The following is a 57,671-nucleotide window of genomic DNA, read 5'->3' on the forward strand; positions in this document are numbered from 1 at the left end:
ATCGCAGCAGGTAAGAAGGTTGCTGTTGTCGGTGGTGGTAACGTGGCAATGGATGCTGCAAGAACCGCACTTCGTCTCGGCGCAGAGGTTCATGTTGTTTACCGTCGTAGTGAGGCAGAACTTCCGGCCCGTGTGGAAGAAGTTCATCATGCAAAAGAAGAAGGCGTAATCTTTGATCTTCTGAGAAATCCGAAGGAAATCATCGTAGATGAAAACGGAAACGTAAAAGGCATGAAAGTCATCAAGATGGAACTTGGTGAGCCGGATGCATCCGGAAGAAGACGTCCGGTAGAGATCGAAGGATCTGAGTATGAGATTGAAGTAGATACCGTAATCATGTCTCTTGGTACTTCTCCGAACCCGTTGATTTCTTCTACCACAAAAGGTCTTGAGATCAACAAGAGAAAATGTATCATTGCAGAAGAAGAAACCGGAAAGACATCCAAAGAAGGCGTATATGCCGGTGGTGATGCCGTGACAGGTGCAGCAACTGTTATTCTTGCTATGGGTGCAGGAAAAGCAGGCGCAAAGGGAATTGATGAATTCCTGAAAAATAAATAAAACAGTCTGACAGGGGGATGGAGGAATCCATCCCTTTTTTATTGCCTGACATATGATAAAAAACATCGGAGAGCGATATGAAGATTACGATACTGACTGTAGGGAAAATAAAGGAAAAATATTTGAAAGATGCCATTGCTGAATACGCAAAACGTCTCAGCAGATATTGTAAACTGGAAATTGTGGAAGTGGCAGACGAAAAAACGATAGAAAATGCCAGTCAGGTTCTGGAAACACAGATCCGGGACAAAGAAGCGGAACGACTGATGAAATATATTCGGGAGGATGCGTATGTCATTACGCTGGAAATCAAAGGAAAGCAGTTGACTTCGGAAGAATTGTCGGAAAAAATCAATCAGCTCGGCATTCAGGGGAAGAGTCACATCATCTTTGTGATCGGAGGATCCATCGGTCTTGGAGATGAAATTCTGAAGCGGTCAGATTATGCGCTGAGCTTTTCGAAAATGACCTTTCCGCATCAGTTGATGCGTGTGATTTTGCTGGAGCAGATCTATCGAAGTTATCGGATTATAAACGGAGAACCCTATCATAAATAATGAATCTGTAATATAATGATCAAAGAAAGAGAAGGGATTGTCTGCGATAGAATTGCAAAGATGCGCAGAAGAATGTAATGTCCTTCTTGAATTTACGAAAAGAAATGTACGAAAAATAAGGAAAAGAAAGGAAGTTGAAATAAAATGGATCAGCCTAAATTTGAGTTTTCACATGTAGGAGTAAATGCCGACAGCAGGGAAGAAGCAAATGAAAAAGTAAATCTTCTGGCAGCGATGTTTGGTCTGGAAGCACGTACCAACCGAAAAGGTTCGCCTTTTGTAGGACATGAAATTGAAATCATGGCAGGTAATCCGGTCGGAACACATGGACATCTGGCATTCTATACCGATGACATGGAGAAAGCGTTACAGTATTTTGAAGAGAAAGAGATTAAAATAAACATGGATTCCGCAAAAAGAAGAGAAGATGGAAGTATCTATGTGATTTATTTGCAGGATGAAATTGCCGGATTTGCAATCCAGTTGATCAACAAAAAAGACTGAAGAATGAAAGCGGAAAAAAGCAGTAAACGAGAAGAAAAAAAAGTAAAAGGAAGTAAGGAACATGCAGGATTATAATAAGAAAAAGATTGCCGTTATCGGACTCGGCGGAGTCGGCGGATACATCGCAGCTCTGTTGGGAAATGCCTACTCGGATGTAACATTTGTGGCCAGAGGACCCAGAAAGAAAGAGATTGAGGAGAACGGACTTGTTTTGCACAGTGATTATAAAGGCGAGTTTCGAACCGTTCCGGCACATGTTACTACGGTGGAGGATCTGGAACCACAGGATTATATTTTTGTCTGTGTAAAAAATTATTCCTTAAAAGACGTCTGTCTGGCGATGAAGCATGCCGTAAAAGAAGATACGGTTATCATTCCGGTGATGAATGGAGTAGATCCCGGTGATAACATTCGAAAATATGTGGGAAAAGGAACCGTCGTAGATTCTCTGATTTATATTGTGGCATTCAGTAATCCAGATTATTCGATTACGCAGCAGGGGAACTTTGCAAGCTTGCGGATCGGAATTACAAATGCAACAAAAGCAGAACAGCAGAAAGTCAGAGAAGTATCGGAAATATTATCCGGAGAGGGCGCACAGATTGATCACAAAGTATCGGATAAGATTGAGGGAGAGATTTGGAAGAAATACATTTTGAACTGTGCATTTAATGTAGAAACTGCGGTCTATAATCAGACGATCGGAGAACTCCGAACGGACGCTGAAAAGTCAAAAGAGTATGAAGCACTGATTCAGGAAGCATGGATGGTGGCAAAAAAGAAGAACATCGCCATTACACAGGATGACATTGATGCGATTATACATCGGTTTTATCATGAATATGCAGACAATGCGACCAGTTCGCTACAAAGAGATGTGGCCAGCGGTAAAATTTCCGAGTGTGAGACCTTCAGCGGTTATATTGTGCGGGAAGGTCGAAAAGCAGGACTAAGCCTTCCTATTTCCGAAAAAATGTATCTGGAATTAAAGAAGAAAAAGGCAGATGTTTATCATCATATGGGCTATAACTGTGCACAGGCAGTTTTATGTACATTTTGCGAGGAACTGGATTTAGATGAAAATGTGGCGTTTCGAATTTCAGAGGGATTTGGTCTTGGAATGGGGATCATGGAAATGTGTGGAGCGCTTTCTGGAATGGCGATGGCGATCGGCATGAAGAACAGTGTGGGTGATCTTTCAAAAGGAACAGTGACAAAGGGGGACACCTACCGAAAAATAAAGGAAAATATTCTGGCATTCCAGGAGAAAAATGGCTCTTATCTCTGTAGGGAATTAAAGGGAGTTGAGACAGGAAAAGTTCTTTTAAGCTGTCCGATGTGTATTTCGGAAGCCGTAGAGTTGACAAATCAATATTTAAAGCAATTCGTTAAATAAACTGTAACAGTAAGAGACAGAAAGCAGGTATTACAGGCAAAATCATCGAGAAATCTCCAGAGAATCAGGGCAAATGAAAATGATAACATTTTTCAAAAAAATAAGACAATTTTCATAAATTTACTGACAAATTACCGTTGACTAACCGATGGGCAGGCTTTTATAATTAGTCTTAATAAAAAGAAAAAGAAGGTGTTATCATGCAGGCTCTATCTACAACAGTTCCCGGTCATTCTTACACGATTAAATGGATGTTTGGATTACCGGAAGTGATCGATTTTATAAAGAACTGTCAGATTGAAGAGGGATGTCTGATTCATGTACTTCAGAAATCTTCTGCAGGTCTGATCATCAAGTCGAGAGATCACAAACTGGCCATCAGTAATGATATTGCAGACAGAATTCAAGTCTGAAATTTACTCTGAAAGTTTCTCTGGATTTTAGCATCAGGGAGTTTTAACTAATGACCAGATATCAATATTATCTTGCGCCGATGGAAGGAATCACAAATGCGACCTTCCGTCGGACTTATCATGCACATTTTAAATCTATGGACAAGTACTTTACTCCATTTCTATGTCCTCATACCAAGCGTGATCTTACCACAAAAGAAAAGAAAGAAATCCTTCCGGAGAATAATGAAGGAATGTATGTTGTTCCTCAGATTCTTACCAATCAGGCGGAAGGTTTTCTCGAGACGGCCGGAAAACTGGAACAATACGGATACAGGGAAATCAATCTGAATCTTGGATGTCCCTCGAAAACGGTGATTACCAAGGGGCGAGGTTCCGGATTTCTTGCTTTTCCTGCGGAACTGCGGGAATTTCTGGATAAAATTTTTTCCAAAACAAACTTAAAAGTATCGATTAAAACCAGAATCGGTCGGGATGATACTCTGTTATGGGAAGAACTTCTTTCCATTTATTCTGAATTTCCACTGGAAGAACTGATCATACATCCAAGGATCCAGAAAGAATTCTACAAAGGAACGCCCCATATAGAGGCTTACGAAGCGGCTTATAGGATAAAAAATTGCCCAATATGCTATAATGGAGATATGTTCTGTAAAGAAGAAATTGAAAATTTCTGGAAAAGATTTCCTAATACGGATGCGATGATGCTGGGACGTGGAATCCTGAGAGCTCCCTGCCTGTACGAAAAATTGTTTGAATCAGAAGAAATGGATGCTTCTGTCTGGAAACAGAAAGTACGAAGTTTTCATGATGCACTTCTGGATGCTTACATAGAAGAAATGTCCGGAGACCGGAATGTGTTATTTAAAATGAAAGAATTATGGTTCTATTTATGGGAGTCCTTTGATGGATCGAAGCAACTGATTAAAAAACTGAAGAAATCCGGAAGTGTTTCGGAGTATCTTCGGGTCGTGGAAGAAATATTTATGCAGGATTGATGATAAGGGAGGAAGCGTAAAACGATGAAAAGTGAAGTCTACAACCAGTCCACCTGTCTTGTAAGTATGGTTGCATATCAATATTATGTAGAAGAAAAATCCAGGGCGGAAATCGGAGAAGAATTTGGTTTATCCTCTGCTACAATCTCCAGACTTTTGAAGAAAGCAAAAGAGGAACATATCATTGAATTTCATATTTCGGAGCCCTATTTAAGCTGTCAGAAAATGGCGGAAAAAATAAAAGACTACTTTCACCTGGATACGGTGATGGTCGTTCCGGTGGAAGAACAGGAAACAGAAGAGAACCGACAGGACATCAAAAAAGCAGTAGCGCTGGAAGGTGCCAGATATGTGCAGCGAGTTATTACAGACGGTGACGTACTGGGACTTGCATGGGGCGGAACCATGTATCATATGATCCAGTACTTAAATCCCTGTCGGAAAGTCAATGCAAGTATCGTGACTATGCATGGAAGTATCGCCAACTGTAATCAGAATCTGGAGGTAAAATCGCTGGTTCGTCGTGCGGCCATGGCATTTGGCGGACGCAATGTCTCTTTTGTGGCACCCGGTCTCTATGAAACAAAAGAGAAAGCAGAAAAGTTGAAGAAACAGCCTGGATTTGAAGAGGTTTTCAAGCTGTTCGAAAAGATTACCATTGCGGTCAGCGGATTGGGTTCCTTTTATCCAAATTTTGATTCTCTGCTTGCACGCAGTAATTTCCTGTCTGAAGAAGAGATTGCTTCCCTAAGGGGAAAAGATGCCTATACTGATCTTTCCCTTCGATTTATTGATAAAGACGGACAGGAATGTGAGACTTCTTTAAAAGACAGAACCCTTGCCATTGACCTGGATGTTTACCGGAAGATTCCATGTAAAGTCGTGATGGCATCCGGCAGTCAGAAGGCTCATTCCGTACTGGCTATCTTAAAGGGAAATCTGGCAGATGTGTTGATCATCGACTATCATCTGGCGGAAAAACTGATGGGATTATTGAAATAACTTTCTATATGTTCAGATTGGAAAAAATCAGTATACTAAAAGCATAAGGTTCGCGAAGTCCTTAAAAGACAAATTTCAAATTTTCAACAGGAGGGAAGAACATATGTATATTGATCCAATCACAGTATCTTATCCGGAGGCATTAGACAAAGACCATTTCGTAATCGCTACATATTATTGTGCTACAAAGCCATCCACAAACAGCCTGAAATTTGCAGCAGCTCTTGCAATTGAGCAGACCTGTGGAACATGGTTGAAGGTTCCTGGAGAAACAGAAGAAGTTCGTAACAGAAGTATTGGACGTGTTGTTGGTGTATATGAGGCACCGGCATATCAGATGGAAATTCCAAGTGATGTAACCGAAAGACATTTCATCGTAAGAATCGCTTTCCCGGCTACAAACTTCGGACCATCTTTCGCAATGATGCTCAGTTCTGTTATTGGAAATATTTCCAGTTCCGGAAAAGTCAAATTGTTAGATCTTGAATTCCCGGATTCATTCCTGAAAGAATTCAAGGGACCGAAATTCGGTGTTCAGGGTATCCGTGATCTGTTGGGCGTTTATGACAGACCGCTTCTGAACAATATGATCAAGCCATGTACAGGTCTTGATCCGCAGAAAACTGCAGAGCTGGCTTATGAAGCAGCCCGCGGTGGTGTGGATATTATCAAGGACGATGAGCTGGTTTGTGACCCGCCGCACTGCCGTTTGGTAGACCGTGTCAAAGCTGTTGTACCGGCGATCAAGAAAGCAGACGAAGAAAAAGGCGAAAAGACTCTGTACGCATTCAATATTACAGACCGTACAGAAAAACTGAAATCGAATGCAATGACAGTTATCGAGAACGGCGGAAACTGTCTGATGGTTAACTACAATACAATCGGTCTTGATGCCGCCAGAATGCTGGCTGAAGACCCAGACATTAATGTACCGATTCTTGCTCACTCTGACTATACAGGAGCTGTATATGAGTCTCCATGGTCAGGTATGAGCATTAACCTGATCGGAGCTACACTCCCGAGACTTGCTGGTCTTGATATGGTTATCGCATTGTCTCCATACGGCAAATTCCCAATGCTTATGGATTCTTTCATCAGTGCAGGATATAAGATGCTGTCTCCATTAGGCGATATCAAACCGATTATCCCTATGCCGGGCGGCGGAACCACACAGGGACATATTGAAGATCTGATCAAGAAGTTCGGTAATGACGTAATGATCGCAGCCGGCGGAGCAATTCACGGACATCCGATGGGACCTGCTGCCGGTGCAAGAGCATTCCGTCAGGGTATCGATGCAGTCCTTGCAGGTAAGACTCTGCGTGAAGCAGGAAAAGAATATGAAGAGTTAGGAATAGCTCTGGATCTCTGGGGAATCTATGAGGAGTCCAAGGGCGGAATCTTCGACCTGAAAGGCTGATGAACCACTTTAGAATACATATGCCATGATGTCTTCTGAGAAGAGCTGTCGCATTTTGCGGCAGCTCTTTTAATATTGACAGAATTGTTATTGAAAGAAGTTTCTATATTCTCAATTCCGTTCTTCTTGCGTATAATTACCACATAACAACCGAGAGCGAAGAATCCGCACGAGGGTCAGCGGATTCGAAGTATCACGCATGCAAAAGGCATGCAGAAAAAGGAGGAACTGAATATGGGCAAGTATGTATGTGGTATTGATATCGGTACAACTGGTGTAAAGGTTATGATCTTCGGCCTTGATGGGACAGTAATGTCCAGTGCCTATACCGAATATCCCTGTACATTTCCACGTTCCGGCTGGGTAGAGCAGGACGGAGAAATGACATGGACCAAAACTTGTGAGACAAGCCGTCGGGCGATTGAAGAATCCGGTCTGGATCCGAAAGAAATTGTTGCAATCGGTCTTTCTACACAAAGATGTACCATCACACCGATCGATAAAGACGGAAATGCACTCTGTACGTCGATTTCCTGGCAGGATGCCCGATCCTTCGAAGAAGTAGAAGAGATCAAACAGATCATCGGGGAAGAAGAATTCTATAAGATTACCGGAATGCCGGTAGGAACCCTTCTTCCGGTAACAGAGATCATGTGGCTGAAGAAAAATCAGCCGGAACTGTACGAAAGAGCAGACCTCTTTGTACTGGATCAGGAAAGAATCCTTCATAAACTGGGAGTGGAAGGATATTATGAAGACTGGTCCAACGGTTCCATGTACGGATTGATGGATATCAATAAGTTTGAGTGGGATCTGGAGCTGACCAAGAAGTTGGGCATCAACCCGAAGAAACTTCCGAAACTGGTTCCGTCCGGAAAGATCCTGGGAGAAGTTCCACCGTCAGTTTCTTATCTGACCGGTTTTGCAGAAGGAACGCTTCTGGTATCCGGTGGTGGAGATCAGCAGTGTGCCGGAATCGGTGCAGGCGCTATCAAGTCCGGTGTCATTGAAGTGGCAATGGGAACTTCCGGAGTAACCCTTGGTTATATGGACAAACCGAATATGGATCCGACCATGGAAATGCCATGTTCTGCACATACAATCGCAGGAAAATGGGAGAGTGAAGGTCTTCAGAACGCGGCAGCCGCTTCCTATAAGTGGTTCAGAAATGAATTTGCTTATCAGGAGAATCTGGTAGCACAGGAAAAAGGCATGAGCGTTTATGATGTGATCAACGAAAAAATCGAACAAGTAGATCCGGGATGTAACGGACTGATCTGTATTCCATATCTGGCAGGCTCAGCAGCACCTCACTGGGATCCGTTTGCAAGAGGAACCTTCATCGGATTTACTCTCGGACATACCAGAGAAGATATGGCAAGAGCCATCATGGAAGGTGTAACCTATGAGGCAAAAGAAATTATCGAAAAGATGATCGCCAATGGTATGGAAGTCAATGAGATCCTGTTAAACGGCGGCGGAGCAAAAGGCCCGGTATGGTGCCAGATTCAGGCAGATATGTATGGCAAGACCTGTACGACTCTGGATATCGAAGAGGCAACCACACTTGGAGCAGCGATTCTTGCAGCTCTCGGAGCAGGATTGTTTGAGACGGTAGAAGAGGCAGTAGACAGAATGCTTCGTAAGAAAGAAGTCTACAACCCTAATATGAAGAATCATGAACTTTATAACCGTTACTTCCAGATTTACAAAGATGCCTATAAAGCACTCAGTGATGCAAACATTTACGAGCGTCTGGTAAAACTGGCACTGGAAAATAAATAGTACATAACAGGAAGGGGCTGTTCTCATGAAACTGATCGAGTATCCTATTAACGAACTGGCAACCATTTCCCATCCATGCAGTTGCGGGAAGGTACATAAAGGTATGATCGACCATATCGCGATTGGAAAAGGCGCGCTCCGGAAACTTCCAGAATTTTTGAAAGAACAAAAGCTTCTGGATGGAAGTCCTCTGACAAAAGAGGATAAGCTTCTGATCGTATCGGATGTGAATACCTGGAAGGTTGCCGGAGAAACAGTCTTTCATATGCTGGAAGAGGAAGGATATCCGGTAGAGCATTATATTTATCCTTATGAAAAAATGCATACGGAGGAAGGTCACATCAAGGAACTGAATGATCATTTTCCGGAAGGAATCAAGATGATGATCGCAGTTGGTTCCGGAACGATGAATGATATTACCAGATATATTTCGTTCCATCGACACATGCCGTATTATATTATCGGAACAGCACCTTCTATGGATGGTTATGCATCGGATGTTTCGCCGGTGATCATCGACAACTTAAAGCGTTCTCTTCCGGGACAATGCGCCAGCGGAATCATCGGCGATACAGATATTCTGGCAACCGCACCGGAGAAGATGATCGCAGCAGGTGTAGGCGATATTATGGCGAAGTTCCTGGATATCAATGACTGGAAGCTGTCCCATATCATCAACGGAGAAGAATATTGTGAGGAAGTGGCAGACCTGATGCTTTTGTCGGCACAGAAAACCGTGCAGAATATTGAAGGACTGAAAAAACGCGAATCGAAAGCTTTACAGGATCTGATGGAAGCCTTGGTTTTAAGCGGAATCGCAATGTCCTATGTCAATACCTCAAGACCGGGATCGGCTGCAGAACATTCTATGGCACATGTCATGGAGATGACGTCTCTTTTGAACGGAGAATACGGAGAACTCCATGGAACGTGTGTGGGAATGGCAACCTGCATCATCACCAGACTGTATGAAAAATTCCTGGAACGTCCAATCGACTACGAGGCGGCTGCAAAGAAAGCAGAAGCATTTGATTATGACGCATGGGTAAAAGAAATTCGTCGTGTCTTCACATCCGCTGCGGATCCGATCATTAAACTGTATGAAAAAGAAAAACGGAATGATCCGGATAACGTAAAGGACAGACTGAAAAGAATCAAAGAGCATGAATCTGAGATTTTATCGGTGATTCGTGGTACAATGGATCAGGCAAAACTGGCAGAACCGTGTATCCGCGGTCTGAACGGCTGGACGACAGCAGTGCCTTTTGGTTTTACCAGAGAGCATATGAAAGATATCACCATATATTCCAAAGAACAGAGAGACCGGTATGCGGCTATCCAGTTCTTATATGAAGTAGGCGAACTGGATGAACTTCTGGAGGAGGTTCTGGACGAGGACTACGGAAAATAAATAACAGCAGGAGGAACACGATATGAGTCTTTCAAAGGAAGAAGCTTTAAAAGATGTGAAATTATTTGTACTGGATATGGATGGAACCTTTTATCTGGGAGACCGGATCATAGACGGGGCATTGGATTTTATCCATAAGGTTGAGGATACAGGACGAAAATTTCTGTTTTTCACCAATAATGCCTCCCGTGTTTCTTCTTTCTATAAACAGAAATTAGCAAAGATGGGGCTGGAAGTGGATGAATCTGACGTGGTAACGGCCGGCGATGTAACCATTGAGTTTATCAAAAGCTTTTATCCGGGAAAACGGATCTATTTGAATGGAACGCCTCTGTTGGAGCAAAGTTTTCTGGATGCGGGGATCAACCTGGTACAGGAAGATCCGGACGTAGTGATTCAGAGCTTCGACAAGACACTGACTTATGAAAAACTGGAAAAAATCTGTACGTTTGTGAGAAACGGAGTTCCGTTTTTAGCAACGCATATGGACACAAACTGTCCGACAGAAGACGGATTTATTCCGGACTGCGGTGCCATGTGTGACCTGATCATTTCCTCTACGGGGGTGAAACCAAGATTTCTCGGAAAGCCCTGCAAGGAAACCATGGATATGGTTCTGAAAATTACCGGTTATTCCAAAGAGGAGATCGCATTTGTAGGAGATCGGATTTACACAGACGTAGCCACAGGTGTGAACAATGGGGCAAAAGGCTTTCTGGTACTGACCGGAGAGGCGGATATGCAGACGGTTGTAGAATCTGATGTAGAACCGACCTGTATCTATGACTCGCTCTATGAGATGTCAAAATATCTGTAAGTACTCCATCGTAAGACGAAAATCATATCACATATTTTAAAATGCCATGCATATACTCTCATAAAGGGATATGTATGGCATTTATATTATGAGACATTCATTGCAAAACGGACTGGAACAGGCAAAAAATCATATTGCAGACAGTGCACAGATCCCAAAAGATGTATCTATGGGAATGCCGATCCTGACGATAACCGGAGATTCGGAACTGTGTGTAGAAAATTATCGCAGAATCTTAGAATATACATCGGAACGGATCCGGATCCAGACAAGAACCGGATATATTAAAATTGACGGGAACCGTCTTACTATCATTTATTATTCCAATGATGATATGAAGATTATCGGGAAAATCGGTACCATTGAATATCAATAAATTCTAAGTGTTGCTTCGGGTAAAAAGGTTCACGAAACCTTTTGGTTGTATGCATGGAAAGGAGTAGAAAGGGAAAAGCGTTGTTTCGTTTGGGAAGACAGTATTTCAGGGGATATCTGAAAATTCGGATCACCGGGTATTCGCCGGAACGGTTTCTGAACCTGTGCCATTATCATCAGATTCGGATCTGGGGAATTATGCCGAAAGATGGAGGATATGAGCTGTATCTTTCGCTGACAGATCTATACCGGTTGAAGCCGATTCTGAGAAAATCAGGAACACATTTCAAGATGATCCGGCGCTATGGATTTCCGTTCTTTCTGGCGGAGAGTCAAAAGAGGATCCCTTATTTTGCCGGAGGAATCCTGTGTGTGTTGCTGATATTTTTTTATACCTGTTTTGTATGGCAGATTAAGATTTCCGGGACACACAGTTATTCGGAAGAGGAAATTCGCCGCTTCTTATGGGAACATAAGGTTTCGGTAGGAAGTCTGAACCGCAGAATCGACTGTAAAGCGACGGATCTGCTGCTTCGCAATGCGTTTGACCGGATTGTCTGGGTTACAACTTCCATAGAAGGCGGCTGTCTGAAGGTTCAGATCCGGGAAAAGGAAGAACAGTTGGAAGTGATCGGAAATTCGGATTCTGTTTCAGAAGACGGTTCAAAAGATGCGGGTGATGAGACGCAGGATGCAATGGATCTGGTAGCAGCAAAAGACGGAACCATCACAGAGATCATTACAAGAAATGGGGTTCCGCTTGTAAAGGCAGGGGATTCGGTGAAAAAAGGTCAGATCCTTGTTTCCGGTCAGATTCCGATTTACAATGATTCGAAAGAAATTATCGCCTACGAAGCCTGTCAGGCTGACGCGGATATTCTGGCAAAAACTACGCTGGATTATGCTGATAGTCTTTCACTTGCTTATCAGTGGAAAGACTATGAAAAAAAGAGTGCGCTTCCGGTGTTCTTTCTTCAGATAAACGGGATGAGAATCCAGAGCGGGAAGATTAAAAGAAATCAGAAGAAGATGGAAGTGTTTTCCACGGAACGGACATTTGGGGAAGATACCATCTTTCCCATAACCTGCGGAAAAATCATTCGTCAAAAGTATACGCAGAAAGAGAAGAAGTATTCCAGGGAAGAACTGCAAAAAATCTTAACAGAAAGATTTCAGGAGTTTCGGGAGGGCACCGAAAAAAAAGGGGTTCAAATTACGGGAAATAGTGTTAAAATACACATAGGCGAAAATCAGGCGACCGCACGGGGAACCGTCCGGATGACGGAACCAATCGGGGAACGATCGCCCAGCCATATTCTTACACTGGAAGAAAGGAACGAAACCAATGAGTCTTTCGGAAACAATGATTGAAATACCTGCAGAACATGAAAAAAATGTGTTTGGGCAGTTTGATGCATATGCAAAAAAATTAGAGCGGACGTTTCACGTCACGTTGATTGCACGGGATGGAGTAGTCAAACTTCTTGGTGAGGCTTCCTGCGTAGATCAGGTGGTGCGGATCTTAAAACAACTGCTTTCCCTTTCGGAACGGGGAAATACCATTACCGAACAAAACGTAGATTATGCGATTTCTCTGGTCTATGATGACAGAGAATCCGATCTGGTAGAGATCGACAAGGATCTGATCTGTCATACCTTACAGGGAAAACCGATCAAACCCAAAACACTGGGACAGAAGAAATACGTGGATGCGATCCGCGAGAAAATGATTACCTTTGGACTTGGTCCTGCCGGAACCGGAAAGACGTATCTGGCGATGGCGATGGCGATCACTGCATTTAAACGAAATGAAGTCAACCGAATCATTCTGACAAGACCTGCAATTGAAGCCGGAGAAAAATTAGGCTTTCTTCCGGGAGACCTTCAGAGTAAAATCGACCCTTATCTGAGGCCTTTATATGATGCGTTATATGAGATCATGGGTGCGGACAGTTTCCTGAAGAATTCTGAAAAAGGGTTGATTGAGGTGGCACCGCTGGCATATATGCGCGGACGGACCCTTGACAATGCTTTTATCATTCTGGATGAGGCACAGAATACCACACCGGCACAGATGAAAATGTTCCTGACCCGTATTGGGTTTGGATCTAAAGTAGTGATCACCGGAGACTCTTCCCAGAAGGATCTCCCTTCCGGCACGGTATCGGGACTGGATGTGGCAGTCAAAGTCATTCGCAACATCGACGATATTGCGATCTGTACTCTGACAAATAAGGATGTAGTCCGTCATCCTCTGGTTCAGAAGATTGTAAAGGCCTATGAAGATTATGAAAAGAAATCCAATCGTACCAAAGAACGGAATTATACGAGAAAGAGGTCATCATGAGTTTATATATAGAAGAAGAAAGTATGGATATCAGACTGGATATTGACTGTCGTCAGATTGCAGAGACTGTGATAAACGGGGTATTGGATGATCTGCAATGTCCTTATGAGGCGGAAGTCAACCTGTTATTAACCGATGATGAGATGATTCGTGAGATGAACAAAGAATACCGGCAAATTGATCGTTCTACTGATGTTCTGTCATTTCCCATGCTTCCGTTTTCCCGGGCAGAAGGGATCGGAATGGAACAGTTGGAGGAATTGAATGACTGTTTTCACCCGGAGACAGGAGAACTGATGCTGGGAGATATCGTGATCTCAAAAGAACATGTTCTGAAGCAGGCAGAGGCTTATGGCCACTCGGTAACGCGCGAATTTGCTTTCCTTATTGCACATAGTATGTTACACTTATTTGGTTATGACCATATGGAAGAGGCAGAACGTCTGGAAATGGAAGCAAAGCAGCGGGAAATTCTGGACAACTTAAATATCACCAGATAGAATTTTGCTGAGTTTCGGACAATAAAAGAGCGTATTCTCTTTTGAATCTTTATAAAACTTGGAGGTTTTTATGGCTTCATCACAAAAGAAAAAACAAAAAAGCGGGGATTTTCTGATCCAGGGAGCGATTCTGGCATCTGCCGGAATGATTACTCGCATCATCGGAATCGCTTACCGTGTTCCGCTGACGTATATCGTCGGCGATGAAGGAATGGGATTTTACGGATATGCCTTTGAGGTTTACAGTATCGCGCTGCTTTTATCTTCTTACAGTCTTCCACTTGCTGTTTCAAAGCTTGTTTCGGCGCGTATGGCAAAAGGAGAGAAGCGCAATGCGATCCGTGTATTTTTATGTGCACTGGTATTTGCCTGTGCCGTAGGACTCCTGATCAGTCTGATCATTGGATTTGGTGCGGGAGGAATCTCTACCTATCTCATGTCAGCACCGTTCAGTCGTTATGCACTGCGGGTGCTGGCTCCTGGACTGTTCATTGTGGCGATTATGGGGGTAATCCGCGGATATTTTCAGGGAATGGGAACCATGCTTCCCACCGCAGTTTCCCAGATCATTGAACAGATTGTCAATGCGATCGTCAGTCTGATGGCGGCCAGTTATCTGCTGAAAGTGGGAACAGCGATCGCAAAAGCCAGGAAGAACGATCTTTACGGTCCGGCTTATGCAGCCGCCGGAGGGACTCTTGGAACCGTAGTGGGTGCCTTTGGTGGTCTGATCTTTTTAGTCTTTGTTCTGGCCTGCTATCGCAAGACAATGAAACGGCAGCTTCGTCCGGATCCGATTCATGAAGACGAATCCTACGAGACGATTGTAAAGATCATGTTATTTACGATTGCTCCGGTTATTTTAAGTACTGCGATCTATAACATCAGTCAGGTGCTGGATCAGTTACTCTTCAGCCATATTATGGCAGCTCAGGGTTATGCAGAATCCAAATATGTAGCATTGCTGGGAATCTTTACCGGAAAATATAACACGTTGATTAATGTGCCGCTGGCTATGGCCAATGCGCTGGGAGCATCTGTGATCCCAAGTCTGACAGCGGCAGTATCTGTGGGAGACAGAGAACAGATTCACAAAAAGATCCAGTTGACGATTCGGTTTGCCATGCTGGTTGCAATCCCAAGTTTTATGGGATATGTTGTGATCGCATCCCCAATCATGCAGCTCTTGTATGGTGACGCGAGGAAGACACCGGCTTATATGCTGACGATCGGTGCAATTACGGTAGTCTTTTACTGTCTGTCTACGGTATCCAATGCAATCCTTCAGGGATTGAACCGTATGACTACACCGGTAAAAAATGCAGCCATGTCTCTCGGAATCCATATTGTGGCACTGCTGATTATGATGATTTTCCTGAAATGGAATATTTACGCCATCGTAGTTGCCAACATTATCTTTTCGCTGAGTATGTGTATTCTCAATGCCAGAGCAATCTATCAGGCATGCGGATATCGCCAGGAATATGAACAGACCTTTATACGTCCGTTCCTCGCTTCTGCAATCATGGGAATTGTAACCCTCCTGGTACACAAGCTGTTTGACCTGATAATTGGTGGCAGAATCGCAACGATTCTGGCGATTCTGATCGCAATTACCGTTTACGCTGTCAGCGTATTAAAACTGAAAGTCCTGACAGAAGCAGAGATACGGTCCATGCCGAAGGGAACGACGATTCTGAACCTGTGTAAGAAAGCACATCTGTTGTAGGTGTATAAAAATCCGTCAAAAAGGCCAATACTGTAAAAAAAGGAGTTATGCTATGAAAACGACTTACCGTATTGGTTTTTTTCTGGGAATCTTTTTCCTTTTATTCCTGCTGGGAATCGGGTTTCAGTGGAGTTATCAGTACGCCAGAGAAAAGAGTACGCCCATTCCGAGTGTACAGGCAGAGGGATCTGCCCAAAAGAACGAGGGTTACTATCTGATGGAATTAAACGGATATGTAACCGTCTATTTTTCGGACAAAACAACAATATTTGAATATACCAATATTCCTGTGGACAAACTTTCAGATGATTTAAAATCAGAGATCCGTACAGGAAAATATCTGGAATCCCAAACAGAGGTCTACGGATTCCTTGAAAATTATTCCAGTTAAATCTGGGAGATTTGTAGAAAAGAGGTTAAGTATGAACGAACAAAAGATTGCAAGAATCAATGAATTGTACCGGAAGTCAAAAGCAGAGGGACTGACAGATACAGAAAAAATGGAGCAGAAGATCCTGAGGCAGGAATATCTGGACTCTGTCCGCCGGAATTTACGCAGCCAGTTGAATCAGATCGATATCGAGGAAAAGGACGGATCCATTACCAATCTGGGAGCAAAATATGGAACAAAAAAAGGACATTAGAAAAAGGATCCTGAAAAAGCGGTCTCAGTTAAGCGAGAAACTCTGGGAAGAATACAGTGCCTCCATTGCAACTCTTCTGATCAGCCATCCAATTTTCGAAGAGGCGGAGATTGTCTATGGGTATATGCCCATTCGAAACGAAGTGGATACCCTGCCGATTTTGGAGGAAGCATTCAGACTCCACAAAAAAGTTGCATTGCCGAAAGTGCTATCCAAAACAGAAATGCAGTTCTTTGAAGTGGAATCCTTTCAGGAACTGACTCCGGGCGCTTATGGAATCTTAGAACCACAGACCGAACATCCTGCAATGGCGGAAGAGGGACTGATGTTGATGCCTGGAGCCTGTTTTGACCGTGAACTGCATCGGATCGGATATGGCGGAGGATATTATGATCGCTTTCTGGAAGCACATCCACATTTTACTACGGCGGCACTTGCTTTTACGTTACAATGTCTGGAGCAGATTCCATGGGATCCGCATGATATCCGACCGGAATACCTGTTTACGGAACAAGAGATAAGGAGCAGAACATGAATCAAAATTTACCCAAAGACCCTGTGATGCTGTTAAGTGTGATCAATACAAATCTGAGAGATTTTTACCCGGATCTTGACACGTTGTGTCAGGAACTCCAGTTAGACAAGGAAACGCTGATTCAGACATTAGAGAAGATTGATTACGAGTATGATGCAGCGCAGAATCAGTTTATCTGAATATCGTGTGGAGCATGGAGCAGGATGTATATCTTGCGGAAAATCACTATGGTTGGAATAATATAAAAGAAATGAGCAGAAGAAGATGAAAAACGAAGAGAGAAATCGGTCCATTGAAGAACTGATCGAGGAAATGGATCTACATAAAGAAGCACCGGAAGAAGAACCTTTCCGGCAGTATTATTTTATCAAGAAGGCGAGAGCCTATTATCAGGAGCTGTCCCGCCAAGAGGGAAGACCTCTGACTTACTGTGTCACGACCTTTGGCTGTCAGATGAACGCCAGAGATTCGGAAAAGCTTTCCGGAATCTTAGAAGAAATCGGGTATGTGGAAGAAGCAGAGGAGACGAAAGCGGATTTTGTAATTTTCAATACCTGTACAGTGCGGGAAAACGCCAATCAGAAAGTGTATGGTCGACTGGGACAACTGGGACACATCAAAAAAAGCAAGCCTCACATGATGATTGCAATCTGTGGCTGTATGATGCAGGAAGCGGAAGAAGTAGAGACCATCCGAAAAAGTTACCGTCATGTAGATCTGATTTTCGGAACCCACAATATTTTCAAATTTGCAGAGTTATTTACTCAGGCACTCCAGAGTCACAAACTGGTGGTGGATGTATGGAAAGATACAGACCGGATCGTAGAGGATCTTCCGGTGGATCGTAAATATCTGTTTAAATCCGGTGTCAATATCATGTTTGGCTGTAACAATTTCTGCAGTTACTGTATTGTACCGTATGTGCGGGGACGGGAGCGTAGCAGGAATCCGGAGGATATCATAAAAGAAATCCGTCAACTGGTTGCAGATGGCGTCGTGGAGGTCATGCTTCTGGGACAGAATGTAAATTCTTACGGAAAGACGCTGGAATCCCCCATCAGCTTTGCAGAACTGTTACGACAGATCGAACAGATCGAGGGCTTAAAGCGGATCCGTTTTATGACATCCCATCCGAAGGATCTGTCTGATGAACTGATCGAAGTGATGAGTCAGTCCCCAAAAATCTGCCGTCACCTTCATCTGCCGGTTCAGGCCGGAAGCACACGGATCCTGAAAGAAATGAACCGTCGTTATACCAAAGAAGATTATCTGGCACTGGTAAACCGTTTGAAGGAGAAGATGCCGGATCTGTCACTGACCACGGACATTATGGTAGGATTTCCGGGGGAGACAGAAGAAGATTTTGAGGAGACGCTGGATGTGGTAAGAAAGGTTCGCTATGACAGTGCATTTACCTTTATTTATTCCAAACGAAGCGGAACTCCGGCGGCAAAGATGGACAATCAGGTTCCGGAAGATGTGGTAAAAGAACGGTTCCAGCGACTGTTGAAAGAAGTACAGACCATTTCTGCGGAGGTCTGTAAAGAGCAGGCAGGAACAACGCAGGAGGTCCTGGTAGAAGAAATCAATGACCATATGGACGGATATGTAACCGGAAGACTGAGCAACAACCTGCTGGTACATTTTCCCGGAGACGAAAGTATGATCGGTCAGCTCGTCAAAGTTTCACTGAAAGAGAGCAAAGGATTCTACTATATGGGAGAATTGGTACATTAAATTAAAAAAAGCGCTCAAACTATTTCTGAGATGCTCTTTGAAAGAAGCACAAAGAAAGGGGGGCGTTTTTTTATTATGAGGAAAAGGAACATTCGAAAACCGGTGGATGAGTTTCTGTTTTTACTGGGAGTTGGCGGATCTGTTTATTATGGGGTAGAAGTGTTGTTTCGTGGATTTTCACACTGGAGTATGTTCTTACTTGGCGGTCTCTGTCTGGTCTTCTGTACAAAACAGGGGCAGTGGACACACTGGATGGATCCGCTTTGGAAACAGATTCTGCGCTGTATGGTGTTTATCACATCCTGTGAATTTATGACAGGAATCCTGGTGAATAAAATTTTCCAATGGCAGATCTGGGATTACAGCCGGATGCCGGGGCAGCTTCTCGGACAGATTTGCGTACCTTTTTCCCTGATCTTCGGCTGTCTGAGTATTTTCGGCAGTTACTTTGGTGGCTTTCTCTCATATTTTTTATACAGGGAAGAACGTCCAAAGATCATTCTTTCTCAGAAAAGGCGGCAATCTTGAAAGATTTTTTTATTCGTGTTAGAATGCAAAGTGTATTTTTATGCTTAAACGTAAATATTTAAAATAAATGTTGATACAAAGGACAAACAAGGAGATTCCATGAAAAAAGAAAACACAATGACCCCTATGATGCAGCAATATATGAAAACGAAAGAGGAATATAAAGACTGTATCTTATTTTACAGACTGGGGGATTTTTACGAGATGTTTTTTGAGGATGCGCTGACCGCATCCAAAGAACTTGAGATCACCCTGACAGGAAAAAACTGTGGAATGGAAGAGCGCGCTCCCATGTGTGGCGTGCCTTTTCATGCTGTGGACTCTTATCTGAACAAACTGGTCTCCAGAGGATACAAAGTGGCTATCTGTGAGCAGGTCGAAGATCCGAAACTGGCAAAAGGCATCGTAAAACGGGAAGTGGTACGTGTCGTGACCCCTGGAACCAATACAGACATTCAGGCATTGGATGAATCCAGGAATAATTATATTATGTGTATTGTTTATCTGGATGATCGTTACGGAATCGCCATTGCCGATGTTTCAACCGGGGATTATTTCGTAACGGAACTTTCAGATAGTACCAGATTAAAAGATGAACTGTTTAAATTTATGCCGACTGAGATCATCTGTAACGAAGCCTTTTATATGAGTGGAATGGATATGGAAGATCTGAGAGAGCGTCTGGGCATTACGATCTCTGCACTGGATTCCTGGTATTTTGATGATGATCTGTGCAAAAATAAACTGACAGAACATTTCCATGCTGCCAATATGCAGGCACTGGGACTGGAAGATTTTAACTGCGGCTCCATCAGTGCAGGGGCACTTCTGATCTACCTGTACGAGACACAGAAAAATTCTCTGGCACATCTGACCCATATTCAGGTTTATACTACCGGGGCCTATATGTTGCTCGACAGTTCTACCCGACGGAATCTGGAACTCTGCGAAACACTGCGCGAGAAACAAAAACGAGGGTCTCTTCTCTGGGTACTGGATAAGACAAAAACCGCGATGGGAGCCCGTGCCCTCAGAAAATATATCGAACAGCCACTGGTAGACAAGAAAGAGATTCTGAAACGACAGGATGCGGTAGAAGAATTAAAGGAAAATGCAATTTCCAGAGAGGAACTTCGGGAATATTTAGGTCCGGTCTATGATCTGGAACGACTGATCACCAAGATCACCTATCAGTCCGCCAATCCGAGAGACATGCTTGCATTTAAAAATTCACTGGCTATGCTGCCTTCTGTCAGATATATTCTGGAGGAAATGCAGTCAGAATTATTGCAGACGCTGTATCAGGATCTGGATCCGCTGGAGGACCTCTGTCAGTTGATCGAACATGCCATTGCGGAAGAACCACCGATTGCTATGCGGGATGGCGGAATCATCCGGGAGGGCTTTGATTCGGAAGTGGATCGTCTGAAAAAAGCGAGAACGGAAGGAAAGACCTGGCTTGCAAAACTGGAAGCAGAAGAACGGGAAAAGACTGGGATTAAGAATTTAAAGATTAAATACAATAAAGTGTTCGGCTATTATCTGGAAGTGACCAATTCTTTCAAGGATAAGGTACCGGATTATTATACCAGAAAACAGACACTTGCCAATGCGGAACGCTACATTACACCGGAACTAAAAGAACTGGAAGATACCATTCTCGGGGCGGAGGACAAATTGTGTGCCCTGGAATATGATCTGTATTGTCAGGTCCGGGATTCTGTAGGTGCAGAAGTAGAGCGGATCCAGAAAACAGCCAAAGCAGTGGCACATCTGGACGCCATCGCTTCCCTTGCACTTGTTGCGGAACGCAATAACTATGTGCGCCCGAAATTAAATGAAAAAGGAATCATCGATATCAAAAACGGACGCCATCCGGTGGTGGAGTGCATGATTCCGAACGATATGTTTATCGCAAATGATACCTATCTGGACGACAAAAAGCACCGGATCTCCATCATAACCGGACCGAACATGGCAGGAAAATCCACTTATATGCGTCAGTCTGCGCTGATTGTGCTGATGGCACAGATCGGGTCCTTTGTTCCGGCAACTGCTGCCAACATCGGACTGGTAGACAGGATCTTCACCAGGGTAGGGGCTTCCGATGATCTGGCATCGGGACAGAGTACCTTTATGGTGGAGATGACAGAAGTCGCTAACATTTTACGAAATGCTACCAGCAAAAGTCTTCTGGTCTTAGATGAAATCGGACGTGGAACCAGTACCTTTGATGGCTTAAGTATTGCCTGGGCGGTTGTGGAGTATATCAGTGATCCGAAGCTTCTTGGGGCGAAAACACTGTTTGCTACCCATTATCACGAGCTGACGGAACTGGAAGGAAAGATCGATAACGTCAATAATTACTGTATCGCAGTAAAAGAAAAGGGAGATGACATCGTATTTTTACGGAAGATTGTTGCCGGAGGTGCGGATAAAAGTTATGGAATCCAGGTAGCGAAGCTGGCAGGAGTTCCGGATCTGGTGATTGAACGGGCGAAAGAGATCGTAGAAGAACTTTCCGACGAGGATATTACCACGCGGGTACAGGAGATTTCCTCCAAAGCACAGGTCCCGAAACGTAAGAAAGTGAAACGTTACGATGAAGTGGATATGGCACAGTTTTCGCTGTTTGACACGGTGAAAGACGATGATGTCCTGACCGAATTAAAGGAACTTGATGTATCCAATATGACACCGATGGATGCTTTAAATACAATTTACCGGCTGCAGAATAAACTGAAAAATCGCTGGTAAATTCGATACAGTCTGATGAGCAATATTTACCCAAGATACATATAAAGGAGTCGAAATGAGTAAAATTCAGGTATTAGATCAGATCACTATCGATCAGATCGCGGCCGGAGAAGTGATTGAACGCCCGGCTTCCGTGGTAAAAGAACTGGTAGAAAATGCAATCGATGCCGGATCTTCTTCCGTTACGGTGGAGATTCAGGAAGGTGGAATTGCATTGATCCGGATTGCGGATAATGGATGCGGGATTGCAAGAGAAGATGTCCCGAATGCATTTTTACGCCATTCCACCAGTAAAATCCGTTCCATTCAGGATCTGTCCCATGTAGGCTCCCTGGGATTTCGAGGGGAGGCTCTGTCCAGCATTGCCGCAGTTTCACAGGTGGAGCTGCGTACAAAGACTGCGGATGATCTGTTTGGAACCCATTATTTAATCGAGGGAGGCACGGAGAAAAAGATGGAAGAGATTGGTGCAACAGACGGAACCACATTCCTGATCCGTCAATTGTTCTACAATATTCCCGCCAGAAGAAAATTCTTAAAAACTCCGATGACGGAAGCCAGTCATGTCAATGATGTATTGATGCGTCTGGCACTTTCCCATCCGGAGATCGCCTTTCGCTTTGTCAATAACGGTCAGGAGAAGTTGCGGACATCCGGGAATGGAAAAATCAAAGATGTGATCTATCAGCTTTACGGAAGAGATGTAGCCGCCAATCTGCTGGAAATTCATTATGAAAAAAACGGAATCCGGCTGGATGGATTTTTGGGAAAACCAATTATTTCCCGCGGAAACAGAACCTATGAAAATTATTTTATCAACGGCCGATATATCCGCAGCGGTATGGTTTCAAAGGCCATTGAGGACGGTTACAAGGATTTTATGATGCAGCACAAATTCCCGTTTGTAGTGCTTTACCTGTCCCTGCCACCGGAAGAGACGGATGTAAATGTGCATCCGACCAAGATGGAAGTCCGGTTTCATAACCAGCAGGCGGTTTATGGGACGCTGATGGAAGGGGTTCACAAAACGCTGTCTGAACCGGAACTGATCCCGTTTGTTCATCTGGAAGAAAGAAATGCCGGAAAGAAATCTGATAATTCGATGCAGTATGACATAATTCAACGGCAAATGCCGGAAATAGCACAAAATAATGCGAATAAACCTGTGGAAACTGTGGATAACATCACAAGAAAGGATGAAGATTATTTTATTCAGAAAATGAGAGAACGGGTGCTTTCTCATTATCAGCAAAAGCCTTCCACGCCTGTTCAAAATCAGTACCGGAGCGCAGAAGAATCTTCTGGAGAATCGCAGGGAACACAGCCAAAACCCTCTATGCAGTCGGATTGTGTCAGAGAAGAAAGTTCCTATCGGACCTCTGCGATAACTGAGAAGAATCTCTTGGATTCAGGCGACAGAAATACATCAGAAAATATATCTGCATCGGAAAACTTGTCTTCGCAGGTAGCACCTAAGCCGCGTTGGGAAGAAGTCCTTACACAGTCTCAGGGTGGACAGGGACAGAACGTTGTTTCCACCGAAACCGAGGAAGCTCCTTCTTATGAAAACGAAGTGAAGGCAAATAACGAACAGTTAAATCTGTTCGAAGAACGTTTTCTGGATCCGAAAGAAGAGCCGGATTATCAGATTATCGGACAGGTGTTCGACACATATTGGATCGTACAGTTTAAAGAGTCCATGTACATTATCGATCAGCATGCGGCTCATGAGCGTGTCCTCTATGAAAGAACACTGGCAGAAATGAAAAACAGGGAATACACTTCTCAGATGATCAGTCCACCGATCGTATTGAGTCTGACCATGCAGGAAGAAGAAATTTTGAACCGCCACATGGATCGTTTTGAAAGAATCGGCTTTGAGATCGAGCCCTTCGGCGGAAATGAATATGCGGTACGGGCAGTACCGGACAATCTGTTTTCCATTGCAAAAAAAGAACTGTTGCTGGAAATGCTGGATGATATGGCGGATGGTCTGAATTCTTCCATGACACCGGATCTGATCGATGAAAAAATCGCATCCATGTCCTGCAAGGCTGCGGTGAAGGGAAATCAGAGACTGTCTGCAGCGGAGGTTCAGACGTTGATCAAGGAACTTCTGACGCTGGAGAATCCATATCACTGTCCTCATGGACGACCGACGATTGTATCCATGTCCAAACGGGAACTGGAAAAAAAGTTTAAGAGAATTGTGTAGGTGATGCTTATGAAGCAACCATTGATCATATTAAGCGGTCCTACGGCCGTAGGAAAAACAAAGGCATCCATTGGGCTGGCGCATCGGCTTAACGGGGAGATCGTGTCTGCGGATTCCATGCAGGTATATAAACACATGGATATCGGCTCGGCAAAGATAAAGCCGGAAGAGATGGAGGGCGTCCCTCATCATCTGATTGATGTACTGGAACCGGAAGAAGAATTCCATGTTCAGAAATTTCAGCAGATGGCGAAGGAAGCACTCGCCAGGATTTATGCCGCCGGGCATGTGCCGATCGTTACCGGCGGTACAGGATTTTATATCCAGGCGCTGTTGTATGATATTCAGTTTACCATGGAAGAGTCAGATCCTGCTTACAGACAGGAACTGGCAGAATATGCCCGAAAATACGGACAGGAAGCTTTGCATGAAAAACTGCGGGAAGTCGATCCGGTATCGGCAGAAAAGATCCATGCGAACAATGTGAAACGAGTGATTCGTGCGCTGGAATATTTTCACCAGAATCAGGAACCGATTTCCAGACACAACGAAGAAGAACGAAAGAGAACCTCTCCCTATCGTTTTGTATATTTTGTGCTGGATGATACAAGAGAACATTTGTATCAGCGGATTGATGCAAGGGTCGATCAGATGGTAGAAGACGGGCTGGTAGAAGAAGTAAAGGCCTTAAAAGCAGCCGGTTGCACCAGGGAAATGGTCTCGATGCAGGGGCTTGGCTATAAAGAAATTATGGAATATCTGGATCAGGAGATCAGTCTGGAGGAAGCAATTTATAAATTAAAACGGGATACCAGACATTTTGCAAAGCGTCAGCTTACCTGGTTCAGACGGGAACGCGACGTGACCTGGATCAATAAAGCTGATTACGGGTATCAGGAAGAACTTATTTTAGATAAAATGCTGGAAGAATGTGCGAAAGTGCAGATCTTTCCGGAAAGGAATGAAAATGGAACAGGAAATGAAGGACATGTATGAGGCACTTGGAATCTCTTCTCAGGTGCTGGAATTTGGAAATAAAATAGAAGAAGCGTTAAGAGAACGTTTTGCGCAGATTGATAAACGTGCGGAATACAATCAGTTAAAAGTGATCCATGCTATGCAGAAAAATCGTGTGGATGTCGCATGTTTTCAGTATGCAAGCGGATACGGATACAATGACAAAGGACGGGATGTTCTGGAACAGGTTTATGCGGAAACTTTCCATACAGAGTCTGCGCTGGTCCGTCCTCAGATTACCTGCGGAACCCATGCGCTGGCTCTGGCACTGGCTGCCAATCTACGACCTGGAGATGTGCTGTTATCTCCTGCGGGAAAGCCTTATGATACTTTAGAAGAGGTCATCGGCATCAGATCTTCCAAAGGATCGTTGGCAGAATATGGTATTACGTATCAGCAGGTAGATCTTCAGGAAGACGGATATTTCGATTATCCGGCCATTGAGGAAGCATTAAAAAACGAAAAGATCAAACTGGCAACGATCCAGCGTTCCAAAGGCTACCAGACCAGACCAAGCTATTCTGTGGATGAAATCGGAGAACTGATTGCATTTATCAAAGAGAGACGACCGGATGTAATCTGTATGGTCGACAACTGCTACGGGGAGTTTGTGGAGACGAGAGAACCAAGTGATGTGGGGGCCGATATGATCGTCGGATCTTTGATCAAAAATCCGGGAGGCGGATTGGCGCCGATCGGAGGCTATATTGCCGGCAGAGAAGATCTGATCGAAAACTGTGCCTATCGCCTGACTTCTCCGGGGCTTGGAAAAGAAGTAGGAGCATCCCTTGGAGTGATGCAGTCTTTCTATCAGGGATTCTTCCTTTCCCCGTTTATTGTAAGCGGTGCATTGAAAGGCGCAATCTTCGCTGCAAATGTTTACGAAAAGCTGGGATTTCCGGTGATTCCAAACGGAACAGAAGAGCGACATGATATCATTCAGGCAGTCACACTGGGAAGTGAAGAAGGTGTCGTGGCGTTCTGTCAGGGAATCCAGGCAGCGGCACCGGTGGACAGTTATGTGACCCCGATTCCGTGGGCGATGCCAGGATATGACAGCGATGTCATCATGGCTGCCGGAGCTTTTGTACAGGGATCTTCCATTGAATTAAGTGCGGACGGACCGATCAAGCCTCCTTACGCAGTATATTTTCAGGGCGGACTGACTTGGGCACATGCAAAACTGGGAATCTTAAAATCCTTGCAGTGTATGCTGGAAAAGGGACTGGTAGTGATTCCGGAATAAAAGGAAACAAAGAGAAAAGGGAGCAGATATGAAAAAGTCTGAAACATCATCACAGAGTGCATCCGGGAAAAAAGTAGTGATTGTCGGAGGCGGCGCATCCGGTATGTTGGCAGCGATCACGGCAGCAAGAAATGGGGCAAAGGTTGTGATCCTGGAACACAAAGACCGGATCGGTAAAAAAATATTATCAACAGGAAACGGAAGATGCAATTTTACCAATACGTTGCAGACACCGGAATGCTACCGCTCTACGGATTCGGCATTTCCGTGGAAAGTTCTTTCACAGTTTCCTGCTCTGGATACCATTGCATTTTTTCAGAAGTTGGGGATTTACTCGAAAAATCGAAACGGATATCTGTATCCCTATTCCGATCAGGCGAGTGCGGTTCTGGATGCACTCAGACTGGAGCTGGAATCTCTGAAGGTGGAAATTCAGACAGAAACAGAAGTCATGGAGATACGACCTGTAAAACATGGTTTTACGATTCGGACCTCCAAAGGAAAAGTATCAGCAGATCGCGTGATTCTCTCTACCGGCTCCAAAGCTGCACCAAAAACCGGATCGGACGGAAGCGGATATGGACTGGCAAAAAGTCTGGGGCATCACCTGACCCCAGTGGTTCCGGCACTGGTTCAGCTCAGATGTAAAGAATCGTTTTACAAGAGTATTTCTGGCGTTCGCCTTCAGGGAACCGTGACGTTGTTGAACGGATCAAAGGAAGTTGCGTCAGATACCGGTGAAATCCAGATTACAGATTACGGGGTTTCTGGAATCCCTGTTTTTCAGATCAGCCGTTACGCGGCACTCGGCCTTTACTATAAGGAGCCTGTTTCGGTACGAATTAATTTTATGCCGGATTTTTCTGCGGAACAGTTTCAGGCATTTTTGGAAAATCGAATTCAAATGCATCCGAATTGCAGCATGGAACATTTTTTCATCGGTCTGTTCCACAAAAAAATGTCTGCATTCTTTTTACGGCTTGCAAATATTTCTCCGGCAAAACAGGCCGGAGCGCTGACGAAGACAGAACGCGCAAAGCTTCTTAATACCATCCAGCATTTTGAAACCGTTGTGGAAGCAACAAATTCCTATGAGAAAGCGCAGATCTGTGCCGGTGGTCTTTCTACCGATGAGATCGATCCGGATACGCTGGAATCCAGACTGATCGACGGTCTGTATTTCGCGGGTGAACTGCTGGATGTGGATGGAATCTGTGGGGGATACAATCTGCAATGGGCGTGGTCCAGCGGTTATGTTGCCGGGAAACATGCGGCGATATCATAGCAAAGGAAAGCAGCGTACCGGATCGTAAGATCTGTTTTGCGAAAGCGATAAATTTACAACGAGAAAAATGATGTCACAGGTGTAGAAATCACCAGAATCAGAACGAGGGGTTATTGTGAGGAAAAGAACGTATGAAATCGACATGTGTAACGGAAGTCTGATGGACAAACTGATTTCCTTTGCACTTCCATTGATGTTATCGGGGATTCTGCAGTTATTATTCAATGCAGTGGATATTGTGGTAGTGGGAAGATTCAGCGGAAGCCAGGCACTGGCAGCCGTGGGTTCTACGACCGCATTGATCAATATCTTTACCAATTTATTTATCGGAATTTCACTGGGCGCAAATGTTCTGACGGCCAGATATTATGCATCCGGCAAAAAATCCGAAGTATCCGATACAGTCCATACGGCCATGATGTTTGCAGTATTAAGCGGAATTGTCATGTTGTTTGTCGGGATCTTAAGTGCAAAGATTTCCCTGGAACTGATGGGAACTCCGGATGATGTCATCGGGCGATCCACACTGTATATGCGGATTTATTTTCTGGGAATGCCGTTTTTCATGATTTATAATTATGGCGCGGCAATCCTCCGGGCAATCGGAGATACCAAACGACCGCTGATCTTTCTGATCTTTTCCGGTATCGTGAATGCCTGTCTGAATCTGCTGCTGGTGATTGTTTTTCATCTGGATGTGGCCGGGGTGGCGATCGGAACCGTTGCATCTCAGTTTCTTTCCAGTATTCTGGTTTTATGGTGTCTGATCAGGTCGGACGCAGATTACTGCCTTCGGATTTCAAAACTTAAGATTCATCCAAAGTATCTGTTGCAGATTTTACAGATTGGGATTCCGGCGGGAATTCAGTCAACGGTGATTAACTTTTCCAACGCCTTGCTTCAGTCTTCCGTGAATTCCTTTGGCTCCATTGCGATGGCAGGATATACCGCTGCCAATAATCTGCTTGGATTTATCTATATGTCTGTCAATGCAGTAACACAGGCCTGTATGAGTTTTACCAGTCAGAATTACGGAGCAAGGAAGCCAAAGCGTATGGATCATATCCTCCTGGACTGTATGGTGCTGTCGATCGGAATTGCTCTGGCGCTTGGTAGTGTCATGTATTTTGGCGGACCGAAGATTCTGGCAATCTATAATAAAGATCCGGAAGTAATCCATGCAGGAATGGAAGTTCTTTCATATACCACATTGACGTACTTCCTGTGTGGTCTGATGGATCTGTTTCCGGGAGCATTGCGCGGAATGGGCCGTTCAGGCGTTCCGATGCTTTTGTCTATCATCGGAACAGTAGGAATCCGTGTCCTCTGGATTTTCGCTATTTTCCCTGCACACAGAAGTGTAGCAGTGCTTTTCGTATCCTACCCGGTATCCTGGATCGTAACGATTTTCATGCAAGTGATCTGTTATTATTTTGTCCGTAAAAAAGTATATGGAGGACTTTTGAAATGTTAAGAATCAATCAACTGAAGCTTCTGCCCGGTGAACCGACAGAACATCTGGAAAAGAAAATTTGCCGGATTCTGCATTTGAAGCCGGGGACAACTTTTCAGTGGAAGATGATCAGGCAGTCTGTAGATGCCAGAAAGAAACCGGAAATATATATGGTATATACCGTAGAAGTATCCGGACTAAATGAAAAGAAGATTTTGCAGCATCCACCGAAAAATGTAACCAGTGTTTCAGAAAAAGCGTATCGTTTTTCTGCCTGCGGCACTATGGAATTAAAGCAGCGTCCTGTGGTGATCGGAAGCGGACCGGCCGGATTATTCTGCACCTATCTTCTGGCAAAATACGGATATCGGCCCATTTTACTGGAAAGAGGAAAGGATGCAAAAAGCCGTCAAAAGGATGTGGAGACTTTCTGGAAGAGTGGGACCCTGAATCCGGAGTCCAATGTGCAGTTCGGAGAGGGCGGTGCCGGAACTTTTTCAGACGGAAAATTAAATACACTTGTGAAAGATAAACTCGGACGAAGCAAATTTGTGCTGGAAACCTTTGTGACACACGGAGCCCCGGAACGGATTCTGTATGAGGCTAAACCACATATTGGTACGGATATCCTGATTCCGGTCATTACGGAGATCAGGCGTTCCATCGAGAAATTGGGCGGTGAAGTTCTGTTTCAGAGTAAAGTGACAGATTTCGAATTGAAAGAAAAGGAAAATCGGCGGATTCTGTCAGCAGTCATCGTAAACGATACGAAAAGAATCCCTTGTGATCTTGCAGTCCTTGCATTGGGGCACAGTGCAAGAGATACGTTCGAAACGCTTTACAGGAAACAGGTTCCAATGGAAGCAAAATCATTTGCCGTAGGGGTTCGTGCCGAACATCCGCAGGAGATGATCGATCAGGCGCAATATGGAAGAAAACGTGGAACAGATCTTCCGTCTTCTCCTTATAAACTGACGGCACAGACAAAGAGCGGACGCGGAGTCTATTCTTTCTGCATGTGTCCGGGAGGATACGTGGTCAATGCATCTTCCGAGCCCGGAAGGCTGGCGGTCAACGGAATGAGTTACAGTGGTAGAGACGGAGAAAATGCAAACAGCGCACTGATCGTTACGATTACTCCGGAAGATTACGGGACAGACTCCCCTCTGGACGGAATGGAATTTCAGCGCAGACTGGAAGAAAAAGCGTATGAACTGGGACAGGGGAAAATTCCGATCCAGCAATACGGGGATTTCTGTAAAAATGTAAAAAGCACAGAATTCGGCGAAGTGAAACCACAGTTAAAAGGGGAATATTCTTTTGCAAATCTTCGGGAACTTTTCCCGGATTACCTGTCGGATGCACTGATGGAAGCGATGGAGACATTTGAACAGAAGATCCACGGTTTCTCAAGACCGGATACATTATTTTCCGGTGTGGAAAGCCGGACATCCTCTCCGGTGAAACTTCCGCGAAACGAAGAGTGCGAAAGTCCCATCGAGGGATTATATCCCTGCGGGGAAGGAGCCGGATACGCCGGTGGAATTACTTCTGCGGCAATGGATGGTATGAAGGTCGCTGAGGCAATCGGAAGGAAATATGCGCCGATGACCGATTCGCGCACTTACGCCGTGCACAGCGGGGCGGCTTCTTCGAACCGCTCTCGCTGATGGCTATGCGCCATATGCCTAGAACAAAATCTATTTGTCTGCAAATAAATTTGCATCCATCTGCATTTTATTCTAGGCGCACGGCTTGATATTTTCACAAAATTTTAATAGGTTTGCTCTATACACTTTTTGGGGTTTATGGTAAAATAAATTGCGAATTGTGTCTGGAGCATTTTTTTATGAATGAAGTTCAGGCGGTTAGTTCTACTGAAAATTTAAAAACTTTGAGGGAGGAGGAGCGTCCTTACGAGAAGTGTCTGTGCCATGGTCCGGAGTTTTTGACTGATATTGAACTTCTGGCTGTTTTGTTGCGCACTGGAACTCATGGTGAGAATGCTATCGCTCTTGCAAAGAAGATTCTATACCCTATTTTCTCTCAGGAAGGACTTCTTAACATTCATCAGTGGAGTTTGGAACAACTTTTACAGATCCGGGGAATCGGCAAGGTAAAAGCTGTTCAGATTCTCTGCCTTTCTGAATTAGCAAAACGTCTGGCTAAGGCGACTGCGAAGGATGGTCTTGATTTTTCTTCGCCGGATACGATTGCCAGATATTATATGGAAGACATGCGTCATAAAAAGCAGGAATCTATGAAATTGTTGCTTTTTAATACTCGCACCCGATTGATTGGTGAGACCGACATTTCCAAAGGGACGGTAAATGCCTCTTTAGTATCTCCTAGAGAACTTTTTATCGAAGCTCTGCAGAAAAATGCGGTTTCTATTATTTTACTGCACAATCATCCCAGCGGGGATCCGACTCCGAGTCAACCGGATCTGGTGATCACCAAACGGGTGATGGATGCCGGGGCGCTGATCGGAATTCAGTTGTTGGATCATATTATTATTGGAGACAATAAATATATCAGTCTGAGAGAAAAAGGTTTTATAAAGTGAGGAAGCATATGGCCAGAAATGTATATGGGCTTGATTTAGGTACTTATGAAATTAAAGTATATGATAAAAAAAATGAAAAAATCTGGAAAGAAAAAGATGTAATCGCGGTTCAGAACCGGAAATATGTGTTTGCGGTCGGAGATGAGGCCTATGAAATGTATGAGAAGGCTCCATCCAATATTCAGGTTGTTTTTCCGATGCAAAATGGTGTGATCTCTCATTTTGAGGATATGCAGTATCTGCTGACCAATCTTTTAAATCCGGAACGTAAATTTATGCGTGGTTCGGAATATGTGATCGCGGTTCCGACAGATGTGACGGAAGTGGAGAAGAAGGCCTTTTTCGATCTGGTATCTTATTCCACTGCCAGAGCAAGAGAGGTAAAGATCGTGGAGCGGGGAATTGCAGATGCGGTCGGACTTGGATTAAATATTTTCGAGGAAAAAGGAATTCTGATCGCCAATTTCGGCGGCGGTACAACGGATATTTCCATTCTCTCTTCAGGCGGAATGGTTTTAAACAAACTGGTAAAGATCGGCGGAGAGTATCTGGATAATGCTGTAGCAAATCTGGTGCGTCATAATCGTGATTTCCTGATCGGACGTCTTACGGCAGAAGCGCTTCGAAAGGAATTCGGGGTTTTTGACCAGGAGGCTCACGCAACCATGCAGGTAGCCGGACGTAATCTAATCACCGGTGTTCCGCAGCTTACCGAGATTCCGATCGGACTGGTAAGAGCTGCACTTCGGGAGCCGCTGAAAGAGTGTGTAAGAGCGATCCTTTCCATGCTGGATCGGACTCCTCCGGATGTCCGTAAGGTGATCGAGAAAAGGGGCATGTATTTAACAGGAGGTCTTGCAAACCTGCGGGGACTGGATATCTACCTCCAGGAGATGACGGGGCTTCGGGTTCGAAAGGCACCCCGCCCGGAACTTTGTGCCGTAGAGGGACTCAAGAAAATTATATGGAATAAAGAATTAAAAACGCTGACCTATTCAATGTTAGACGAAGATTACAGGTGGTTAAGATAATATGAAAAAGAAAAATCAATCTTCCTCAAACAGATACCTGGTGATCGGACTTTCCGTCCTGTGTATCTTACTAATGGGACTTTCTATTGTTGCCCAGTTCTCATCGGCTCCTTTCAGACAGGTGGCAGATGTAACGGTAATCCCGATGCAAAAGGGAATCAACCAGATCGGCGCATGGCTGAGTGATCTCAATGACAATTTTAAGACCTTAAAGGAAGTGAAATCTGAAAACAAAAAACTTCAGGCGAAAGTAGATTCCCTGATGGAAGAGAATAACAATCTCCAGCAGGAACGTTATGAACTGGATCGGCTCCAGTCTCTTTATAAGCTGGATCAGAACTATGGAGATTATAAAAAAGTGGGAGCCCATGTGATCGGAAAAGATTCCGGAAACTGGTTCAGTACATTTACGATTGATAAGGGAAGTTCTGACGGGATCAAAAAAGATATGAATGTTCTTGCAGGAAGTGGTCTGGTCGGGATTGTGACCCAGACAGGCCCACATTGGGCAACGGTCCGCAGCATTATTGATGATGAAAGTAATGTAAGCAGCATGGTTCTTACTACATCCGATCAGTGTATGGTTCGCGGAGATCTTTCGCTGATCGAGGATGGAAAGATCAAGTTCGAGCAATTGGAAAATAACGACAATGAGATCAAAGTCGGGGAACAGATCGTTACTTCTCATATCAGTGATAAATATTTACAGGGGATCCTGGTTGGCTATATCAGCGAAATTAATGTGGATGCAAACAACCTGACCAGATCCGGATACATCACTCCGGTAGTAGATTTTAAAAATCTTCAGGAAGTTCTCGTCATCACCACAACAAAAGCGGATATGGTAGAGAAGAATGACCAGTCAGGAAATTAAAAGGGGTGTCGTATGAGTATGAAATTATGGCTTAAGGTCAGAAGACCTGTCATTTTTGGCGGGCTGGTTCTTGTTTTTTTCCTGTTGCAATGTACGATTTTCCCATCCCTGCAATTAGGAGGCGTAAAGCCGGATCTTCTGATCATTCTTACCGTTGCAACCGGTATTATACGTGGAAAAAAAGACGGTGTACTGGTCGGATTTTTTTCCGGACTGCTGATTGATATCCAGTTTGGGGAGATTCTGGGATTTTATGCGCTGATTTATCTGGTGATCGGATATGCGATTGGCTGGAGTAAGCAGTTCTTTTTTGATGAGGAATTAAAGCTTCCCCTGATCCTTGTATTTTTCGGAGATTTTGCATACGGAATCATTATTTATGTTTTAAGATTCCTTCTGCGCAGTGAATTTCATTTTGTTTACTATCTGAATCGTATTATCATACCTCAGGTGATTTATACAACCATTGCAGCTTTGGCTTTCTATCCGCTGATCCGACTGATCAATCGGAAACTGGAAGAAGAAGAGAAAAGGAGTGCTAGTAGATTTGTTTGAACGTATAGTGGAACGGATAAAAGATTTGTTTTATGACATGCTGAAATCCAGAGCCTTTGTACTGATTCTTGTGTTCTGTGTATTATCGGCCGGTCTGGTCAATCGTATCTTTTATCTGCAGATTGTAAAAGGCCAGGATTATCTGGATAATTATAAACTTCGTATCATGAAGACCCGTTCCATTTCCGGAACCCGTGGAAATATCTATGACCGGAACGGAAATCTTCTGGCATACAATGAGCTGGCTTATTCCGTAACCATCGAGGATAATATTGCCAGCGGAGACAGTAAGAATAAAATCCTGAACGGGATCTTGGAAAAAGTAATGGAGATCGTGGAAGCACACGGCGATTCTATTATAAGTGATTTCGGAATTATTTTAAACAGTCAGGGCAACTACGAATTCAATCAGTCTTCCGATACGCAGAAGCTTCGTTTTATTGCAGATATTTACGGCTGCAAGACGATTGATGAGCTTACCGAAAAACAGAAAAATGTAACAGCCGACGATATCATCAAATATCTGTGTACCGATAAAACTTACGGATATGGACTGAATCTGAAAAAACATGATAAAGCTTATATCCTGAAAATGGTAAATATGCGTTATGCCATCAGTCTGAACAGTTATCAGAAATACATCCCAAGTACACTGGCGTATGATGTCAGCGATGAGACGGTATCTGCCATTATGGAAAATCTGGATCAACTGGATGGTGTAAATATTGCGGAAGATTCTTTGCGCCGTTATACGGACAGTCAGTATTTCGCTTCCATTATCGGTTATACCGGAAAGATTTCTCAGGAAGAGTATGACGCGCTTGATAAAGATGTAAAGAAAAATTACAGCCTCACCGATATTGTAGGAAAAGCAGGTTTGGAGCAGACACTGGAGCAGCAGCTTCAGGGAGTAAAGGGAGAGACCAAGGTTTACGTAGATTCTGTGGGAAAGGTGATTGAAACGGTCAGCACCAAAGATCCAAAAGCAGGAAATGATGTTTATCTGACAATTGATAAAGATCTTCAGGAAACCACTTATCATCTGATCGAAGAGAAGCTTGCAGCGATCCTTTTATCAAAGATTCAAAATGTCATGAATTATGATCCAACAACTGCTTCCAATGCCAGCCAGTTAATTATTCCGATTGATGATGTATATTATGCATTCATCGGAAATGAGATTATCAATATGAGTCATTTTTCAGCAGAGGATGCCCAACCGGTTGAACAGCAGGTTTACGCAGCGTTTACCCAACGGAAAGAGGTGGTAATCCAGGAAGTTCTTCAGAATCTCAAAGATCCCAATTCTGCTGCATACAAAGATCTTTCCAAGGAAATGCAGGCATACATGAATTACATTTCCACAGATCTTCTGACGACAAATGAAGGGATCCTGAATAAAGATGTGATTGATACAAGTGATGATACGTATATCGCTTGGGCAACGGATGAGTCCATCAATCTGAATACTTATCTGAATTATGCAATTTCCAAAAACTGGGTGAATACTTCCAAACTGGAGAATTATGTCTCCAATGGAAAATATTCCGATTCTAAGGAAGTTTATCAGGGGATTTTATCTTATCTGGAAGATTATTTGAAGTCCGACAGTAATTTCGACAAACTTCTTTATAAGTATCTTATAAAATCAGGAGGTATCAGTGGTTCACAGATCTGTGCCATCGTGTATGAGCAGGGAGTTCTTCCGATGGATGAGGCTGCCTATAACAGCCTGGTATCCGGTGGAAATGCATTTTCCTGGGTGACCGGAAAAATTCAGTCGCTGGAGATTACACCAGGACAGCTTGCTTTAGAGCCATGTACAGGTTCTGCGGTAGTCAGTGATGTAAATACCGGAGAAGTATTAGCCTGTGTTTCTTATCCGGGCTATGACAGTAACCGGCTTGCCAACACCATGGACTCCAAGTATTATAACCAACTGGTAACCGGACTGTCCCGTCCGTTTTATAACAATGCAACGCAGGAGAGAACCGCACCGGGATCTACCTTCAAAATGGTATCTTCTGTGGCAGGTCTTACAGAAGGCGTGATCAAGGGATCCACCATCATCAACTGTGCAGGTATCTTTGATAAAGTTGAACCGAATCCAAAATGTTGGGTGTATCCGGACGCTCACGGCGGCCTGAATGTAGTCAATGCCCTGGAAGTATCCTGTAACAGTTTCTTTTATGAAGTCGGATATGACCTGGGACTGGATGAAAACGGAGAGTATTCTAGTGACCTCGGAGTTAAGAGAATCAAAAAGTATGCGGAAGAATTCGGACTGGGAGAAACGACCGGAATCGAAATACCGGAATCCTCCCCGCAGATTTCTGATACCGCTTCTGTACCAACTGCAATCGGACAGGGTACCAACAACTATACAGTCAGTCAGTTAAACCGTTATGTTGCCACTGTGGCTAACAAGGGAACGGTGTACAAGCTTTCTCTGTTGGACAAGGTGACAGACATTGACGGAAATGTTGTAAAGGAATATGAACCTGAAGTGGTCAACACCATGGATGATGTTTCAACCAACACCTGGAACCTGGTTCATCAGGGAATGGAAGACATGGTGTCCAGTTCCTCAACATTCGTTGGAATCGGCAATCTGTCCATGGCAGGAAAAACCGGTACGGCTCAGCAGAGTGATACACATCCGGACCATGCGCTGTTCGTAGGATATGCGCCGACAGATTCACCGGAAGTTGCTGTAGCTGTTCGAATCGCAAACGGTTATAGTTCTTCCTATACTGCAGAAATCGGCCGTGATATTATGCGCTATCGCTTTAAAACAGCTGATGTGGATGAACTCGTAAAAGGTGCAGCAGCAGAACTTGGAAGCGCCGTCCACGGAGATTAAGTTTTAAATTTTAAGAGGGGATATCTATGTTAGTAACTGTAAAAACCAATAAATATTGTCTTGAAATCCATATGAGTCCGGATGCGCCCTTTTCACAGATCCTGGAAGAGCTTCACAGCAAATTTCTGGATTCTGCCAAATTTTTCGGAAAGGCAAAGATGGCTCTGGCAATTTTCGGACAGACACTGACCTATGAGCAGACGGCTCAGATCCTGGAAATGATCACCGAGCTGACTCAGATCGAGATCATCTGTGTCTTGGATTATGATGAGGAAAATGAACCATATTGGCGTACGTTGCTGGAGCAGGCTCAGGAGCGCTTGATCCAGCAACGTGGACTGATCCACAAAGGATCTCTGGAAAATCATCAGGTTCTTCAGTCGGAATCGGACCTGGTAGTTCTGGGAAATGTAGAACCCGGAGCCAGAGTGGAGTCTGCCGGTAATATTGTGATCGTTGGCGGACTTTACGGTTCAGCGCATGCCGGAATGGGCGGAGATCATTCTGCGTTTATCTCAGCGATCACCATGCGTCCGAAGAAAATGCTGATCGGAAAGATTGAAGCAAGGATCCCGCATGTTTATCAGGAAGATTCTTCCATACAGGGACCAAAGATTGCAGTAGTAGATGGTCATCGCATTTATATAGATCCGTTGATCGAATAAATATCTCAGGAGGCATACAATGAGTGAAGTAATCGTAATTACATCAGGAAAAGGCGGCGTTGGAAAGACAACGACGACAGCGAACATCGGAGCAGGACTTGCTGTTCTGGGGAAAAAAATTCTCGTGATCGACACAGATCTTGGCCTCAGGAATCTGGATGTAGTTATGGGACTGGAAAACCGTATCATTTACAATCTGGTGGATGTGATCGAAGGAAGCTGCCGATTAAAGCAGGCACTGATCAGAGACAGCCGTTTTGCATCGCTGTATCTTCTTCCTTCCGCGCAGACAAAAGATAAATCCGCCGTCTCACCGGAGCAGATGCGAAAGCTTGTTGATGAGATACGCGAAGATTATGATTATATTCTGATTGACTGTCCTGCCGGAATCGAACAGGGATTCAAAAACGCGATTTCTGCTGCAGATTCAGCCATTGTCGTAACAACCCCCGAAGTATCAGCAATCCGTGACGCAGATCGGATCATTGGCCTTCTGGAAACCCAGGGAATCCGCTCTGTACGACTTCTGATCAACAAACTTCGGATCGATATGGTACGTCGTGGAGATATGATGTCCGTAGAAGATGTGACCGAGATCCTGGCAGTAGATCTTGTCGGGGTCGTTCCGGATGATGAGCAGGTTGTCATTGCAACCAATCAGGGCGAAATCCTTTCCAGAGAGCAGGGGCTGGCAGGCGCTGCCTATGATAATATCTGCCACAGGATCTGCGGAGAAGAAATTCCGATTCCGGATTATACAAAATCTGAGGGAATCCTTGCCAGAATGTCTCATTTGTTCAAAAGAAATTAGAGGCAGATCATGAGTACACCTTCCGTTACAATCGCAAAAAAACGTCTGAAATCTCTGATTGTTTCAGATCGAATGGAATGTACTTCGGATATGATTGATAATTTTACAAAAGATCTGTATCTGACGGTTTCGAAATACATAGAAGTTTCACCTGAGAAATTTCAGATCAGGATTCAACGTTCAGAAATACAGATTACATTTACAGGAGAAGACTTTTGAGAAAAAAACTTTTGTATTTATTTAAACGCTACAAACTAAAAGATTATAAATTCAGTCTGGTTGCGCTGGTAACCCTGATCTCCATTCTTGGAGTGCTGGTGGTCGGAAGCGCCAATCAGTCTTTACAGGGAAGGCAGGCTTTCGGTGTGGTTGTCGGTCTGATCATCATGGTGATCGTGTCATTGATCGACTATCAATGGGTACTGAATTTATACTGGATCTTATATATTGTGAATATCCTTCTTCTGGTTGCGGTTCTTTTATTCGGAGTCGAAGTAAACGGTGCACAGCGTTGGCTGAACCTGGGATTTACCAGATTCCAGCCTTCTGATCTTACCAAGATCATAACAATTTTGTTTTATGCCAAATTTCTGATGGACCGCGAACACAAGATCAACCAGAAAAAAACGATCATACAGGCGATTGCATTGATGGTTCCGACCCTGATCCTGATTTATAAGGAACCAAATCTTTCTAATACCATCTGTCTGGCATTATTGTTCTGTATTATTATGTATCTTGGCGGTCTGAGTTATCGTTTTATCGGAACGGTTCTCGCGATCATTCTTCCGGTTGCTATTATATTTCTGAGTATCGTGGTACAGCCCAATCAGAAGCTTTTACGCGGATATCAGCAGGATCGTATCCTGGCGTGGCTGGAGCCAGAAAAGTATGCGACAGAAACGGCCTATCAACAGTTGAATTCGGTGATGGCAATCGGTTCCGGACAATTGACAGGAAAGGGACTAAATAATAACACCACAACTTCTGTAAAAAACGGAAATTTCCTGTCAGAACCCGAAACTGACTTTATTTTCGCAATAATTGGTGAAGAATTAGGATTTGTGGGTTGTTGTATCGTCATTCTTTTGTTATTATTAATAGTGATTGAATGTATCCTGATCGGACAAAAAGCAAAGGACACCGGAGGGCGACTCATCTGCGGAGGAGTAGCCGCACTGATCGGAACTCAGAGTTTTATCAACGTCAGTGTGGCAACCATGATCTTTCCGAATACCGGAATTTCTCTTCCGTTTATCAGTTATGGACTGACATCAGTCGTTTGCTTTTTCATAGGAATCGGACTTGTCCTGAATGTAGGATTACAGCCAAATAAATATCAATGAGGAGGTCGCGATGAACATCGGATTAATTGCACATAATGCAAAAAAGAAGTTGATGCAGAATTTCTGTATAGCATACCGCGGTATTTTGAACAGACATAATTTATATGCAACAGACACGACAGGCAGACTTATTGAAGAAGTAACAAATCTCAATATCCATAAGTATCTGGCCGGCCACCTGGGAGGAAAACAACAACTGATCTCTCAGATTGAAAATAATCAGATCGATCTTCTGATATTTTTCAGAGATCCTCTGACGCCGAATTCAAGAGAACCGGATGCCAATGATATCACAAGAGCCTGTGATGCATACAATATTCCAATGGCCACAAACGTTGCAACAGCAGAAGCACTGATTCTGGCGCTTGACAGAGGAGATTTAGACTGGCGTGAATTATATAAATAAATTTCTTACAGGTCTGTTATTGTGCTCTTTTATGATTTCAATAACAGGATGTACTCAGACAATGGAATCCTGTTACGTCTCTGATTATGAAGAATCAACATATAATCATTCTCTCTATCAAGAGGAGTTATTTGCGAAAGATCTTTGTGTAACAGCTGGCAATATTTCATTAGAGAATTATCCGGTGGATACTTCTCTTCATGCTGCCGGACTTTTTAATCTGAGTGATCACCAGGTATTATATGCACAAAATTTGTTTACAAAATTATTTCCGGCCAGCACAACAAAAATTTTAACAGCATATGTAGCATTAAAATATGGAAATTTAGATGATATGGTTACTGTCAGCGAAAATGCAATTGCACTTCCAGCTGACGCCAGCGTCTGCAAGCTTCAAGCAGGAGATCAAATTTCACTTCGAGATTTATTATATGGCTTGCTTCTTCAGTCTGGAAATGATGCAGCAATCGCAATCGCTGAGCATATCAGTGGCAGCGTTGAATCTTTTGCATCTTTGATGAATCAAGAGGCAAAAGATTTAGGTGCAACACGTTCTAATTTTGTAAATCCACATGGCCTGGAGGATCCGAATCATTATACGACGGCTTATGATCTTTATTTGATTTTCCAGGCAGACATAGCCAGTCAAACTTTTCGTGATATAATCTCTCAGGCTGCCTATACCTGTAATGTGACAGGTTCTTCTGGTGTGCGCACCCTTACCTGGACGTCAACCAATTATTATGCTCAGGGAAAAGCTGCTGCACCTGCCGGTGTACATGTGATTGGAGGAAAGACCGGCACTACAGATGAAGCGGGATCATGTGTTATTTTATATGAAGAAGCAGATAATGGAAAATCCTATATTTCCATAGTGATGGGAGCGCAAAACAAAGATGTTCTTTATGCGGATACGACGAATTTGCTTCAATATGGCATCATTGGAAATTAACAAAAAAAGCGTTATAACTCAGAGTCTATACTCCCGGTTATAACGCTGTTTCTTTTGAGTGTGCTTAAATGGAACACTGGCTTATGACTTTTTATTCCTGCATGGAACCAATCCGGCCATACAGACTGATCAGATATAAGCCACACAGGCCGACAATGGTATAAATGATCCGGGATAACCAGCTCATATTTCCAAACAGAAAAGCTACAAGATCAAAACGGAAAATTCCGATCAGAAGCCAGTTTACCGCACCGATGATTACCAGTGTCAATGAGGTATTATCAAACCACTTCATGTAAGTTCCTCCTTTAAATTTGGAATTATACTTTTAGTTTTGCCAGGAAAGCTGGAAATATACGGCTTCTGATGTTATACTGGAAAAAATATTTGGAACAGGATGAATGAATTTTGAAACAGAAAAAAATATCTTCAGGAAATATAAAAAAATTTAAAAGCAAACGTGAATTTAATATAGGAATGATATTGTTCGCTCTTGTTTTTCTATACATGATCGTTACGGTGTTCCTTTATTTTACCTCAAAGAAAGTATCGATCTATGAAGTACGGAAAGGCAGTATTGTAAAGGATAATTCCTACACCGGTCTGATCCTTCGCGAAGAAGTTGTCGTTCCGGCAGAAAAAAGCGGATATTTGACGTACTTCATTACAGATGGAAGTAAAGTAAAAAAGGACATGAATCTTCTTACAATTTCCTCTAAAAAGCTTACAACAGAGGCTACCTCATCAGAAGATACATCTATTTCAAGTGGTTCCTGGAATTCTGTACTCTTAAATGTTCAGAATTTCAGTGATAATTTTACATCTTCGGATTTTTCCTCTGTGTATTCCATGAAAACCGAGATCAATACAGAGTTACAAAACGTCAATAATCAGACAATGACCGCGCAGTTGGACCAGATTCTTTCTTCTGGTTCCGGCGGAGATATTCAAGTATACTCTGCACCACAGGATGGTATCATTTCTTCTCATATTGATGGCTTCGAAAAGATCACCATTGATAATTTCAAGACGACAAGTCTTGCAAAAGCAGACTTAAATACAACAGAACATCAGAGTGGAGAGAAAATCACGGCAAAAGATCCGGCCTACAAACTGATCACAAGTGAAGACTGGTCTCTTCTGGTGGAACTCGATAAGAATACCTATAAGTCTTTGAAAGATACTACGTCGATTAAAACCAAGATTGATAAGGACAATGAAACCTTATGGGCGGATCTTTCCTTACTGACAAAGGATGGAAAATATTTTGCCTGTCTGACTTATAATACATCTATGATCCGGTATGTGGATGACAGATATCTGGATGTGGAATTGATCACTGAGGACAAAAGTGGTCTGAAAATCCCCAAAACTTCGGTTGTGGAAAAAGAATATTATGAAGTTCCTTCGGAGTATCTGGAGCAGGGCGGCAACAGCAGTTCACAGGGAGTTCTGGTACAGACTTCATCCAGATCCGGCAATGCAGCGGCAGAATTTCAGGAAGTCGGAACCTGCTATTTCTCGGATTCTAAGGATACCTGTTATATCGATACCTCTCTCTTTAAGGAAGGAACTGTTCTGGTAAAACCGGAATCTCAGGATACTATGACACTGGGCAAGACAAAGAAACTGAAGGGGACCTATAATATCAACAAGGGTTATACCATCTTCAAACGGATTGAGATTCTTTGTGAAAGTGATGAATATTATATCATCAACAGTTCCACGGCTTCAGGGCTTACCAATTATGACCACATTGTGCTGGACGGAAGTTCTGTGAAAGAAAATGAAATAATTTTCCAATAGCAGCGGACACCCGGCAAGATAAAAAAGAAAACCGTTTCGTGAACTGATAAAAAAAGGACAGAAATAAATAAAAAAATAACAGAAAAACGACAGGAGAGGAGCTCGTTAAAAATGGTAGCTGAAAATTTAAAATTAGTAGAAGAGAAGATTCAGGCAGCATGTGACAAAGTCGGACGCAGCAGAGAAGATGTGACATTGATCGCTGTCAGCAAGACAAAACCGGTATCCATGCTTCAGGAAGCCTATGATCAGGGAATCCGTGTCTTTGGTGAAAATAAAGTACAGGAACTGGTAGATAAATATGAAGTGATGCCAAAAGATATCAAATGGCATATGATCGGACATTTGCAGCGAAACAAAGTAAAATACATTGTCGATAAAGTGGAGATGATCCATTCTGTTGATTCTATTCGTCTAGCTGAAACCATCGAAAAAGAAGCGGCAAAGAAAAATTGCATCGTAAATATTACTGTAGAAGTCAATGTAGCTCAGGAAGACACCAAATTTGGCCTGAAAACAGAGGAAGTTCTTCCATTTATTGAGGAAATTTCCAAATTTAAGCATATAAAAGTCTGTGGATTGATGACAATAGCGCCTTATGTGCCTGATGCAGAACAAAATCGGCCAATTTTTGCTGTTTTGAAACAATTATTGGTTGACATTGCAGCCAAAAACATTGATAATGTTAATGTGAGTATGCTTTCAATGGGAATGACGAATGATTACGAAGTTGCCATAGAAGAGGGAGCCACCATGGTACGGGTAGGAACCGGTATCTTTGGTGAGAGACAGTATGCTCATTAAAAAGTATAATAAATTATGTAGGAATACATGAGATAGGAGAGTGTAAACATGGGTGTGTTTGACAAATTTCTTGATATTATGAAATTAAATGATGACGATGATTATGATGACGATTTCGCATATGATGATGATTTCGAAGATTTAGACGAAAAACCAAAGAGAAATTTCTTCAAGAGAGAAAAAACTCCGATTGATGATGAGGATGATTTTGAATTACCGTCTGAAAAGAAAGCTTTAAAGGCCGGTGCAGGATCAAAGATTACTCCAATGCGTCAGCCGGCAGCAAGACGTAATGTGAATGCAAATATGGAAGTCTGTGTTGTAAAGCCATCTTCTGTAGAAGATTCCAGAGAGATTACAGAGACATTGCTTGACGGACGTACTGTAATCCTGAATCTGGAGGGTCTGGATCTTGAAATTGCACAGCGCATTATTGATTTTACATCAGGTGCTACTTTCGCAATCAGCGGAAACCTTCAGAAGATTTCTAATTATATCTTCCTTGTAACACCTACCAATGTTGATATTTCCGGTGATCTTCAGGATCTGCTGGGCAATAATATGGACATGCCTTCTGTTCGGAACCGTTATTAGTCTTATGATGTCAAAAGAAGAACAGCAGTTTATCCATCGCTTGATCGAACTTTCAGGCAAAGCATATCAAAGAGGAATTGTTACATACTCAGATTTTTTGGATTTAAATGAATTAAATATTTTATATTCAATCCCCAAAGATCAACTGTATACTTCATTTCAGTTATGGGGTGGATATGATCTTTCAGAGCGTCAGATGGTAGCCTTTATCCCTGATGCTCTTTGTTGTAACTTAAATTATCCTATGATTCCTCTGGAAATCAGGGCCTCCAATCGAAAATTTGCAGAGGAACTGACACACAGAGATTATCTTGGAGCTATTTTAAATCTTGGAATTACCAGAATTAAAATCGGAGATATTCTTGTTACAGACAGTAGCAGTGCCATTGTATTTGTCCAGAAATCGATTGCTGATTATATCGGAAAAGAATTATCAAAAGTCCGTCATACAATGGTGAGTGTATCTGCTTCTTCACCGGAAGACATTTCCTACAGTCCACGTTTTGAAGAAATACGTGGAACCGTAGCTTCGCTGCGTCTTGACAGCCTTTTATCCATCGCATTTTCAGCTTCCAGAACAAAATTGACCGCTTTGATCGAAGCAGGAAGAGTTTTTGTAAATGGAAGGTTGATTACCAGCAATGGATATCAGATCAAGGAGGGGGATATCATATCCGTTCGTAAAATGGGAAAATTCAAGTACATAGAATCTCTGTCGAAAACGAAAAAGAATCGGACCTTTGTTCTGATCCATAAATATATTTAGGACTTTCTATGGGATTTATAATACAACAAGTACAAGAATGAAATAGGATAATAGATTTCGCAGATTATTATTTTAATTAAGAGATAGGACAAAAAATTCAGGAGAGAATTATGACACAGAAATCAAATCATTCAAAGTATTGGGGAGTCGCTGTTATTTTGTTGATCCTCGCAATTTTAATTGATCAGGGTACGAAGTATTTGGCTGTAACACATTTGAAAGATCAGGCGCCCTTTATTATCTGGAAAAATGTATTTCAGCTTCGTTACCTTGAAAATAACGGGGCTGCCTTTGGAATTTTACAGAATAAACAGTGGTTCTTCGTCTTAGGTGCACTTATCATCACTGCATTTGTTTGCTATTTTTATCATAAACTTCCATTTACAAGACGATACCTTCCGTTACGGGTCTGTATGGTCCTGCTTGTTTCCGGAGCACTTGGAAATGTAATCGATCGTGTGATGCATCGGTATGTTGTGGATTTCTTTTATTTTGAATGGATAGATTTCCCGATTTTCAATGTAGCGGATATTTACGTGGTGGTATCCTGTATCTTATTCCTGTTACTGATTTTCTTTTATTACAAAGAAGAGGATTTTGCTTTCTTAACCGAACAGGAACAAAAGAATGACAACACATAACATCAGATAAGACTATAACAGTAACTATGGTAAGGTTTAGAATTTAATATATATCAGAAGACTATGAATGTGAAAGAAACAGAATCTGAATTTTTATATTTTACAGAAGTGAATCCGGGGCTTAGAATCGACAAATATCTTTCTGAGCAAATGACATCTTATTCCAGAAGTCATATTCAGAAGCTTTTAAAAGATCAGTGCGTACAAGTCAATAACCTTCCTGTAAAGGTAAATTACAAGCTTAGAACAGGGGATCATATAAAAGTATGTCTGCCGGAACCGGAAACACTGAATGTGGAACCGGAAAATATTCCTTTGGATATTCTTTATGAAGACCAGGATCTACTTGTTGTGAACAAACCGAAAGGCATGGTCGTTCATCCGGCAGCCGGACATTACAGCGGTACGCTGGTAAATGCACTTATGTATCATTGCAAAGACCAGCTTTCCGGAATTAATGGTATTTTAAGACCGGGCATCGTACATCGGATTGACATGGATACCACAGGGACGTTGGTTGTCTGTAAAAATGATATTTCCCACCAGTCGCTGGCGGAGCAGTTAAAAGAACATTCCATTACAAGACGCTATCGTGCAATCGTTCATGGAAGATTAAAAGAAGACGGCACAGTCAATGCGCCAATAGGACGTCATCCTACCGACCGTAAAAAAATGAGTATCCATGCAAAAAACGGAAAACCGGCAATTACTCATTATCGAATCCTGAAGCAATATAAAGAGTATACCTATATAGAATGTCAGTTGGAGACCGGACGAACGCATCAGATTCGTGTTCATATGGCGAGCATCGGACATCCTTTGCTTGGAGATCAGATTTATGGACCTTCTAAAGTACCTTATAAAAATCTTCAGGGGCAAACCCTGCATGCAATGATCCTGGGTTTTCTTCACCCCACAACACAGAAATACATGGAATTTGAAGCTCCTTTACCGGAGTATTTTCAACATCTTTTGGATGTTTTGCCTGAATAAGAATGGTTATTCAGGCTTATTTTTGTTGACTTCAACCAAAGAAATCATTATAATAAAGTATATATTTTTTAACAAGGAGCGTGATTGTTATGGCAGAAAAAATAAACAGCATCATTACGATAGGACGCCAGTACGGAAGTGCAGGACGAGAGATAGGTTATAAACTTGCTGATTATTTCGGAATAAAACTTTATGATAAAGAGATGCTTGCAGTTGCAGCGAAAGAGAGCGGTATCTGTGAAGAAATCTTTGAGACACATGATGAAAAACCAACCAGCAGTTTCTTATATTCTCTGATTATGGATACTTATTCCATGGGCTTTTCAGGCAGTACTTATTCTGAAATGCCGATCAATCACAAAGTCTTTCTGGCTCAGTTTGATGCTATAAAAAAGATTGCAGATGATGGTCCCTGTATTCTGGTTGGACGTTGCGCAGACTATGCTCTGGAAGAACGCAAAGATGTAATCAATATATTTATCCATGCGGATCTGGATGCCAGAATCCGCCGTATTGCACGCGAGTATGATCTGACTGATGCAAAAGCGAAAGATAAGATTATCAAGACCGATAAGAAGAGAGCAAGCTATTATAATTATTATACCAACAAAAAGTGGTCTGACAGCAGCAGCTACGAATTAAGTATTAGCAGCTCTGAACTCGGAGTTGATGGAGCTGTACAGGCAATTATCGAATACATTAAGGTGAAAGAATCTCTCAAAAATACGAGGCTCTAGGCATATATCAATACTATGCGAATTTTAATTTTAGTGTGAAAGGATATAAGATATATGAGATTTGTGATCCAACGGGTAAATGAAGCTTCTGTAACTGTAAATGAAGAGGTGATCGGCTCCATTCAGAAAGGGTATATGGTGCTGATTGGGATCTCCGAGACGGATACACAGGAGACAGCAGATAAATTAGTACGCAAAATGATTGGGCTTCGAATTTTTGAAGATGAAAATGGAAAAACAAACCTGTCGCTTGCGGATGTGAGAGGATCTTTACTCCTGATTTCTCAGTTTACCCTGTATGCAAATTGTAAAAAAGGAAATCGTCCCAGTTTTATAGAAGCAGGGAATCCCGAGAAAGCAGAAGCGTTGTATCAGTATATCATCGAAGAATGTAAAAAGAAGGTACCAATCGTCGAAACCGGAAGTTTTGGTGCAGAGATGTATGTAAGTCTTGTTAATCACGGCCCATTTACAATCCTTCTGGATTCTGAGACATTGTAGTTTTACTTTTCTCTCAATTGGACGGCATTGGCTGCTTTTCGTCTGCGGTCTTCATCGATCGCAGCGTAATGTTTCTTGGTGGTATTCACATCATTATGGCCGAGAACATCCGCTACAAGGTAGATATCGCCCGTTTCCCGGTACAAGGCGGTGCCATAGGTACTTCTGAGCTTATGGGGAGTGATTTTCTTATTTGGGGCAATCTGACGGGCGTATTTCTTTACCATATTCTCCACAGACTGAACGCCCATTCGTTTATGCTGTGTAGAAAGGAAGAGTGCATTTTCGTTGCCGGGAAGTGTTACTGCATGTTCCCGGTCCATCTCCATATACCGAAGAAGGGCATCAGCGACTTCATCACCAAAATATACCGTCATTTGCTTACCACCTTTTCGGGTAATTCGAATCCCGTGATTCTTATAATCTACATCCTGTAAATCCAGACCTACACATTCTGATACACGGATTCCAGTGCCAAGCAGAAGAGTTAAGATAGCAAGATCACGGTACTTGGTTTTTTCATAATATACCTTCTTTTGGCCTGTCAGTTGATCCCCACAATTCTCTACGAAATCAAGAAGCTTTACAACTTCATCTGTATCCAGACGTATAATTTCCTTATCGTGTAATTTAGGCATTTCAACCAGCAACGTCGGATTGGTCTGAATGATCTGATGCTTATAATAATATAGATAAAAGCTGCGCAGAGCAGACATTTTACGTGCCAGACCAACCTCGCTGTTTACAATCTGACGTTCTTCATCATTTTTATAGACCTTCAGATATTCCATATATTCTTCGATATCCATCGGATCGATCTTATCTAAATCATTCGGACGAAACTGATCCATCGTATAATCATGGTATACTGGATTGTTCTCGATTAAAAACCGAAAAAAGACACGAATATCGTATGCATAGGAAATCCTCGTTTTCGCAGAAGTACGTGGCTCAATTGCACGAAAATAGTCTTTTGCAAAAGGTGGTAACGTATTGAGGATTTCACGCAGTCTTAAGGTATAATCAATATAAACCTGTTCCTGATATGTTTTTGTGTTTCCAGACATAAATGGTAACTCCTTATATATAAATTCATATTTTATTTGCCATATTATTTTGCTGTATTATTTCTCTTTGAGATATTGTAATATGCCATAGTAAAAACCGTGTTTTCATGTTGATTATATCAAATTCCTGTTTTTCTGTCTATATCTTTTGGAAAAATCGGTATTTGTCGTATAGATCTATATATCCTTCTATAATATATAATCTTTATTTTTAAATTATATTTTTTAATTTCGATCCCGTTCTACTAATGTTATTTTTCGTCTATAGCAATTAGAAGAACTTTATAGTCTTTTTATTATTTAGTAAAGGAAAGGCAATATATCTTCCATTTTGAAAATACATTGCCCATGGGTGAGTTTATATCTATACATAAACTATCATGTAGAGATATCGATATAATTAAAAAAACTGATAATAATAGCTAACTCATTGTATCAGTTAATCTATGTAATAGATCATTAAATGTTCATTTGCCTGAAGTTCATCGGAATCCAAATTATTCAGTTCTCTCAGTGAGTCTATATATGTATTGATGGAGTCACATTCCTCAGGCATATATGTCTTGGCGATACTCCATAAAGAATCACCCGGTTCGATTAAAATACTCTTATAACAGATCGTCTGATCGTCCGTTGGCTCATAAGCGGACACCTGTGATTTATTGAAATATCCGATCATACAAATCATAACCGCAGAAATAAACAAGGTTACAAAAAATCTTCTGTGAAATCTTCCGGCTGCTCTTCTCTCATTACGATATGTCTGTTTCATAATATAATACCTCCCCATCAACTTAATGAAACGAAATGAATGAAATAAGATCTTCATTTAAAATCAGATTCATTTTATACTCTTGTAGTTTACCTCGAATACGAACGTGCGTTCTTGCTTATATGAGTATTATATCTTCAGAACGTATGTTTGTCAATAGAAAATCGAACATATTTTCGTAAACAAATGTTTGCTTTTTATAATGCCCTATGATAAAATAAAAGAAACATTTATGATTGAATAATGAGGAAGGAAACAAGATTATGAGTAACGGTAAGATTACGCCAAAGCAACAGGAAATTCTTGAATATATCAAGTCGCAGATTCTGACACGGGGATTTCCGCCTGCCGTTCGGGAAATATGTGATGCAGTTCATTTGAAGTCAACTTCTTCTGTCCACTCACATCTCGAGACTCTGGAAAAGAACGGATATATTCACCGTGATCCGACGAAGCCACGTGCGATCGAGATTCTGGATGATACTTTTAATCTTACCAGACGTGAGATGGTTAATGTCCCTGTAATCGGAAGGGTTGCTGCCGGTGAGCCTATACTTGCCCAACAAAACATTGAGGAGTATTTTCCTCTTCCTGCATCTATGCTTCCGAATAAACAGACCTATATTCTCGAAGTAAAAGGTGAAAGTATGATAAATGCAGGAATTTTAAGTGGGGATTATGTCCTTGTACAGGAAGAACGTACTGCTTCTAACGGAGATATGGTCGTCGCTCTGATTGAGGATGGAGCTACTGTCAAAACCTTTTATCGTGAAGAAGGTGTCATCCGTCTTCAGCCGGAAAACGATTTTATGGATCCTATTATTTTGAAAGATGTCACGATCCTCGGTAAAGTAATCGGCGTTATGAGATTCTTCAAATAATCACGATTTTCTCTGGGTTTCTATTGTAATCTTCCTCTATTAGTGCTAATATTAGAAAGGAAAAGTTGTTAAATAATTAACTATATTATTTTTATATTTAAGGGAGGTACTACAACATGGATTTCACACAGGAATACAAGCAAAAGCTTGTAACAGCTGATGAAGCTGTTAAGACAGTTCGTTCCGGAGACTGGGTTGACTACGGCTGGTGTACAAATACTGCTGAAAGTCTGGACAAGGCTCTTGCAAAACGGACAGATGAATTAACAGATGTGAATGTACGAGGAGGTATTCTTTTTAAACTTCCTGCTATTTTTGAACGTGAGGACGCCGGTGAACACTTCACCTGGAATTCCTGGCATATGTCCGGTGTAGAGCGTCATCTGATCAACAGAGGATGCGCTTACTACGCTCCTATCCGCTACTCTGAATTGCCGCGTTATTATCGTGATTCTGCAACACCAAGCCGTGTGGCAATGTTCCAGGTAGCACCTATGGATGCACACGGATATTTCAACTTTGGTCCAAGCGCATCACACTTGGGTGCAATGTGCGAACGTGCAGAGGTTATTATTGTTGAAGTAAATGAAAATATGCCTCGTTGCCTTGGTGGTACAGAATGTGGAATCCATATTTCAGATGTTACATATATCGTAGAAGGTGAGAATCCGCCGATTGGTGAACTCGGTGCAGGCGGACCGGCAACTGATGTAGATAAAACGGTTGCTAAACTGATTGTAGACGAGATCCCTAACGGTGCATGTCTCCAGCTTGGTATCGGTGGTATGCCTAATGCTGTTGGATCTCTGATTGCAGAATCCGATCTGAAAGATCTTGGTGTTCATACAGAAATGTATGTAGATGCATTCGTAGATATCGCAAAAGCCGGAAAGATCAACGGTTCTAAGAAACAGATTGATCGTTTCAGACAGACATATGCATTCGGTGCAGGAACTAAGAAAATGTATGACTATATGGATGATAATCCGGAACTGATGAGTGCACCGGTTGACTATACCAATGATATTCGCAGCATCAGTGCCATCGACAATTTCATTTCCATTAATAATGCGGTAGACCTTGACCTCTTCGGACAGGTTAATGCTGAAACAGCAGGAATCAAACATATCAGTGGTGCAGGCGGACAGTTAGACTTCGTACTCGGTGCTTATCTTTCAAATGGTGGTAAGAGCTTTATCTGCTGCTCTTCTACTTTTAAGACAAAAGACGGTCAGTTGAAATCCCGTATTCTGCCAACCCTGAATCCAGGTTCTGTAGTAACAGATACACGTGCGAACATTCATTATCTTGTTACAGAATATGGTAAGGTTAACTTAAAAGGTCTTTCTACCTGGCAGAAAGCAGAAGCGATCATCTCAGTTGCTCATCCGGATTTCCGCGATGAACTGATCAAAGAAGCTGAGAAGATGCATATCTGGAGAAGAAGTAATAAATAGAGTAATAGATGACTCTTAAAGGGTTTCCGAATATAATATTACTCTGAGTGTATTTGGATTACGTTACAGGAGCTTGCATGGAATCTTAAGATTCATGCAAGCTCCTGTTTTTGATCTACATTATGCATTCCTTTTGCAGAAGAATCAAAAAGATTCAATGCTCCTTTTTTGTTGTTATTCCAATTCATATTTTCCCTTAGCGTAAAAATAGAAAAGTTTTTTTGCAAAAGTAGATCCATGTTTTGTCTGTAATTTTTTCGCAATTTCATTATCTTTTGAAATCATATGGAATCATATTATTTTTCATCATCTGATCAGCAATAAATAATTGCATTCTGCTGGCAATATTTTGCCTTCTTAAATCCGGAGCAACATACTCAACCCCTAAAGATCCATCCTTATGAATTCCGGCATATGCCTTAATTTCTTTTCCATCATCAAGTACCCACATCTGTTTTTGATTTATTCTGCTTAACAATTGTTTATGACCTGAACGGATATATGTTTTTTCGATATAGGGGAGATCTTTTATCGTCGCTAATCTTATTTCACTTTTGTCTACCCCTGAAGTTTTTTTGCACTAATCCAATAATAAAATCCTCATGATAGGTAAGAATGTTAACTTTGTTATTTTCATTCTCTACATAAGGTAACAGCAGATCGCCTAATTCCTGTTCTGTCATATTATGAGGAATGTGCCCCATAATGGAGAGCCACGGTTGAAATGTATAATCTTCTGCTATGTAAAAATCTACTGCTTCATATATTATAGATAATCGATGATTTACTGCTGCATAATAAGCACGTTTCCAATATTTTGATTTATTTATTTCATATACACATAGTATAATTCTATTTTGTGAACTCTTCAATCAAAAGGTATGCAGATCAACTTTCAGCAGAAAAACTTGCAAAATTCCGGCTATTTTTGTTTAATAGAAAAGAAGCCAATACACAAAAGTGTATGGCCTCTTTTCTTATAGAGAAAACTAACAAATTATTTCTTAGCAGCGACTGCAGCTTTAATCTGTTCTGTCAGCTGAGGAAGGATCTTATTCAGGTCTCCTACGATACCGTAATCAGCAACTTCGAAGATCGGTGCTGTCTCATCTTTGTTGATCGCAATGATCAGATCAGACTCTTCCATACCAGCTACATGCTGGATTGCTCCGGAAATACCGATTGCAAAGTATACCTGAGGACGAACAGTCTTACCAGTCTGTCCAACCTGAAGATCTTTCGGCTTCCAGCCATTATCTACAACTGCACGTGAGCAGCTTACTTCTCCGCCGATTGCTTCTGCAAGATCTTCCAGAAGTTTGAAGTTCTCCGGGCTTCCAACACCACGTCCACCAGATACAAGGATCTTAGCGTCCATGATATCAACTGTCTCGGATACAGATTTTACAATATCAATGATCTCAACGTACTTGTTATCCGGTGTAAATCCTGGATTGTACTCGATCACTTCTGCCTTAGCTCCATCGATCTTGTCGATCTTCTGCATAACACCAGGACGAACAGTTGCCATCTGCGGACGGTTGTCCGGGCAAGCAATTGTTGCGATTGTGTTACCACCGAAAGCCGGACGAGTCATCAGCAACTGATTGTGCTTCTGCTCTTTTCCTGGCATTGGGTTCAGAGGGAAGTCACCAATTTCAAGCTGAGTACAGTCAGCAGTCAGACCTGTTGCAACTCGTGCAGACACTCTAGGTCCAAGGTCACGACCGATTGCTGTTGCACCAACCAGCATAATTTCCGGTTTGTATTCATTAATTACAGATGCCAGTGCATGTGTGTATGGCTCAGTTCTGTAATCCTTCAGTTCTGGATCATCTACAACGATAACTTTGTCAGCGCCATATGCTGCCAGTTCGTCTGCCAGTCCTTTTACATCAGATCCGATCAGAACAGCTGTAACATCTGTTTTCAGATCACTTGCAAGATCTTTTGCCTTTCCAAGCAGTTCAAATGCGATTCCGCTTAAGGTACCATCTACCTGCTGTGCATAGACGTATACGCCCTTATATTCTTCTAAATTCATCATATTCACCACTTTTCCTTTATACTAAATGATATGTTTCTCTGTCAATTTGCCCATGATGTAAGCAACGGACTCTTCCGGATCCAAAGTTACAACTTCTCCAGCACCTTTACGTACTTTATCAGAAGCTTTTGCAATCTTTGTAGGAGATCCTGCAAGACCGATGTTTGCATCGTCAAGCTCTGTCAGATCTGCTCTGCCCCATGTTGTAATCTCAGCATCAACTGCATCAAAGATTCCGCCCGGAGTCATATAACGAGGTTCATTTAATTCAGAAAGAGCAGTGATCAGGCATGGCATCTTAGCTTTCAGTACATGATATCTGTCCTCAAACTGACGCTCTACTACTACACTATCTCCATCAATTTTGATATCCTGAGCATAGGAAATTACAGGAATATCCAGATGTTCAGAAATCTGCGGTCCAACCTGAGCGGTATCTCCATCGATTGCCTGACGTCCTGTGATAATCAGATCGTAATCCAATTTCTTCAGTGCTGCAGCAATTGTGGAAGATGTAGCCCATGTATCAGCTCCACCAAGAACTCTGTCTGTAACCAGGATTCCCTTGTCAGCGCCCATAGCAAGTGCTTCACGAAGAACGTCTGTTGCCTTCGGGAGTCCCATTGTAAGTACAGTAACTTCTGCACCATATTCATCTTTCAGTCTCAGAGCAGCTTCCAGTCCGGCTTTGTCATCCGGGTTCATGATTGCAAGCATTGCTCCTCTGTTAAGTGTACCATCCGGGTTGAACTGAACTCCACCCTTTGTATCCGGCACCTGTTTTACACAAACAACTATCTTCACGATTCTGTACCTCCCTATTTCAATAAATTACCAGAAATTACCATACGCTGAACTTCTGAAGTTCCTTCGTAGATTTCTGTAATCTTGGCATCACGCATCATACGCTCTACTTCATACTCACGGATATATCCGTATCCACCATGAAGCTGAACAGCCTTTGTTGTAACATCCATTGCAACCTGAGCTGCGAACAGTTTTGCCTTAGCAGCTTCTACGCTGTATACCTTCTGAGTTTCTTTTGCCTTAGCAGCTTTGTAAACCAGAAGCTGTGCAGCCTCTACAGAAGTAGCCATCTCAGCCAACTGGAACTGAGTATTCTGGAACTGTGCGATAGAACGTCCAAACTGTTTTCTTTCTTTTACATATTCAACAGTTCTGTCTAATGCACCCTCTGCGATACCAAGTGCCTGAGCTGCGATACCGATACGTCCACCATCCAGTGTATGCATTGCGATACCAAATCCTTTGCCCTTTGCACCAAGGATATTTTCTTTCGGGATTCTGCAATCTGTGAAGATCAATTCATATGTAGAAGAACCACGGATACCCATCTTCTTTTCTTTTGTACCGAATGTGAATCCTGGTGTTCCCTTTTCTACGATAAATGCAGAAATTTCTTTCTGTTTTCTACCGCGTTTTTCTACAACACCAGTAACAGCGATGATAATATATACGTCAGCTTCCTTACCATTTGTGATGAAGCACTTGGATCCGTTCAGTACCCACTCATCCCCATCTAAAACAGCTTTTGTCTGCTGTCCCTGAGCATCTGTTCCAGCTCCAGGCTCTGTCAGACCGAATGCTCCGAGTTTCTTACCAGATGCAAGATCCGGAACATATTTTTTCTTCTGTTCCTCTGTACCGTATGTCATGATCGGGTCGATACAAAGAGAGGTATGTGCGGAAACGATAACTGCTGTTGTTCCACAAACCTTTGCAAGTTCCTCTACACACATAGCATATGTAAGAGGATCGCATCCCTGTCCGCCGTACTCCTTCGGTACCGGGATTCCAAGGAAACCATATTTTGCCATTTTGTCAACAATTGCTCTTGGGAATACTTCTGTTTCATCAGTTTCCTGAGCGAATGGTTTTACTTCGTTTTCGGCAAACTCTCTGAAAAGAGTTCTGGCCATTTCGTGTTTCTTGTCTAATGCGAAATCCATTTAATTTTCCTCCATTTTCTTTATTCCGACTAGCGTCTACTTGGAATAATCATAGAATCCTTTACCAGTCTTTCTTCCTAATTTACCGCCACGAACCATCTTGCGAAGCAACGGATGCGGACGATATTTAGAATCGCATGTTTCATTGTAAAGAACTTCCATAATTGCAAGGCAAACATCCAGACCAATCAGATCTCCAAGAGCCAGAGGTCCCATTGGATGGTTTGCTCCAAGTTTCATAGCAGTGTCGATACCTTCAACAGATGCCACACCATCTGCGTAGATACCAATTGCTTCATTGATCATCGGAATCAGGATTCTGTTTACTACGAATCCGGCAGCTTCTTCTACCTGTACAGGTGTCTTTCCGATTTCTTCGGAAATAGCTTTGATCTTATCTACAACTTCTTCAGGAGTATTCAGACCTGCGATAACTTCAACAAGCTTCATAACCGGAGCCGGGTTGAAGAAATGCATTCCGATAACCGGACGATCCAGACCAGCACCGATCTCTGTGATAGACAGAGAAGAAGTATTTGTTGCAAAGATACAGTCAGCTTTTGCAATATCCTGCAGTTCTTTGAATGTCTGTTTCTTGATTTCCATATTTTCGATTGCAGCTTCTACGATCAAGTCGCAGTCTGTGCAGATGTCTTTTACTCCTGTTGTGATCTTTGCAAGGATCTTGTCAGCATCTTCCTGAGCCATTTTTCCTTTTGCAATACGTTTCTCAAAGCCTTTTGCGATCTTAGCTTTTCCGTTTGCAGCAAATTCTTCATTAATATCACAAAGAACTACTTCATATCCTTCTGTCTGAGCAAATGCCTGTGCGATTCCGGATCCCATTGTTCCAGCACCAATAATACCAACTTTCATTGTAAAACCTCCTGTTTTTAACAATTGCTTTATTGATTCTTAAGAAAACAACCTATTAATGCAGACTTTAAAGCCTATTTATTAATAAAGTTTTTCTCTTTTCTCTTTTCAAGGAATGCTCCCATTCCCTCTTTCTGATCAGCTGTTTCGAAACAGTCACCAAACAGTTTTTCTTCGATCACGATAGCCTGATCCATATCTACCTGAAGACCATCATTGATTGCCTTCTTGCAGTTACGAACTGCGATCGGAGCATTCTTGCTGATTCCTGCAGCCATCTTTTCAGCAGCAGCCATCAGTTCTTCCTGTGGATATACTGCATTTACAAGTCCGAGACGATATGCCTCATCTGCCTTGATATTTCTTGCTCCATAAATCATTTCTTTTGCTTTTCCAACACCGATTGTACGTGCAAGTCTCTGTGTTCCACCAAATCCTGGTGTGATTCCAAGACCTGC

60 protein-coding genes (1 of these 60 running past the window's edge) are annotated in these 57,671 nt (G+C 42.6%); 50 read left to right on the forward strand and 10 right to left on the reverse strand.

Features of this window, described 5'->3' with window-relative positions; all coding sequences use genetic code 11:
• The 40 genes from KGMB01110_RS00005 to KGMB01110_RS00200 all read left to right on the forward strand — a co-directional run.
• A partial coding sequence (locus tag KGMB01110_RS00005) for an FAD-dependent oxidoreductase (RefSeq protein WP_170141666.1) occupies positions 1 to 561 on the forward strand: 561 nt, incomplete at its 5' end.
• 77 nt (positions 562 to 638) lie between these two features.
• Complete coding sequence (gene rlmH, locus KGMB01110_RS00010; RefSeq protein ID WP_117888332.1) at positions 639 to 1,118, forward strand: 23S rRNA (pseudouridine(1915)-N(3))-methyltransferase RlmH; 480 nt, start codon at positions 639 to 641, stop codon at positions 1,116 to 1,118.
• Between the two features lie 144 nt (positions 1,119 to 1,262).
• On the forward strand, positions 1,263 to 1,622 hold the full coding sequence (locus KGMB01110_RS00015) for a VOC family protein (RefSeq protein ID WP_117602262.1): 360 nt from the start codon (positions 1,263 to 1,265) through the stop codon (positions 1,620 to 1,622).
• Between the two features lie 61 nt (positions 1,623 to 1,683).
• Positions 1,684 to 3,018 carry a 2-dehydropantoate 2-reductase gene (locus KGMB01110_RS00020; protein WP_117602261.1) on the forward strand — a complete coding sequence of 445 codons (1,335 nt, stop codon included), beginning with the start codon at positions 1,684 to 1,686 and terminating at the stop codon, positions 3,016 to 3,018.
• A 200-nt stretch (positions 3,019 to 3,218) separates the two neighbouring features.
• Complete coding sequence (locus KGMB01110_RS00025; RefSeq protein WP_117602260.1) at positions 3,219 to 3,431, forward strand: ferrous iron transport protein A; 213 nt, start codon at positions 3,219 to 3,221, stop codon at positions 3,429 to 3,431.
• Positions 3,432 to 3,481: 50 nt separating this feature from the next.
• Positions 3,482 to 4,429 (forward strand): tRNA dihydrouridine synthase, encoded by a 948-nt coding sequence (locus tag KGMB01110_RS00030; RefSeq protein ID WP_119297248.1) that lies wholly within the window; start codon positions 3,482 to 3,484, stop codon positions 4,427 to 4,429.
• Between the two features lie 24 nt (positions 4,430 to 4,453).
• Entirely contained in the window at positions 4,454 to 5,431 is a 978-nt protein-coding gene (locus KGMB01110_RS00035) for a sugar-binding transcriptional regulator (protein ID WP_119297249.1), read from the forward strand.
• 103 nt (positions 5,432 to 5,534) lie between these two features.
• Positions 5,535 to 6,851: a RuBisCO large subunit C-terminal-like domain-containing protein gene (locus KGMB01110_RS00040; RefSeq protein ID WP_117602257.1), complete on the forward strand. Its 1,317-nt coding sequence runs from the start codon at positions 5,535 to 5,537 to the stop codon at positions 6,849 to 6,851.
• A 234-nt stretch (positions 6,852 to 7,085) separates the two neighbouring features.
• Positions 7,086 to 8,636, forward strand: coding sequence for an FGGY-family carbohydrate kinase (locus tag KGMB01110_RS00045; RefSeq protein WP_117602256.1), 1,551 nt, complete (start codon positions 7,086 to 7,088; stop codon positions 8,634 to 8,636).
• Positions 8,637 to 8,661: 25 nt separating this feature from the next.
• Positions 8,662 to 10,047, forward strand: a complete 1,386-nt coding sequence (locus KGMB01110_RS00050) for a sn-glycerol-1-phosphate dehydrogenase (protein WP_117602255.1) — start codon at positions 8,662 to 8,664, stop codon at positions 10,045 to 10,047.
• Between the two features lie 22 nt (positions 10,048 to 10,069).
• Positions 10,070 to 10,864, forward strand: coding sequence for an HAD-IIA family hydrolase (locus KGMB01110_RS00055; protein ID WP_119297250.1), 795 nt, complete (start codon positions 10,070 to 10,072; stop codon positions 10,862 to 10,864).
• Between the two features lie 88 nt (positions 10,865 to 10,952).
• A complete protein-coding gene (locus tag KGMB01110_RS00060) occupies positions 10,953 to 11,240 on the forward strand; it encodes a YabP/YqfC family sporulation protein (protein WP_117602585.1) in 288 nt (95 codons plus the stop codon).
• Between the two features lie 53 nt (positions 11,241 to 11,293).
• Entirely contained in the window at positions 11,294 to 12,610 is a 1,317-nt protein-coding gene (locus KGMB01110_RS00065) for a sporulation protein YqfD (protein WP_117602253.1), read from the forward strand.
• A complete protein-coding gene (locus KGMB01110_RS00070) occupies positions 12,585 to 13,586 on the forward strand; it encodes a PhoH family protein (RefSeq protein WP_119297251.1) in 1,002 nt (333 codons plus the stop codon). Before KGMB01110_RS00065 ends, KGMB01110_RS00070 begins: the two co-directional genes overlap by 26 nt.
• The gene (ybeY, locus tag KGMB01110_RS00075) at positions 13,583 to 14,086 is read left to right on the forward strand and encodes an rRNA maturation RNase YbeY (protein ID WP_117602251.1); all 504 of its coding nucleotides are present in this window, start codon (positions 13,583 to 13,585) and stop codon (positions 14,084 to 14,086) included. Before KGMB01110_RS00070 ends, ybeY begins: the two co-directional genes overlap by 4 nt.
• Positions 14,087 to 14,156: 70 nt before the next feature.
• On the forward strand, positions 14,157 to 15,815 hold the full coding sequence (locus KGMB01110_RS00080; protein ID WP_117888324.1) for a putative polysaccharide biosynthesis protein: 1,659 nt from the start codon (positions 14,157 to 14,159) through the stop codon (positions 15,813 to 15,815).
• A gap of 52 nt (positions 15,816 to 15,867) precedes the next feature.
• Positions 15,868 to 16,206, forward strand: a complete 339-nt coding sequence (locus tag KGMB01110_RS00085; protein WP_117602249.1) for a hypothetical protein — start codon at positions 15,868 to 15,870, stop codon at positions 16,204 to 16,206.
• Between the two features lie 31 nt (positions 16,207 to 16,237).
• The gene (locus KGMB01110_RS00090; RefSeq protein WP_117602248.1) at positions 16,238 to 16,459 is read left to right on the forward strand and encodes a DUF896 domain-containing protein; all 222 of its coding nucleotides are present in this window, start codon (positions 16,238 to 16,240) and stop codon (positions 16,457 to 16,459) included.
• On the forward strand, positions 16,437 to 16,994 hold the full coding sequence (locus tag KGMB01110_RS00095; protein ID WP_117602247.1) for a 5-formyltetrahydrofolate cyclo-ligase: 558 nt from the start codon (positions 16,437 to 16,439) through the stop codon (positions 16,992 to 16,994). Before KGMB01110_RS00090 ends, KGMB01110_RS00095 begins: the two co-directional genes overlap by 23 nt.
• Entirely contained in the window at positions 16,991 to 17,173 is a 183-nt protein-coding gene (locus KGMB01110_RS00100; protein WP_117602246.1) for a DUF4250 domain-containing protein, read from the forward strand. Before KGMB01110_RS00095 ends, KGMB01110_RS00100 begins: the two co-directional genes overlap by 4 nt.
• 85 nt (positions 17,174 to 17,258) lie before the next feature.
• Complete coding sequence (gene miaB / locus KGMB01110_RS00105) at positions 17,259 to 18,731, forward strand: tRNA (N6-isopentenyl adenosine(37)-C2)-methylthiotransferase MiaB (RefSeq protein ID WP_117602245.1); 1,473 nt, start codon at positions 17,259 to 17,261, stop codon at positions 18,729 to 18,731.
• Between the two features lie 75 nt (positions 18,732 to 18,806).
• Positions 18,807 to 19,259 (forward strand): putative ABC transporter permease, encoded by a 453-nt coding sequence (locus tag KGMB01110_RS00110; protein ID WP_117602244.1) that lies wholly within the window; start codon positions 18,807 to 18,809, stop codon positions 19,257 to 19,259.
• Between the two features lie 99 nt (positions 19,260 to 19,358).
• Positions 19,359 to 22,016 (forward strand): DNA mismatch repair protein MutS, encoded by a 2,658-nt coding sequence (mutS, locus tag KGMB01110_RS00115; protein WP_330507937.1) that lies wholly within the window; start codon positions 19,359 to 19,361, stop codon positions 22,014 to 22,016.
• A 55-nt stretch (positions 22,017 to 22,071) separates the two neighbouring features.
• Entirely contained in the window at positions 22,072 to 24,231 is a 2,160-nt protein-coding gene (gene mutL, locus KGMB01110_RS00120; RefSeq protein WP_119297252.1) for a DNA mismatch repair endonuclease MutL, read from the forward strand.
• Positions 24,232 to 24,240: 9 nt separating this feature from the next.
• Complete coding sequence (miaA, locus tag KGMB01110_RS00125; protein ID WP_119299000.1) at positions 24,241 to 25,227, forward strand: tRNA (adenosine(37)-N6)-dimethylallyltransferase MiaA; 987 nt, start codon at positions 24,241 to 24,243, stop codon at positions 25,225 to 25,227.
• Positions 25,199 to 26,494, forward strand: coding sequence for a methionine gamma-lyase family protein (locus tag KGMB01110_RS00130; protein WP_117602242.1), 1,296 nt, complete (start codon positions 25,199 to 25,201; stop codon positions 26,492 to 26,494). Before miaA ends, KGMB01110_RS00130 begins: the two co-directional genes overlap by 29 nt.
• A gap of 28 nt (positions 26,495 to 26,522) precedes the next feature.
• A complete protein-coding gene (locus KGMB01110_RS00135; RefSeq protein ID WP_117602241.1) occupies positions 26,523 to 27,779 on the forward strand; it encodes a BaiN/RdsA family NAD(P)/FAD-dependent oxidoreductase in 1,257 nt (418 codons plus the stop codon).
• Positions 27,780 to 27,921: 142 nt separating this feature from the next.
• Positions 27,922 to 29,253, forward strand: coding sequence for an MATE family efflux transporter (locus tag KGMB01110_RS00140; RefSeq protein ID WP_172590506.1), 1,332 nt, complete (start codon positions 27,922 to 27,924; stop codon positions 29,251 to 29,253).
• A complete protein-coding gene (locus KGMB01110_RS00145) occupies positions 29,247 to 30,902 on the forward strand; it encodes an NAD(P)/FAD-dependent oxidoreductase (protein ID WP_119297253.1) in 1,656 nt (551 codons plus the stop codon). The genes KGMB01110_RS00140 and KGMB01110_RS00145 overlap by 7 nt, the downstream gene beginning before the upstream one ends.
• Before the next feature lie 179 nt (positions 30,903 to 31,081).
• Positions 31,082 to 31,798 carry a RadC family protein gene (gene radC / locus KGMB01110_RS00150; RefSeq protein WP_117602238.1) on the forward strand — a complete coding sequence of 239 codons (717 nt, stop codon included), beginning with the start codon at positions 31,082 to 31,084 and terminating at the stop codon, positions 31,796 to 31,798.
• An 8-nt stretch (positions 31,799 to 31,806) separates the two neighbouring features.
• On the forward strand, positions 31,807 to 32,829 hold the full coding sequence (locus KGMB01110_RS00155; protein WP_119297254.1) for a rod shape-determining protein: 1,023 nt from the start codon (positions 31,807 to 31,809) through the stop codon (positions 32,827 to 32,829).
• Between the two features lies 1 nt (position 32,830).
• The gene (gene mreC, locus KGMB01110_RS00160) at positions 32,831 to 33,703 is read left to right on the forward strand and encodes a rod shape-determining protein MreC (RefSeq protein WP_117602236.1); all 873 of its coding nucleotides are present in this window, start codon (positions 32,831 to 32,833) and stop codon (positions 33,701 to 33,703) included.
• Positions 33,704 to 33,721: 18 nt separating this feature from the next.
• Positions 33,722 to 34,258, forward strand: a complete 537-nt coding sequence (gene mreD / locus KGMB01110_RS00165) for a rod shape-determining protein MreD (RefSeq protein ID WP_117602581.1) — start codon at positions 33,722 to 33,724, stop codon at positions 34,256 to 34,258.
• 37 nt (positions 34,259 to 34,295) lie between these two features.
• A complete protein-coding gene (locus KGMB01110_RS00170; RefSeq protein ID WP_243112845.1) occupies positions 34,296 to 37,121 on the forward strand; it encodes a penicillin-binding transpeptidase domain-containing protein in 2,826 nt (941 codons plus the stop codon).
• 26 nt (positions 37,122 to 37,147) lie between these two features.
• Positions 37,148 to 37,786, forward strand: a complete 639-nt coding sequence (locus tag KGMB01110_RS00175) for a septum site-determining protein MinC (RefSeq protein WP_117602235.1) — start codon at positions 37,148 to 37,150, stop codon at positions 37,784 to 37,786.
• A gap of 19 nt (positions 37,787 to 37,805) precedes the next feature.
• Positions 37,806 to 38,597 (forward strand): septum site-determining protein MinD, encoded by a 792-nt coding sequence (gene minD, locus KGMB01110_RS00180; protein WP_117602234.1) that lies wholly within the window; start codon positions 37,806 to 37,808, stop codon positions 38,595 to 38,597.
• Between the two features lie 9 nt (positions 38,598 to 38,606).
• A complete protein-coding gene (locus KGMB01110_RS00185) occupies positions 38,607 to 38,816 on the forward strand; it encodes a cell division topological specificity factor MinE (protein WP_117602233.1) in 210 nt (69 codons plus the stop codon).
• Positions 38,817 to 38,827: 11 nt separating this feature from the next.
• Entirely contained in the window at positions 38,828 to 39,943 is a 1,116-nt protein-coding gene (locus tag KGMB01110_RS00190; RefSeq protein ID WP_117602580.1) for an FtsW/RodA/SpoVE family cell cycle protein, read from the forward strand.
• A gap of 10 nt (positions 39,944 to 39,953) precedes the next feature.
• Positions 39,954 to 40,349: a methylglyoxal synthase gene (locus tag KGMB01110_RS00195; protein WP_117602232.1), complete on the forward strand. Its 396-nt coding sequence runs from the start codon at positions 39,954 to 39,956 to the stop codon at positions 40,347 to 40,349.
• A gap of 31 nt (positions 40,350 to 40,380) precedes the next feature.
• The gene (locus tag KGMB01110_RS00200; RefSeq protein ID WP_117602579.1) at positions 40,381 to 41,301 is read left to right on the forward strand and encodes a D-alanyl-D-alanine carboxypeptidase family protein; all 921 of its coding nucleotides are present in this window, start codon (positions 40,381 to 40,383) and stop codon (positions 41,299 to 41,301) included.
• 91 nt (positions 41,302 to 41,392) lie between these two features.
• Here the strand turns inward: KGMB01110_RS00200 and KGMB01110_RS00205 are convergent, their stop codons facing one another.
• Positions 41,393 to 41,596, reverse strand: coding sequence for a DUF378 domain-containing protein (locus KGMB01110_RS00205; RefSeq protein ID WP_117602231.1), 204 nt, complete (start codon positions 41,594 to 41,596; stop codon positions 41,393 to 41,395).
• A gap of 113 nt (positions 41,597 to 41,709) precedes the next feature.
• Here KGMB01110_RS00205 and KGMB01110_RS00210 point away from each other — a divergent pair, with 113 nt between their 5' ends.
• From KGMB01110_RS00210 to dtd, 8 genes are all read left to right on the forward strand, one after another.
• Positions 41,710 to 43,107 (forward strand): HlyD family efflux transporter periplasmic adaptor subunit, encoded by a 1,398-nt coding sequence (locus KGMB01110_RS00210; protein ID WP_117602230.1) that lies wholly within the window; start codon positions 41,710 to 41,712, stop codon positions 43,105 to 43,107.
• A gap of 111 nt (positions 43,108 to 43,218) precedes the next feature.
• Complete coding sequence (locus KGMB01110_RS00215; protein ID WP_117602229.1) at positions 43,219 to 43,911, forward strand: YggS family pyridoxal phosphate-dependent enzyme; 693 nt, start codon at positions 43,219 to 43,221, stop codon at positions 43,909 to 43,911.
• Between the two features lie 48 nt (positions 43,912 to 43,959).
• Positions 43,960 to 44,505, forward strand: coding sequence for a cell division protein SepF (locus tag KGMB01110_RS00220; RefSeq protein ID WP_117602228.1), 546 nt, complete (start codon positions 43,960 to 43,962; stop codon positions 44,503 to 44,505).
• A 7-nt stretch (positions 44,506 to 44,512) separates the two neighbouring features.
• Positions 44,513 to 45,271, forward strand: coding sequence for a YlmH family RNA-binding protein (locus tag KGMB01110_RS00225; protein WP_117888505.1), 759 nt, complete (start codon positions 44,513 to 44,515; stop codon positions 45,269 to 45,271).
• 110 nt (positions 45,272 to 45,381) lie between these two features.
• The gene (gene lspA / locus KGMB01110_RS00230; RefSeq protein WP_119297255.1) at positions 45,382 to 45,912 is read left to right on the forward strand and encodes a signal peptidase II; all 531 of its coding nucleotides are present in this window, start codon (positions 45,382 to 45,384) and stop codon (positions 45,910 to 45,912) included.
• Between the two features lie 63 nt (positions 45,913 to 45,975).
• On the forward strand, positions 45,976 to 46,905 hold the full coding sequence (locus tag KGMB01110_RS00235) for an RluA family pseudouridine synthase (RefSeq protein WP_119297256.1): 930 nt from the start codon (positions 45,976 to 45,978) through the stop codon (positions 46,903 to 46,905).
• A gap of 89 nt (positions 46,906 to 46,994) precedes the next feature.
• Positions 46,995 to 47,642 carry a cytidylate kinase-like family protein gene (locus tag KGMB01110_RS00240; protein ID WP_119297257.1) on the forward strand — a complete coding sequence of 216 codons (648 nt, stop codon included), beginning with the start codon at positions 46,995 to 46,997 and terminating at the stop codon, positions 47,640 to 47,642.
• A gap of 54 nt (positions 47,643 to 47,696) precedes the next feature.
• Complete coding sequence (gene dtd / locus KGMB01110_RS00245) at positions 47,697 to 48,143, forward strand: D-aminoacyl-tRNA deacylase (RefSeq protein WP_117888312.1); 447 nt, start codon at positions 47,697 to 47,699, stop codon at positions 48,141 to 48,143.
• A gap of 2 nt (positions 48,144 to 48,145) precedes the next feature.
• On the opposite strand, the gene KGMB01110_RS00250 is transcribed toward dtd, so the two are convergent.
• Positions 48,146 to 49,210 carry a tyrosine-type recombinase/integrase gene (locus KGMB01110_RS00250; RefSeq protein WP_117602223.1) on the reverse strand — a complete coding sequence of 355 codons (1,065 nt, stop codon included), beginning with the start codon at positions 49,208 to 49,210 and terminating at the stop codon, positions 48,146 to 48,148.
• Positions 49,211 to 49,649: 439 nt separating this feature from the next.
• Positions 49,650 to 49,982, reverse strand: coding sequence for a LysM peptidoglycan-binding domain-containing protein (locus tag KGMB01110_RS00255; RefSeq protein ID WP_158555666.1), 333 nt, complete (start codon positions 49,980 to 49,982; stop codon positions 49,650 to 49,652).
• A 263-nt stretch (positions 49,983 to 50,245) separates the two neighbouring features.
• Between KGMB01110_RS00255 and lexA the strand changes: the two genes are divergently transcribed.
• Positions 50,246 to 50,863 (forward strand): transcriptional repressor LexA, encoded by a 618-nt coding sequence (gene lexA, locus KGMB01110_RS00260; protein WP_117602221.1) that lies wholly within the window; start codon positions 50,246 to 50,248, stop codon positions 50,861 to 50,863.
• 116 nt (positions 50,864 to 50,979) lie between these two features.
• Positions 50,980 to 52,320 carry a butyryl-CoA:acetate CoA-transferase gene (locus KGMB01110_RS00265; RefSeq protein ID WP_119297258.1) on the forward strand — a complete coding sequence of 447 codons (1,341 nt, stop codon included), beginning with the start codon at positions 50,980 to 50,982 and terminating at the stop codon, positions 52,318 to 52,320.
• Positions 52,321 to 52,588: 268 nt separating this feature from the next.
• On the opposite strand, the gene KGMB01110_RS00270 is transcribed toward KGMB01110_RS00265, so the two are convergent.
• From KGMB01110_RS00270 to KGMB01110_RS00295, 7 genes are all read right to left on the reverse strand, one after another.
• On the reverse strand, positions 52,589 to 52,798 hold the full coding sequence (locus tag KGMB01110_RS00270) for a GNAT family N-acetyltransferase (protein ID WP_136626670.1): 210 nt from the start codon (positions 52,796 to 52,798) through the stop codon (positions 52,589 to 52,591).
• Positions 52,799 to 52,868: 70 nt separating this feature from the next.
• Positions 52,869 to 53,192, reverse strand: a complete 324-nt coding sequence (locus tag KGMB01110_RS14825) for a hypothetical protein (protein WP_136626671.1) — start codon at positions 53,190 to 53,192, stop codon at positions 52,869 to 52,871.
• A gap of 125 nt (positions 53,193 to 53,317) precedes the next feature.
• Positions 53,318 to 54,364 (reverse strand): electron transfer flavoprotein subunit alpha/FixB family protein, encoded by a 1,047-nt coding sequence (locus KGMB01110_RS00275; protein ID WP_119299004.1) that lies wholly within the window; start codon positions 54,362 to 54,364, stop codon positions 53,318 to 53,320.
• Between the two features lie 24 nt (positions 54,365 to 54,388).
• Entirely contained in the window at positions 54,389 to 55,171 is a 783-nt protein-coding gene (locus KGMB01110_RS00280) for an electron transfer flavoprotein subunit beta/FixA family protein (protein ID WP_117602219.1), read from the reverse strand.
• A 14-nt stretch (positions 55,172 to 55,185) separates the two neighbouring features.
• Positions 55,186 to 56,337, reverse strand: coding sequence for an acyl-CoA dehydrogenase (locus KGMB01110_RS00285; RefSeq protein WP_117602218.1), 1,152 nt, complete (start codon positions 56,335 to 56,337; stop codon positions 55,186 to 55,188).
• 36 nt (positions 56,338 to 56,373) lie between these two features.
• Positions 56,374 to 57,213 carry a 3-hydroxybutyryl-CoA dehydrogenase gene (locus KGMB01110_RS00290; protein ID WP_117602217.1) on the reverse strand — a complete coding sequence of 280 codons (840 nt, stop codon included), beginning with the start codon at positions 57,211 to 57,213 and terminating at the stop codon, positions 56,374 to 56,376.
• A gap of 74 nt (positions 57,214 to 57,287) precedes the next feature.
• Positions 57,288 to 57,671, reverse strand: the end of a protein-coding gene (locus tag KGMB01110_RS00295; protein ID WP_117602216.1) for an enoyl-CoA hydratase-related protein. It continues 393 nt past the right edge of the window; 384 of the gene's 777 nt are visible here — the last part of the coding sequence; its start codon lies beyond the right edge, outside the window; its stop codon occupies positions 57,288 to 57,290.

Source organism: Mediterraneibacter butyricigenes, assembly GCF_003574295.1.
GTDB lineage: Bacteria > Bacillota > Clostridia > Lachnospirales > Lachnospiraceae > Mediterraneibacter_A > Mediterraneibacter_A butyricigenes.

Excerpts from the sequence above, each read along its gene's own strand:
- KGMB01110_RS00285 (WP_117602218.1), bottom strand. The coding sequence starts at position 56,337 with ATGGATTTCGCATTAGACAAGAAACACGAAATGGCCAGAACTCTTTTC.
- KGMB01110_RS00065 (WP_117602253.1), top strand. The coding sequence starts at position 11,294 with ATGGAAAGGAGTAGAAAGGGAAAAGCGTTGTTTCGTTTGGGAAGACAG.
- KGMB01110_RS00020 (WP_117602261.1), top strand. The coding sequence starts at position 1,684 with ATGCAGGATTATAATAAGAAAAAGATTGCCGTTATCGGACTCGGCGGA.
- miaB (WP_117602245.1), top strand. The coding sequence starts at position 17,259 with ATGAAAAACGAAGAGAGAAATCGGTCCATTGAAGAACTGATCGAGGAA.
- KGMB01110_RS00030 (WP_119297248.1), top strand. The coding sequence starts at position 3,482 with ATGACCAGATATCAATATTATCTTGCGCCGATGGAAGGAATCACAAAT.
- KGMB01110_RS00290 (WP_117602217.1), bottom strand. The coding sequence starts at position 57,213 with ATGAAAGTTGGTATTATTGGTGCTGGAACAATGGGATCCGGAATCGCA.
- KGMB01110_RS00220 (WP_117602228.1), top strand. The coding sequence starts at position 43,960 with ATGGGTGTGTTTGACAAATTTCTTGATATTATGAAATTAAATGATGAC.
- KGMB01110_RS00135 (WP_117602241.1), top strand. The coding sequence starts at position 26,523 with ATGAAAAAGTCTGAAACATCATCACAGAGTGCATCCGGGAAAAAAGTA.
- KGMB01110_RS00080 (WP_117888324.1), top strand. The coding sequence starts at position 14,157 with ATGGCTTCATCACAAAAGAAAAAACAAAAAAGCGGGGATTTTCTGATC.
- KGMB01110_RS00085 (WP_117602249.1), top strand. The coding sequence starts at position 15,868 with ATGAAAACGACTTACCGTATTGGTTTTTTTCTGGGAATCTTTTTCCTT.
- rlmH (WP_117888332.1), top strand. The coding sequence starts at position 639 with ATGAAGATTACGATACTGACTGTAGGGAAAATAAAGGAAAAATATTTG.
- KGMB01110_RS00035 (WP_119297249.1), top strand. The coding sequence starts at position 4,454 with ATGAAAAGTGAAGTCTACAACCAGTCCACCTGTCTTGTAAGTATGGTT.
- dtd (WP_117888312.1), top strand. The coding sequence starts at position 47,697 with ATGAGATTTGTGATCCAACGGGTAAATGAAGCTTCTGTAACTGTAAAT.
- KGMB01110_RS00170 (WP_243112845.1), top strand. The coding sequence starts at position 34,296 with ATGCTGAAATCCAGAGCCTTTGTACTGATTCTTGTGTTCTGTGTATTA.
- lspA (WP_119297255.1), top strand. The coding sequence starts at position 45,382 with ATGACACAGAAATCAAATCATTCAAAGTATTGGGGAGTCGCTGTTATT.
- KGMB01110_RS00040 (WP_117602257.1), top strand. The coding sequence starts at position 5,535 with ATGTATATTGATCCAATCACAGTATCTTATCCGGAGGCATTAGACAAA.
- KGMB01110_RS00055 (WP_119297250.1), top strand. The coding sequence starts at position 10,070 with ATGAGTCTTTCAAAGGAAGAAGCTTTAAAAGATGTGAAATTATTTGTA.
- KGMB01110_RS00090 (WP_117602248.1), top strand. The coding sequence starts at position 16,238 with ATGAACGAACAAAAGATTGCAAGAATCAATGAATTGTACCGGAAGTCA.
- radC (WP_117602238.1), top strand. The coding sequence starts at position 31,082 with ATGAATGAAGTTCAGGCGGTTAGTTCTACTGAAAATTTAAAAACTTTG.
- mutL (WP_119297252.1), top strand. The coding sequence starts at position 22,072 with ATGAGTAAAATTCAGGTATTAGATCAGATCACTATCGATCAGATCGCG.
- KGMB01110_RS00070 (WP_119297251.1), top strand. The coding sequence starts at position 12,585 with ATGAGTCTTTCGGAAACAATGATTGAAATACCTGCAGAACATGAAAAA.
- KGMB01110_RS00110 (WP_117602244.1), top strand. The coding sequence starts at position 18,807 with ATGAGGAAAAGGAACATTCGAAAACCGGTGGATGAGTTTCTGTTTTTA.
- KGMB01110_RS00205 (WP_117602231.1), bottom strand. The coding sequence starts at position 41,596 with ATGAAGTGGTTTGATAATACCTCATTGACACTGGTAATCATCGGTGCG.
- KGMB01110_RS00095 (WP_117602247.1), top strand. The coding sequence starts at position 16,437 with ATGGAACAAAAAAAGGACATTAGAAAAAGGATCCTGAAAAAGCGGTCT.
- KGMB01110_RS00100 (WP_117602246.1), top strand. The coding sequence starts at position 16,991 with ATGAATCAAAATTTACCCAAAGACCCTGTGATGCTGTTAAGTGTGATC.
- KGMB01110_RS00265 (WP_119297258.1), top strand. The coding sequence starts at position 50,980 with ATGGATTTCACACAGGAATACAAGCAAAAGCTTGTAACAGCTGATGAA.
- KGMB01110_RS00235 (WP_119297256.1), top strand. The coding sequence starts at position 45,976 with ATGAATGTGAAAGAAACAGAATCTGAATTTTTATATTTTACAGAAGTG.
- miaA (WP_119299000.1), top strand. The coding sequence starts at position 24,241 with ATGAAGCAACCATTGATCATATTAAGCGGTCCTACGGCCGTAGGAAAA.
- mreC (WP_117602236.1), top strand. The coding sequence starts at position 32,831 with ATGAAAAAGAAAAATCAATCTTCCTCAAACAGATACCTGGTGATCGGA.
- KGMB01110_RS00225 (WP_117888505.1), top strand. The coding sequence starts at position 44,513 with ATGTCAAAAGAAGAACAGCAGTTTATCCATCGCTTGATCGAACTTTCA.
- lexA (WP_117602221.1), top strand. The coding sequence starts at position 50,246 with ATGAGTAACGGTAAGATTACGCCAAAGCAACAGGAAATTCTTGAATAT.
- KGMB01110_RS00255 (WP_158555666.1), bottom strand. The coding sequence starts at position 49,982 with ATGAAACAGACATATCGTAATGAGAGAAGAGCAGCCGGAAGATTTCAC.
- KGMB01110_RS00240 (WP_119297257.1), top strand. The coding sequence starts at position 46,995 with ATGGCAGAAAAAATAAACAGCATCATTACGATAGGACGCCAGTACGGA.
- KGMB01110_RS00145 (WP_119297253.1), top strand. The coding sequence starts at position 29,247 with ATGTTAAGAATCAATCAACTGAAGCTTCTGCCCGGTGAACCGACAGAA.
- KGMB01110_RS00215 (WP_117602229.1), top strand. The coding sequence starts at position 43,219 with ATGGTAGCTGAAAATTTAAAATTAGTAGAAGAGAAGATTCAGGCAGCA.
- KGMB01110_RS00130 (WP_117602242.1), top strand. The coding sequence starts at position 25,199 with ATGGAACAGGAAATGAAGGACATGTATGAGGCACTTGGAATCTCTTCT.
- mreD (WP_117602581.1), top strand. The coding sequence starts at position 33,722 with ATGAAATTATGGCTTAAGGTCAGAAGACCTGTCATTTTTGGCGGGCTG.
- KGMB01110_RS00015 (WP_117602262.1), top strand. The coding sequence starts at position 1,263 with ATGGATCAGCCTAAATTTGAGTTTTCACATGTAGGAGTAAATGCCGAC.
- KGMB01110_RS00250 (WP_117602223.1), bottom strand. The coding sequence starts at position 49,210 with ATGTCTGGAAACACAAAAACATATCAGGAACAGGTTTATATTGATTAT.
- KGMB01110_RS00185 (WP_117602233.1), top strand. The coding sequence starts at position 38,607 with ATGAGTACACCTTCCGTTACAATCGCAAAAAAACGTCTGAAATCTCTG.
- ybeY (WP_117602251.1), top strand. The coding sequence starts at position 13,583 with ATGAGTTTATATATAGAAGAAGAAAGTATGGATATCAGACTGGATATT.
- KGMB01110_RS00275 (WP_119299004.1), bottom strand. The coding sequence starts at position 54,364 with ATGAATTTAGAAGAATATAAGGGCGTATACGTCTATGCACAGCAGGTA.
- KGMB01110_RS00045 (WP_117602256.1), top strand. The coding sequence starts at position 7,086 with ATGGGCAAGTATGTATGTGGTATTGATATCGGTACAACTGGTGTAAAG.
- KGMB01110_RS00140 (WP_172590506.1), top strand. The coding sequence starts at position 27,922 with ATGTGTAACGGAAGTCTGATGGACAAACTGATTTCCTTTGCACTTCCA.
- KGMB01110_RS00155 (WP_119297254.1), top strand. The coding sequence starts at position 31,807 with ATGGCCAGAAATGTATATGGGCTTGATTTAGGTACTTATGAAATTAAA.
- KGMB01110_RS00050 (WP_117602255.1), top strand. The coding sequence starts at position 8,662 with ATGAAACTGATCGAGTATCCTATTAACGAACTGGCAACCATTTCCCAT.
- minD (WP_117602234.1), top strand. The coding sequence starts at position 37,806 with ATGAGTGAAGTAATCGTAATTACATCAGGAAAAGGCGGCGTTGGAAAG.
- KGMB01110_RS00060 (WP_117602585.1), top strand. The coding sequence starts at position 10,953 with ATGAGACATTCATTGCAAAACGGACTGGAACAGGCAAAAAATCATATT.
- KGMB01110_RS00175 (WP_117602235.1), top strand. The coding sequence starts at position 37,148 with ATGTTAGTAACTGTAAAAACCAATAAATATTGTCTTGAAATCCATATG.
- mutS (WP_330507937.1), top strand. The coding sequence starts at position 19,359 with ATGAAAAAAGAAAACACAATGACCCCTATGATGCAGCAATATATGAAA.
- KGMB01110_RS00025 (WP_117602260.1), top strand. The coding sequence starts at position 3,219 with ATGCAGGCTCTATCTACAACAGTTCCCGGTCATTCTTACACGATTAAA.
- KGMB01110_RS00195 (WP_117602232.1), top strand. The coding sequence starts at position 39,954 with ATGAACATCGGATTAATTGCACATAATGCAAAAAAGAAGTTGATGCAG.
- KGMB01110_RS00200 (WP_117602579.1), top strand. The coding sequence starts at position 40,381 with ATGATTTCAATAACAGGATGTACTCAGACAATGGAATCCTGTTACGTC.